Annotated in this window: 44 protein-coding genes (2 of these 44 cut by a window edge); 21 read left to right on the top strand and 23 right to left on the bottom strand. The window is 39.1% G+C overall.

Annotated features, from left to right (window positions below):
* A protein-coding gene (gene ppsA / locus CWB72_RS06990) for a phosphoenolpyruvate synthase (RefSeq protein WP_138630189.1) crosses the window boundary here: on the bottom strand, window positions 1-307 show its 5' portion. It extends 2,072 nt beyond the left edge of the window; only the first 307 of its 2,379 coding nucleotides appear in the window; it begins with the start codon at window positions 305-307; its stop codon lies off the left edge, out of view.
* A gap of 139 nt (window positions 308-446) precedes the next feature.
* On the opposite strand from ppsA, the gene ppsR reads away from it, so the two are divergent.
* Window positions 447-1,256: a posphoenolpyruvate synthetase regulatory kinase/phosphorylase PpsR gene (ppsR, locus tag CWB72_RS06985; RefSeq protein WP_130254786.1), complete on the top strand. Its 810-nt coding sequence runs from the start codon at window positions 447-449 to the stop codon at window positions 1,254-1,256.
* 106 nt (window positions 1,257-1,362) lie between these two features.
* On the opposite strand, the gene CWB72_RS06980 is transcribed toward ppsR, so the two are convergent.
* Complete coding sequence (locus CWB72_RS06980) at window positions 1,363-2,712, bottom strand: class II 3-deoxy-7-phosphoheptulonate synthase (protein ID WP_138630187.1); 1,350 nt, start codon at window positions 2,710-2,712, stop codon at window positions 1,363-1,365.
* A gap of 2,470 nt (window positions 2,713-5,182) precedes the next feature.
* Here CWB72_RS06980 and CWB72_RS06975 point away from each other — a divergent pair.
* Window positions 5,183-6,052 (top strand): DNA replication terminus site-binding protein, encoded by an 870-nt coding sequence (locus tag CWB72_RS06975; protein WP_138630185.1) that lies wholly within the window; start codon window positions 5,183-5,185, stop codon window positions 6,050-6,052.
* 9 nt (window positions 6,053-6,061) lie between these two features.
* On the opposite strand, the gene CWB72_RS06970 is transcribed toward CWB72_RS06975, so the two are convergent.
* Window positions 6,062-7,276 carry a replication protein A gene (locus tag CWB72_RS06970; RefSeq protein WP_130254783.1) on the bottom strand — a complete coding sequence of 405 codons (1,215 nt, stop codon included), beginning with the start codon at window positions 7,274-7,276 and terminating at the stop codon, window positions 6,062-6,064.
* A 675-nt stretch (window positions 7,277-7,951) separates the two neighbouring features.
* Between CWB72_RS06970 and CWB72_RS06965 the strand changes: the two genes are divergently transcribed.
* From CWB72_RS06965 to rmuC, 6 genes are all read left to right on the top strand, one after another.
* On the top strand, window positions 7,952-9,190 hold the full coding sequence (locus tag CWB72_RS06965) for an AAA family ATPase (protein ID WP_138630183.1): 1,239 nt from the start codon (window positions 7,952-7,954) through the stop codon (window positions 9,188-9,190).
* 10 nt (window positions 9,191-9,200) lie between these two features.
* A complete protein-coding gene (locus tag CWB72_RS06960; protein ID WP_138630181.1) occupies window positions 9,201-10,163 on the top strand; it encodes a transcriptional regulator in 963 nt (320 codons plus the stop codon).
* 155 nt (window positions 10,164-10,318) lie between these two features.
* Window positions 10,319-13,423, top strand: a complete 3,105-nt coding sequence (locus tag CWB72_RS06955) for a DEAD/DEAH box helicase (protein ID WP_138630179.1) — start codon at window positions 10,319-10,321, stop codon at window positions 13,421-13,423.
* A 230-nt stretch (window positions 13,424-13,653) separates the two neighbouring features.
* Window positions 13,654-13,854, top strand: a complete 201-nt coding sequence (locus tag CWB72_RS06950) for a hypothetical protein (protein WP_130254779.1) — start codon at window positions 13,654-13,656, stop codon at window positions 13,852-13,854.
* A 14-nt stretch (window positions 13,855-13,868) separates the two neighbouring features.
* Window positions 13,869-14,552, top strand: a complete 684-nt coding sequence (locus CWB72_RS06945; RefSeq protein WP_138630177.1) for a response regulator — start codon at window positions 13,869-13,871, stop codon at window positions 14,550-14,552.
* Between the two features lie 64 nt (window positions 14,553-14,616).
* The gene (gene rmuC, locus CWB72_RS06940) at window positions 14,617-16,080 is read left to right on the top strand and encodes a DNA recombination protein RmuC (RefSeq protein ID WP_138630175.1); all 1,464 of its coding nucleotides are present in this window, start codon (window positions 14,617-14,619) and stop codon (window positions 16,078-16,080) included.
* Between the two features lie 51 nt (window positions 16,081-16,131).
* On the opposite strand, the gene CWB72_RS06935 is transcribed toward rmuC, so the two are convergent.
* Entirely contained in the window at window positions 16,132-16,623 is a 492-nt protein-coding gene (locus CWB72_RS06935) for a hypothetical protein (RefSeq protein ID WP_138630173.1), read from the bottom strand.
* Between the two features lie 720 nt (window positions 16,624-17,343).
* The gene (locus CWB72_RS06930) at window positions 17,344-18,948 is read right to left on the bottom strand and encodes an isocitrate lyase (RefSeq protein WP_138630171.1); all 1,605 of its coding nucleotides are present in this window, start codon (window positions 18,946-18,948) and stop codon (window positions 17,344-17,346) included.
* Between the two features lie 249 nt (window positions 18,949-19,197).
* On the opposite strand from CWB72_RS06930, the gene CWB72_RS06925 reads away from it, so the two are divergent.
* The gene (locus CWB72_RS06925; RefSeq protein ID WP_138630169.1) at window positions 19,198-21,375 is read left to right on the top strand and encodes a malate synthase G; all 2,178 of its coding nucleotides are present in this window, start codon (window positions 19,198-19,200) and stop codon (window positions 21,373-21,375) included.
* Between the two features lie 392 nt (window positions 21,376-21,767).
* Here the strand turns inward: CWB72_RS06925 and CWB72_RS06920 are convergent, their stop codons facing one another.
* On the bottom strand, window positions 21,768-23,837 hold the full coding sequence (locus tag CWB72_RS06920; protein ID WP_171037236.1) for a beta-propeller domain-containing protein: 2,070 nt from the start codon (window positions 23,835-23,837) through the stop codon (window positions 21,768-21,770).
* A gap of 176 nt (window positions 23,838-24,013) precedes the next feature.
* Here CWB72_RS06920 and CWB72_RS06915 point away from each other — a divergent pair, with 176 nt between their 5' ends.
* From CWB72_RS06915 to CWB72_RS06900, 4 genes are read left to right on the top strand one after another with little or no spacing between them, the layout of a single operon-like run.
* Entirely contained in the window at window positions 24,014-24,940 is a 927-nt protein-coding gene (locus CWB72_RS06915) for a MipA/OmpV family protein (protein WP_171037235.1), read from the top strand.
* Window positions 24,930-25,340, top strand: a complete 411-nt coding sequence (locus CWB72_RS06910; protein WP_130254771.1) for a DUF3019 domain-containing protein — start codon at window positions 24,930-24,932, stop codon at window positions 25,338-25,340. Before CWB72_RS06915 ends, CWB72_RS06910 begins: the two co-directional genes overlap by 11 nt.
* Window positions 25,340-26,029 (top strand): response regulator, encoded by a 690-nt coding sequence (locus CWB72_RS06905; protein WP_138567715.1) that lies wholly within the window; start codon window positions 25,340-25,342, stop codon window positions 26,027-26,029. The genes CWB72_RS06910 and CWB72_RS06905 overlap by 1 nt, the downstream gene beginning before the upstream one ends.
* 15 nt (window positions 26,030-26,044) lie before the next feature.
* A complete protein-coding gene (locus CWB72_RS06900; protein ID WP_138630163.1) occupies window positions 26,045-27,265 on the top strand; it encodes an ATP-binding protein in 1,221 nt (406 codons plus the stop codon).
* A gap of 74 nt (window positions 27,266-27,339) precedes the next feature.
* Here the strand turns inward: CWB72_RS06900 and CWB72_RS06895 are convergent, their stop codons facing one another.
* The 3 genes from CWB72_RS06895 to CWB72_RS06885 all read right to left on the bottom strand — a co-directional run bounded on the left by CWB72_RS06895 (window position 27,340) and on the right by CWB72_RS06885 (window position 28,912).
* Window positions 27,340-27,879: a hypothetical protein gene (locus CWB72_RS06895; protein WP_138630161.1), complete on the bottom strand. Its 540-nt coding sequence runs from the start codon at window positions 27,877-27,879 to the stop codon at window positions 27,340-27,342.
* Between the two features lie 130 nt (window positions 27,880-28,009).
* Window positions 28,010-28,423: an alternative ribosome rescue aminoacyl-tRNA hydrolase ArfB gene (arfB, locus tag CWB72_RS06890; RefSeq protein WP_138567718.1), complete on the bottom strand. Its 414-nt coding sequence runs from the start codon at window positions 28,421-28,423 to the stop codon at window positions 28,010-28,012.
* A gap of 186 nt (window positions 28,424-28,609) precedes the next feature.
* A complete protein-coding gene (locus CWB72_RS06885) occupies window positions 28,610-28,912 on the bottom strand; it encodes a hypothetical protein (protein WP_138630159.1) in 303 nt (100 codons plus the stop codon).
* A 123-nt stretch (window positions 28,913-29,035) separates the two neighbouring features.
* On the opposite strand from CWB72_RS06885, the gene nhaR reads away from it, so the two are divergent.
* From nhaR to CWB72_RS06865, 4 genes are all read left to right on the top strand, one after another.
* A complete protein-coding gene (gene nhaR, locus CWB72_RS06880; RefSeq protein WP_138567719.1) occupies window positions 29,036-29,929 on the top strand; it encodes a transcriptional activator NhaR in 894 nt (297 codons plus the stop codon).
* A gap of 83 nt (window positions 29,930-30,012) precedes the next feature.
* Window positions 30,013-30,945, top strand: coding sequence for a class I SAM-dependent methyltransferase (locus tag CWB72_RS06875; protein WP_138630157.1), 933 nt, complete (start codon window positions 30,013-30,015; stop codon window positions 30,943-30,945).
* A gap of 449 nt (window positions 30,946-31,394) precedes the next feature.
* Window positions 31,395-31,859 (top strand): GNAT family N-acetyltransferase, encoded by a 465-nt coding sequence (locus CWB72_RS06870; RefSeq protein WP_138630156.1) that lies wholly within the window; start codon window positions 31,395-31,397, stop codon window positions 31,857-31,859.
* 120 nt (window positions 31,860-31,979) lie between these two features.
* Window positions 31,980-32,348, top strand: coding sequence for a response regulator (locus CWB72_RS06865; protein ID WP_138630154.1), 369 nt, complete (start codon window positions 31,980-31,982; stop codon window positions 32,346-32,348).
* 68 nt (window positions 32,349-32,416) lie between these two features.
* On the opposite strand, the gene CWB72_RS06860 is transcribed toward CWB72_RS06865, so the two are convergent.
* From CWB72_RS06860 to CWB72_RS06805, 12 genes are all read right to left on the bottom strand, one after another.
* Window positions 32,417-34,564 carry a prolyl oligopeptidase family serine peptidase gene (locus tag CWB72_RS06860; protein ID WP_138630152.1) on the bottom strand — a complete coding sequence of 716 codons (2,148 nt, stop codon included), beginning with the start codon at window positions 34,562-34,564 and terminating at the stop codon, window positions 32,417-32,419.
* A 206-nt stretch (window positions 34,565-34,770) separates the two neighbouring features.
* On the bottom strand, window positions 34,771-37,047 hold the full coding sequence (locus tag CWB72_RS06855) for an aminotransferase class V-fold PLP-dependent enzyme (RefSeq protein WP_138630150.1): 2,277 nt from the start codon (window positions 37,045-37,047) through the stop codon (window positions 34,771-34,773).
* Window positions 37,048-37,317: 270 nt separating this feature from the next.
* Window positions 37,318-38,043, bottom strand: a complete 726-nt coding sequence (locus tag CWB72_RS06850) for a transporter substrate-binding domain-containing protein (RefSeq protein WP_212747879.1) — start codon at window positions 38,041-38,043, stop codon at window positions 37,318-37,320.
* Between the two features lie 164 nt (window positions 38,044-38,207).
* Window positions 38,208-40,496, bottom strand: a complete 2,289-nt coding sequence (gene katG / locus CWB72_RS06845) for a catalase/peroxidase HPI (RefSeq protein WP_138630146.1) — start codon at window positions 40,494-40,496, stop codon at window positions 38,208-38,210.
* A 272-nt stretch (window positions 40,497-40,768) separates the two neighbouring features.
* Window positions 40,769-42,685: a putative bifunctional diguanylate cyclase/phosphodiesterase gene (locus CWB72_RS06840; protein ID WP_138630144.1), complete on the bottom strand. Its 1,917-nt coding sequence runs from the start codon at window positions 42,683-42,685 to the stop codon at window positions 40,769-40,771.
* Window positions 42,678-44,273 (bottom strand): sensor domain-containing diguanylate cyclase, encoded by a 1,596-nt coding sequence (locus tag CWB72_RS06835; protein WP_171037234.1) that lies wholly within the window; start codon window positions 44,271-44,273, stop codon window positions 42,678-42,680. Before CWB72_RS06835 ends, CWB72_RS06840 begins: the two co-directional genes overlap by 8 nt.
* On the bottom strand, window positions 44,266-44,709 hold the full coding sequence (locus CWB72_RS06830) for a hypothetical protein (protein WP_138567730.1): 444 nt from the start codon (window positions 44,707-44,709) through the stop codon (window positions 44,266-44,268). Before CWB72_RS06830 ends, CWB72_RS06835 begins: the two co-directional genes overlap by 8 nt.
* A 2-nt stretch (window positions 44,710-44,711) precedes the next feature.
* On the bottom strand, window positions 44,712-45,947 hold the full coding sequence (locus CWB72_RS06825) for a hypothetical protein (protein ID WP_138630142.1): 1,236 nt from the start codon (window positions 45,945-45,947) through the stop codon (window positions 44,712-44,714).
* A gap of 153 nt (window positions 45,948-46,100) precedes the next feature.
* A complete protein-coding gene (locus CWB72_RS06820) occupies window positions 46,101-46,826 on the bottom strand; it encodes a YebC/PmpR family DNA-binding transcriptional regulator (protein ID WP_130254755.1) in 726 nt (241 codons plus the stop codon).
* 107 nt (window positions 46,827-46,933) lie between these two features.
* The gene (locus CWB72_RS06815) at window positions 46,934-47,530 is read right to left on the bottom strand and encodes an HAD family hydrolase (RefSeq protein ID WP_138630140.1); all 597 of its coding nucleotides are present in this window, start codon (window positions 47,528-47,530) and stop codon (window positions 46,934-46,936) included.
* Window positions 47,531-47,662: 132 nt separating this feature from the next.
* Complete coding sequence (locus CWB72_RS06810; RefSeq protein WP_138630138.1) at window positions 47,663-48,157, bottom strand: DUF6702 family protein; 495 nt, start codon at window positions 48,155-48,157, stop codon at window positions 47,663-47,665.
* Between the two features lie 3 nt (window positions 48,158-48,160).
* Window positions 48,161-50,593: a M1 family metallopeptidase gene (locus tag CWB72_RS06805; RefSeq protein WP_138630136.1), complete on the bottom strand. Its 2,433-nt coding sequence runs from the start codon at window positions 50,591-50,593 to the stop codon at window positions 48,161-48,163.
* Between the two features lie 461 nt (window positions 50,594-51,054).
* On the opposite strand from CWB72_RS06805, the gene CWB72_RS06800 reads away from it, so the two are divergent.
* Genes CWB72_RS06800 through CWB72_RS06785 form a run of 4 tightly spaced genes read left to right on the top strand, consistent with a single transcriptional unit; the run spans window position 51,055 to window position 56,886 of the window.
* Complete coding sequence (locus tag CWB72_RS06800; RefSeq protein ID WP_138567735.1) at window positions 51,055-51,294, top strand: hypothetical protein; 240 nt, start codon at window positions 51,055-51,057, stop codon at window positions 51,292-51,294.
* A 54-nt stretch (window positions 51,295-51,348) separates the two neighbouring features.
* The gene (sbcD, locus tag CWB72_RS06795) at window positions 51,349-52,563 is read left to right on the top strand and encodes an exonuclease subunit SbcD (RefSeq protein ID WP_138630134.1); all 1,215 of its coding nucleotides are present in this window, start codon (window positions 51,349-51,351) and stop codon (window positions 52,561-52,563) included.
* Window positions 52,560-56,216, top strand: coding sequence for an AAA family ATPase (locus CWB72_RS06790; RefSeq protein WP_138630132.1), 3,657 nt, complete (start codon window positions 52,560-52,562; stop codon window positions 56,214-56,216). Before sbcD ends, CWB72_RS06790 begins: the two co-directional genes overlap by 4 nt.
* A gap of 1 nt (window position 56,217) precedes the next feature.
* Entirely contained in the window at window positions 56,218-56,886 is a 669-nt protein-coding gene (locus tag CWB72_RS06785; RefSeq protein WP_138630130.1) for a class I SAM-dependent methyltransferase, read from the top strand.
* Between the two features lie 2 nt (window positions 56,887-56,888).
* Here CWB72_RS06785 and CWB72_RS06780 read toward each other — a convergent pair whose 3' ends face one another.
* Together CWB72_RS06780 and CWB72_RS06775 are read right to left on the bottom strand one after the other, a co-directional pair.
* A complete protein-coding gene (locus CWB72_RS06780) occupies window positions 56,889-57,428 on the bottom strand; it encodes a DUF6942 family protein (RefSeq protein ID WP_138567739.1) in 540 nt (179 codons plus the stop codon).
* A protein-coding gene (locus tag CWB72_RS06775; RefSeq protein WP_058031733.1) for a YaiI/YqxD family protein crosses the window boundary here: on the bottom strand, window positions 57,425-57,671 show its 3' portion. Its footprint extends 206 nt past the window's final position; the window shows 247 of its 453 coding nt (coding positions 207-453); its start codon lies off the right edge, out of view; the stop codon is at window positions 57,425-57,427. The genes CWB72_RS06780 and CWB72_RS06775 overlap by 4 nt, the downstream gene beginning before the upstream one ends.

Raw genomic sequence — 57,671 nt, 5'->3', positions numbered from 1 at the left:
TAGCTTTATCTAGTTCTGGTTGGAAAGGTGTATCGATGATCCATTGACGAATATCAGCACCCACTTTAGCTAGGGTGTTAACGTCATCAACGTCTAATGTGTCTAGGATTTTGTGAATTTTTTCGTTTAAGCCTGATTGCTCTAAAAATTCATTGAAGGCTTCGGCGGTTGTAGCGAATCCGCCTGGTACTTGTACACCAGCGTTTGCTAGGTTTGAAATCATTTCCCCAAGTGACGCATTTTTGCCACCCACTCGAGGTACATCTTGCATACCTAACTCTTGATACCAGAGAACGTAGTCTTGCACGGAACTGTCTCCATAAACAAATTGTAATAAATGTGAGAGATTGTTTGACCATAAGTATAGTCGAGTGCATTCTACACTGGCAAAGCTAGTCGCGTAAACCGCGATAAGGAAAATAAACAAATTTCATTAGGCTTATTTTATGAGAACTGCTTTTTATATTTCTGATGGTACAGCTATCACATCTGAAGTTTTTGGTCATGCGACCCTTTCACTTTTTCCTGTTGAATTTCAACACAAAACAATACCTTTTGTTGAAACAGTCGATAGAGCGCATGAAATTAAAGAGCTTATAAATAACACTGTTAGTGCAGATGGAGATAAGCCATTAGTATTTTTCACTTTTGTGAATCCAGAATTGTCCGATATTATTTCTTCGAGTAATGCTGTTTGTTATGACTTTTTAACATTAGCCAGCCATGTTCTTAAAAAAGAGCTAAAAACAGAACCTGTCCCTAGAATTCATAGAACTCACTCTATTCATGAGTCAAGTTATGATTTTAGGATTGACGCTGTTAACTATGCATTAGCCAATGATGATGGCGCAAATATAAAGAACTACGAAGAAGCTGATATTATTTTGGTTGGTGTGAGTCGTAGTGGTAAAACACCGACTAGTCTATATCTTGCGTTGCAGTATGGCATTAAAGCGGCGAATTACCCGATGACTGAAGACGATCTCGAAAAAGGCAATTACCCAAAATGTTTATTACCCTATAAAGACAAACTTTTTGGGTTAACGATAGATCCTGAAAGGCTGTCATTAATTAGACAAGAACGTATGGCCAACTCTAAATATGCGTCAATACGTCAATGCCGTATTGAGGTGAGAGAAGTTGAAATGTTATTTAAGAAGCATAAAACTCCTTACTTAAATTCTACGAAACACTCAGTAGAAGAGATTTCTGCAAAAATTATTTCTGAAGCGGGCTTAGTAAGGCGCAAGTATTAGGCTTTATAGCTGTACTAAAGAAATTTATAAACTTAAAAAAAAACAAACCCCACAACTTTATGTGGGGTTTATAAATTAGTGAACGTTTGCTCAATCAATAATCAATTTATTTTCTTGCATCTTTTAGTAAATCAGCAACTAAGAAACCAAGTTCTAATACTTGATCTGCATTAAGTCTCGGGTCACACTGTGTTCTGTATCTTTGGGCTAAATCTTCATCAGATAAACCATAAGCACCACCAGTACATTCTGTCACGTGTTGGCCGGTCATTTCTAAATGGACACCACCTGCGTAAGACCCTTCTGATTTGTGAACGGCAAAGAATTGGCTAATTTCACGTAAGATATTGTTAAAGCTTCGAGTTTTATAACCAGTAGTTGCTTTTTCTGTATTGCCGTGCATTGGGTCTGAAGACCAAATTACTTTACGACCTTCTTCTTGAACTTTTCTAACAAGTGCCGGAAGTTTTTCAGGCAGAATATCGGCTCCCATTCTTGTTATAAGTGTTAATCTACCAGGGATATTTTCTGGGTTTAAGGCATCTATTAATTCAATGAGTTCATCTGGCTTCATACCTGGACCAACTTTAACGCCAATTGGGTTTTTAATACCTCTGAAGAACTCAATATGTGCATGGTCTAGTTGTCGAGTTCGTTCACCTATCCATACAAAGTGCGATGAGCAGTCATACCAATCACCCGTTAGATGATCTCTACGTGTTAGCGCTTCTTCATAACCTAAAAGTAATGCTTCGTGCGATGTATAAAGCGACGTTTCTTTTAAACTAGGAGCTACAGATGAGTCAATTCCACATACTTCCATAAACTGAAGTGCGTCTTGAATTCTATCAGCTAACTGCTGAAACTTTTCTTTTAGCGGGTTCGCTGCAACGAAACTCATGTTCCAACGATTAACTTGATGTAAATCTGCTAAACCACCTTGTGCGAATGCTCTTAATAAATTTAATGTTGCTGCACTGTGGTGATAAGCAGTCATTAATCTGTTTGGATCAGGTATACGAGCTGATTCAGTAAATTCGAAGCTATTTACAATATCACCGCGGTATGATGGTAATGACAAACCATCAATGGTTTCATAATCTGAAGATCTTGGCTTAGCATACTGTCCAGCCATTCTTGCAATTTTAACTACAGGGCATTTTCCACCATAAGTTAATACTACTGCCATTTGAAGTAATGTTTTAAACGTATCTCGAATATTTGCGGCACTAAAATCAGAGAATGATTCAGCACAATCACCACCTTGAAGTAAGAAAGCCTTCCCTTCACAAACGTCAGCTAAATTTTTGTACAGACTTCTTGTTTCTTCAGCGAATACTAATGGTGGAGCAGAGTTAAGTTGTTTCTCTATCTGTTTTAACTGTGCCTGATCTGGATATTCAGGCTGCTGGACGATTGGAAAATCTCTCCAGCTATTTGGGTTCCAGTTGTTCATTCCTCATTCCTATATCTATTTTGAACATTAACAACTTACAACATTGCATTTATGAACTCAATAGAAAATAAAGCTCCTAAGAACACAACATACTTAAACGAGAAGTATGCGTAAACATTGAATTACAACTGGTTGGCAAGATATACGCCCACTATAAGTACACATCATAAGAGTAAATGCAAAACACATCAAGAAGACATCAAGAACACATCATACTAATAATGTGAAAGATGTATATACTGAACTGTAAAAATAATCAAAGAAAAGATTTTGCGTGCTGAAACTATATGAGATATTGCTTTACGATGTATTTTTCATAAGTTTGTATATAAAATTATGATAAAAAGAATAGGACGCCTTAGTGTCAAACCGTCATTATTAGAGTGGTTAAATCATTGAGTGTTGTCTTACCTCATAAATCCGGTTTTTATTTTTCTATAAGAAAATATTCTCCGCTCTTTCAGTCCCTGGCACTTTCTTAATCCAAAGCACTAATTTAATTCATTCAAAAGTTGATAAATTATGATTGGATTTCAGTAAAACTAAAACTCGAATACTCACTATTAGAAAATCAATTTGTAGCTACAACAATTTAGCCCGCTCATTCGAAGAATTTTGTAGAGTTTCAAGATAACAAATAGGTGTAATACCTCTAAGTTGATAATAAGGTCGATCATAACTATAAGTGACTAAGTACTTATCTGTAAATTCACATATTTCATGTATCTACTTGAACAAGTAAAGATCTTGCACTGTTTCTCAGTAACTTCTGTTACTTTAAAAAAACTATTTTGTTTAGTTTTATCATTTTTTTAAACTCAAACCTGATGTCATTTCCTATCGCCATAATTTAAGCATAGCTTAAGTAAATTCAGGACCATGAGCGATTCAGATTTTATGGTTTATACCCAAGCAATAAACTGTTTTATTTACCCAACCACTCTCTCAGCCGGTAATTTTGTAACAACTTCATTCGCTAATGCTTCTCAACTGAAGTCAATGAGTATTTTAATGTTTTAAAATTATGCGTTTTCTATAATACATTACTCATGAAGCCAAAAACGATGTGTCATTATTTTGCAGTGATGGTCTTAATCGTTTTTATATTTTAAATTGTGTTTTAGCCAGTTAAAAACTCTTTCAGCACGCTTTTAATTGTTATATTTCAAAATATTGCGAAGTATTATAAGAAGTTTGGGCTGCTACTAACCTTGATCACGTTCGAACAATTCTAACAATGCATCAATAATCCCATCATATTAAGTTCTTATGTTTGTATTAAAAAACTGACCTGCTAAAGCCTACAACTTCACAATAATATGCTAAGCTAAAATGAAATTGGGATCTAAAGTGTTCAATAAATTAAACTTTCAAACATCATATTTTTGAGCCTTCAATTTCTTCTTCAATATCTTTGTATCGTTTAACATCAAACGCTTCTAAGCCACCATATTTGATGGCCATTTATATAATGCCCTTTGACCAGGTACTGAATACCGGACACGACTTCTTTCATCATTCATACATTTTTTTCAATGGAAAATTCTACTTATGAACTGTTTCATTTTGGGGGGAGTTACAAACTTGTGGTAATTTTAAGTTTAGTAATTAAGCGATAGTAATTATCCATATCTTTTTTCATTATTATAAAAGTATCGAGGCCGTTGTTCTCATGGTTTGTCCTTCCTCCTATTATATTACGAGCAGCATGATTTCTTATTTTCTTTTTGAACAGATTTAATACTTTTTCACTAAAATAAGTAACTATGTTCTACTAATAATTTTCAGTTTAATTTAACATAATACAAAAACTACTTTAGGCCTTAATTTAAACACTATTAGACAATTAAGAGTCTTATGTGATATGAATAAGAACTCATCATACTTTAACGCTAAAAATTAACATTAAATTTGAATTAATAGTTTAACAAGAAGATAGATTTACTTTAATCCTAACGACAAAACCTTACATGCACTCTAGATTTCTTTAAAAATAAACTTTTGTCTTAAGTAGTTTATGTTTTTCAAGATATGTAAACTATTAATATAGTCCTGTATTTAGTTAAATTTTGCGAATGTATTTAGAAAATTATGAACAGCATAAACTTATGTAGGTTTGTATTAATGTGTCTTATATTTTCAATATGCAGCTAAGCCCTATAACTATGAAATCCTCAAATTTCTCATTTAAAAATACAGATCTGTATGTCTAATTTTATTGGAATATAAATATTTGCATTACTAAGCTTCTTCTTAGCTAGAGATTTTTTAAAGTTCTATTTCGGCGCTTTATTATTGAAAAATACTTTAATCCCGTCACAAATCTTATACTGTTAATATTTGGACTTACCTATAACCATAAATTATCCGTCCCACACGAAAATGTAAAACAAGAATAAATTTTATAAGGAATTATTTTATGTTATAATAAAAGAACACATCATACATTATCTCATATACTAAAATTACAATGAATATCAATTTTCTTATCAAAGCACAATTTGATTTGCTGCTAAATCATTTAGAGCTCTTCTCTAAAGAACTTGAATCAGCCACTATTATTTCAGCTAATTATTATTCTCTTCCAGCTTATGATAAAGAGCAAGAACATACTGCTCCAGATAAGATTATTGTAAATGAAATAACGGGTGATGAGGCTTTAAAAAAGATTATATTTTCATTTAATGATTTATTTTTAGAGTCAGGTAAAAGTGGCAAAGTTTTAGCTAGGCACCCAGGCATTGTGTTAGTAGAAGATAAATTTAAACATTTGCAAAATAGAATAAATTCAATCAACATCGAAAAGTCAAAGTTTAAAGAGTTAATTCTTAGTATTCCGAATAATGATGCTCGTTTTGAAGCAGTTCACTCTGCTGTTCCAAACTTAATTACTTTAGCTGCATACCGGAAAATTCACTGCGAATCAGACTCACCTTTTTCAGTCCGATTCTCTTGGATGAAAAAGCATGCAACGAAAACTTTGACTAAAGATGCAGCTTTAGAAATGCTCGATCGTTCTTCTAAGTATTCTAACCCACGAGCAATAGATCAAGATTCATGGTTAAAGGCTGTCGAAACTGAAAAACTTCGAGTCCAAAGTTTACAGTCAGATTCAAAATTAAGAATAAGAAGACCAACTAGAGTAACCCCAGAAGTAAATATTCGTTTTACTGCGACCAATAGGTACCATGTAAGTGGTGCACTACCTTTTATTATGTTAAATCCTAGCAAGAAATTAAAGGTCGGTAGTCTTCCTGACTATGATGCAAGTGTGAGTGACCCAAGAAAGCGGGAGTATAACTTTCTAGTCGATAGAATTTATCTAGAAAAAAAAGAGTAAATTCAAAATTTACTCTTTTACAATCTCTTCAAGTACATCTTCATCAATAACTTCAACAGCTTCGACTAATCGTTTTCCACCCTGAATTTCGATTCTCTTGTTTTGCTTATTTAAAGTAAGAATTTCATCACAAAATTCTTCAGAAGGATGCATCTCATAGACGTAATCGATGATTTTTCCAGTTTTATCATCTTTCACATTGGTTATATCGTATTCAGAAATAGCACCTTTTTCTATCAAATCCTTCATTGTCGTAGTCATATCTCGACGTAAAGCTTTCAGTTTATTCTCTGTTATCTCATCAGTTGAGTAAATAGAACCATATTTTTCCATGATTGAGAGTAATCTGAAGTGGTAAGTTTTACCTGGTGCAGCATATCGCCATAGATGATACAAACGAAGCATCATCCAACGAGATAAACCCCGTTTTAATTCTTGTGCTCTGTTGAAGTAATAACCTTTATATTCTAGATTATCGATCATGTTATGAACAAATGCGTTCAAACAAGCGACACATTTGACATTACCACCCTGGCCTTTTTTGCCACTAAAATGTAATGAAGAAAGAAAATTCATATTTGATTCGTAGAAAGAATCATCAATATCTGTATTTTTAGTATCCGTCGCTGAATATTTAAACGATAGTTTAGAACCTTGAAGTGCTTCTAAAGATTCTTTTATTTGAGGGTAAGGCATAGATTGACCAACAGCTTTTAACTCCTGCGCCAATTCGTTCATAGAAAATATTACAGCATATTGAATACCGGACTTAAAATTAATTTTTACAATTTTCCCTTTTGACGCCAGTCGAATTAATGCTCTTTCAACTTTTTCTTCACGATCAGATGGCCAAACTAAACATTCAACTTCTTCACCTTCTAACTTAGTGCTCACTACTGCAGGTGTAATTTTTATTTCACCTTCATAAAGAATACCATCAACTTTTTCAGATATACGTCGCGTTATTATTGTTTTTTTCGGGGCTTCTTCTAATGGTAATTTTTTATGACCAGAGCGGACAAAGCGACCCCAAAGATCATAATGGTTAAATGTATTAGAATATGCTCGAAGTTCATGTGCAGCACTGTCAAGTGTGATACGAACATCTTTATTATCAGTAAATAGTGCTAAATTTTCATTATCGGTTGCACTTTCTACTCCATGAATTTGCCCACGTAATGAATCAGGTAGATTATCAACTGAGATGTTCACCTTTCGGCTCATTGTTTTACTTCCAAATTTCGACGACATGCTATAACAACATATTCCACAGCAAAAGTTAATAATTAAAGTTAGTAAAAAAGTGATCTGAAGATGATTTTTATTGAGATCATATTTTTACTAACTAATTCTATAAATCAAAATTTTACTAACTCATTCCCGGTTTGTCATATATTTTAATGGTTTTAAGTCAAACCTTGTTGTTATTTGCTGTGTATAACTCTTTTCTTAATTAATAAAGATCTGATCTGTACTAAGAACAGATCAGATCTTTATTAACTTATTACAATATAGATATAAAAGATCCGTGTATAACTTACTGAAATATCTTAGTAAAAATCTGATCTCTAATGCATTTCTGTTCGTAACTTTGTTCACAAGTTGTGCATAAGTTAAATTTTGATATATTAGTTAGTAAAATTTAGATCTGTAAGTTAATAAAGATCAGATCTTTACTTCGTTAGAATGTGATCTGACTTTTTTACCATTATTATTAAAAATCAATAGTTTATTAAATTATTTCACTTCACTAACCTTAATTACCTTATACTTTAACCATACTTAATCCTCTTATTTATTCTTAAGAAGTAGTAAGTTTACAAATGTCTTCTTTTTTTGCTGTTTACTATTAAAGTTATAGACATTATAATATTTAGCATAATGTTAAGGATATTATGTATGTCAATTAATACTCGCGCACTAACAACTTATAAACTTTTAAAAGCTACAGCCGAAGTTGCTGAACAGTCTTTAGAAGGCCGGATCCAACATTATCGTGCTCATTTAAAAAGCGATGAAAAAGAGCTCCGCACATACACACAGAAAGCTGCAGCTGATTTACTTGGTTGCAATAATAGAACATTAAAACGCAGACATGACCAAGGTGACTTTGATAAATTAAACATTCAAAAAGGAGCTAACGGACATTATGCTTATACATTATCTAATATTTTTGCAATGGCTGGAATTATGGGAATTCCTCATGATCAGCGAAAAGACAGCGATAAACTTCAAGTCATTGTCATCAACTCTTTAAAAGGTGGATGTGGCAAGACAACATCTTTAGTAAATATTGCAGCTGCATTGGCAACAACAAATATAAAGCGTTATCGCATCGGTATCATTGACCTCGATCCTCAAGGTTCCTCTTCTAGTTTCTTTCCTTCTCAAGATCCAGAACCGATCACTGTTGGTGATCTCATGCGTGATTGTATTGAATTAGATGAAGGTGAAGTTTGGTCGGACGTTGTTAGTGAAGCTTTTCAATCGACACATATACCCAATATTCGACTTTTACCATCAGGGATGGATGATTTTTATTTTGAACATGAAACAGCAACTGAATTAAAAGAATCCTCTAGTTATGAGCAAACACGTCACTATCACAAACTGCTAGAAAAAGTGATAAAGCCCGTAGAAGATCAGTTCGATATAATCCTCATTGATACAGCTCCTTCTCTAAACTTTATGTTTTATAACGCATTAATGGCTTCAACAGCGATGCTTATTCCTGTTCATCCAGAAGCCGTTGACTTCGATGCTAATAATAAATATTTAAAACGTTTAGGTGAGATTTATCATACAGTTGCGGCTTTAGGCCATGAAGGTTGGGATTTCATGCAGTTTTTAGTTACCAACTATGTCAAAGGCAATCATTCTCAACGTGATATCGTCAAAGATGTTCGAAGTGCTTTTGGCCGTCAGGTTATGAGTTATCCGATTAATCATAGCTCTGCTATTACAGCAAGCTCCTCATCTTTTAACACGATCTTTGATCAAAAAACATCTGATAGCCTTGCTAGTCGTGAATCTTTGATCAAATCCCAAGAAAATATCAAAGATGTTGTTGATGAACTTGAAATGCTGATCCGTTCAAACTGGGTTTCAACCCAATCCTCTCTAGAACAACAAGTTTAATAGGTTTTACATGGCTAAAAAACGTAAAAACGACACTCGCTTAGACCCATTTGCTTCGCCTGTAAGTACCAGTAGTTTAGATGAGTTACTAGAACAAGCTTCAGTTGGTGAAGTATTAACGATGCCGGCACCAAGTGATCCAAATAGAATGATCACTTTGACGTGTCAGGTGATCAAACATAGCGATATTGAATCTCAAACGCGAGTATTAGGACAAAATCGCCGTGAACAAAGTTTGCTTTCACAAAAGTCAGTTGCTGACATTCTGCCTGCAATTAAAAACGACCAACGTAATCTCCATCCTGCATTGTGCTGGTCAAAAGGCGATATTCAATGGGTTTTATCTGGTTCTAGACGCCGTAAGGCCTGTTTACTTGCTGATGCTGATTATGTTGTACTTTCTTCCCCTGATTTTACTGATGAAGATGCAAAACTGTTAGCGGTTTCTTCCGATCAATATATTGCGCCTAGCCTGTGGGAGCTTGGACAAGCTTATGCTGATACTAAGCAAGAACTTATTGCTCAAGGCAAGAAAGGCTCTTACAGAGAGATCGCGGAGCTTGAAGGGGTATCTCACACAGCAATAGCAGATTCATTAAAAGCTTTTGAACAAATTCCTTTAAAAGTTTTACAACACTACCCTACACCAAATCACTTAGGTCGTGAGGCTGCAAAGAAATTAATTGACGCAATTAAAAAAGATCAGGATATGTTTTTCTTGCTGTTAGAAGATTTACGAAACCAATCTTTTATGTCTGAAGAAATGAGTGATGAGAAACGTGCAATTAAAATTACTCAGTTCCTGATTAACTTTGAGCAGCCTGTCCGCCGAAACGAGTCTCTGTTTAGCAATGAATTTATTGATTTGCAAAGAAGTAATAAAAGTGGCGACATAACAATTAAAATTAATAATCAGGTCATTACCGACAAACGCTTAGAGCAATTACAAAAGCTGCTAGCGACTTACAATTAATTATGGGCTTCGGCCCTTTTTTAAATCTACTTTTCATTGTTAAATTGATATCTTGTCTTACCAGTGAAGTTTTTTGCCATATCCAGGTTATTGGGTTTATTCGCTGGTGATATTTCCATATACTGGGCGGATGATTTGATTTTTACGCGAATTAAATGTCAACGCAGTTATCTAAAGAACAATTACTTGCTCTCTTTGAGGAAATAAAACAAGAACAAGCGACTCAATTTCCCCTTTCTGAGCGTTTTCTAAAGCAGTACTTCAATAGTAGTCTTTTATCTAAAGCAAAAGAGTATCTTCATAATTCCCAAATTAGTTTTTTAGAGCATAGCGAAGACTTTTCAACCATCGATAGTCAAGTCATTGGCAATTTTGGTAATACCTTTTCTCAATATATCAAAATTACTAAAGTAAATAATAACCCGAGTGTTGATGCGCAATGTACTTGTTCTAACAATACTAAATGTCGACACATTGCTGCTGTTCTACTTAAACTTAAAGTCGAACATTCTGGTGGTTTCGGTGAAGCGTTTTTAGTAAATGACTGGTTTAATGAATTAGCAAGTTTGCAGCATGGTGAGTCTATTGATACTGATAATGTCCTGCTGTTCACGCTCGAACCAATGGGTCAGGAAGTATTGCTTTACCCCAAGATGTCACCTTATCGTCCTGATGGTCAGTACCCTCTAGGTCGTCTATTAACTGAACCCCAGTTAAATAGCCCTGTAGCGCCTCCTGGCTTGCTTGAGTCTGATTTTAGACTATTTAGTTGGGTCCGTTCTCAAAACTCACCAGGTCATTATGAGCTTTCAGGTAAGTGGGGCTTTGAAGCTGTGAATCAGCTTTTGCAAACAAAGCGACTTTTCTTACAAAACAGCAGAACATTCTTAAAGCTCGGCCACCAGGCCAACCTTGCTCTGAACTGGCAGCAAAAGAATGATAAGTCACAATTAGTTGCCTCGATTGAGGGCGTCGAAAATTGGCACCTTATTAAAACAGATCCACCGCTCTATTTGGATACAGATACACATACCATTGGTCGGATCAATAGTGCGCTCAGTGCCCAAGAGCTAGCACATATAAACACCATGCCTGCAGTACCGAATGACCAACTGATGCAAGTAGTGAAGCGATTCCAAGAGGTATTTGCTGATAATATCGTCAGCATGCCAAATGGTACGCAAACGGAGCTAGAGTCATCAGGTGTACCTTTGAAGCTAAAATTAGTTGCCTCAGACGCATATTTTGGTTTTAAGCTGATCTCATCGCTAAAGACAGATGCAAAAAATACCGAAATCAGCAAAACGTTAAAACGCTCTGAACAATATTTACTAGGTCTAGGCTTGCGTTTGGAAGATGACCTTTTTGTTTTGCCTCACCAAGATGGTGCATTTATCCATTGGTTTAACCATGAAGTAAGAGGCAACTTGCAAAGTAAAGGTTGGCAAGTAGATGAGATCACAGAATCGAGTTCAGTAATATCAACTAAAGTGTCTTTATTGTTGAAAAGAGACAAGCATCACCATATTACTGGCAAGGTTTTACTTGATTCTAATCCTGTTTTACTTGACTGGGACAAACACGCTGAGCTCGAAGTAAATACACTTGCTAATCACTTTTATTATGTCGAAATTGCTAAACAGACTTATGCGTTAGAAAGACGGGCTTATGACAAGTTGATGTCTTTAAAAGCGCGGTTTAGTTATTACGCATCAAGTGCGCAATTTAAATTTCCCCTGTCGGTGATCAAGCAACTGTTTGCTATCGATGAACTTAACATTGAATGTAAAGATAAGAAGCTGCTCGATTATTTAAATGAGCTTAATAGCCCTGATCAAGTTCAATTGAAACCAAATAATCATAACAGTGATTTATTTACATTAAGGGATTATCAAGAGCTGGGCGTAAATTGGTTAAAGTTCTTACATCGACATCAGCTTGGGGGGATCCTTGCCGATGACATGGGATTAGGTAAAACACTACAAGTTATTGCTTACTTTATTAATCAGCATAATACGTTAGTGACTAAACCGAGCTTAATTGTGTGTCCAACGAGTTTGGTAGGAAATTGGCAAAATGAATTTGCGCGCTTTGCACCTAATTTACAGTTGACGACGGTCCACGGCAGTCAACGTGATAAGGTGTTAAATAACCTTCATGGCGCACGGTTTATTTTAACCACTTACCCCTTGCTAAAACGAGACCTTGAGCATTATAAAGGGCTTGACTTCGATTCGATTGTGCTAGATGAAGCGCAGTACATCAAAAATGAAGCTGCGCAAGTCTCTAAATGTGTTAAGCAACTATCAGCACAGTTTAAGCTTTGTCTCAGTGGCACACCCGTTGAAAATAATTTGCTTGAGCTTAAATCATTGCTCGATTTCGTTATGCCTGAAATATTAGGCACTAAGCAGCAATTTAAAGGTTATTTCCAGCAACCTATTGAAAAAGAGCAAGATCAAAGTCGTGTCTCAGAGCTTAAAGACCTTATTTCACCGTTTATTTTGCGTCGTACCAAGCAACAGGTTGCGACCGAGTTACCGAGCAAAACTGAATTAGTAAAAGAGTTACAATTTGCGCCTGTTCAAGCTCAGTTGTATACAGATATACAAAAACAACTTGAAAATAAGCTATTAGAGCTCTTTAAAGAGCAAGGGGTTGAGCGTAGTAAATTGGCATTCTTAGATGCTCTCTTGAAACTTAGACAAATTTGTTGTCACCCTAAATTGGTAGATAGTGAAACCTCAGAAGTGGGTGCTAAGTTGGCTTGGCTGGGTGAACATTTGCCAGAAATGCTTGCACAGGGTCGTAAAGTGATTATTTTCAGTCAGTTTACGTCAGTACTTGATTTAATCGCAGCGCATTGTAATGAACTTGGTATCACTTACAGCATGCTTACGGGTCAAACACGTCACAGAGACAAAGTGATCTCGACGTTCACTGAAGGTGAAAGCAACGTGTTTTTGATTAGTTTAAAAGCGGGTGGAACAGGACTGAACTTGACGCAAGCTGACACTGTGATCCATTTTGACCCTTGGTGGAATCCGGCAGTAGAAAATCAAGCTACTGATAGAGCGTATCGAATAGGTCAAGATAAGCCTGTTTTTGTTTATAAACTAATTATGGCCGACTCTATAGAGCAAAAAGTATTTACCATGCAGCAGCAAAAGCAGGCTTTGGTTGATGCTTTATTTAATGATAAACATATGACTTTTAATAGTTTTAATGAAGAGCAAATGTTAGCACTTTTACAAAATTAAAAATATTTAAATTAATTTTGAACTTTTCAATTTAGGCAGGGTCTATGTAATTAGTGATGCAGATTTTCTGTTTTATTCCCCCCCTTAACTAACTTGTTTTTAATGGCCAACTTATAGTTGGCCATTTTTTTATGCTTTTTACTCTATTCCATATTTGATCCACATTGTGTTGCTTTAATTACACTATCGCTTACTTACTTTAGTTAATTGCAGCCGATTTGGAGTCGATTATGCTTTGCCACCAACAACCTGAATTAAGTTTTATTGAGCCACTTTCACCTTGTGATCAGGATTTGCTTTCAGAAGTTGCTAGTAGTGAAGATCTTTCAAGCATTTTAACTATGCTTTTATTTGATGAAACTTTATCGTATGAGCTAAAGCAAAGTGTAAAAGCTCAACTTAAACAGCTAAAATGTATTAAAACTCAATAAGTAAACGTAAAACTATGGCGCACATTCTGATTGTTGAAGACGAATATGATATTGCAGAGCAGGTCATGCTGTTTTTCAAGGCTGCACAATTTGAGGTCACTCATATTGCAGATGGAGCAGACGTTGTAGGCTGGGTTGCAGAACATCAACCTGACGCAATTTTGATGGATATTATGCTACCTAATCAAGATGGCGTGGAATGCATGAAGCAAATCAGACAGTTCTCAATGGTGCCTATCGTGATGATGACGGCCAAAGTTTCCGAAGCAGATAGGCTTAGGGGGTTAGAGTTCGGTGCTGATGATTATGTATGTAAACCTTTCAGTGCGGCTGAATTAGTGATGCGTATTCGCGCTATTTTGAGACGTTGTGCGCCTCTCGAAGCAAAAGAAGAAAAAATAAAGGTTGATGAAGAGCAGTTACTTATTCAACTAAAAGGCCAAACTTTGCCTTTGACTAAAGTTGAGTTTGATATTTTTGCGCTACTTTATAAAGCCCCTAGCCGTGTTTTCTCTCGCCAGCAAATTTTAGACTTTATTCAACCAGATAACTTCGATATTTCAGATCGTGTGATAGACAGTCATATCAAAAATATTCGTAAGAAGATCAAACAAATTGGTGTGTCTGCAAAACTGGTTGGCTCTGTATATGGCGCCGGATATCGCTTTGATGAACAGCAAATAGACGCCGCTACTTAAAGCATTGGTAACCCAAGCCTTGTCTAAGGTATTATCAGCTTAATAACAATATTAAGAGGCTGATATGATTGAGTCATTTCTCTCGCAGTTAACTTGGGTGCATGGCGTCATAGGTATCCTAGGCGTTGCTGCTCCCTTGCCCTTTTTTTGGCAACGCCTTGTAAGAAAACAATCGTTAATCCATCAACTTGAATTGCAACTCGAGCAACACCTTGCTCAACAAGCTCAATTACAACACGCTTATCAAGCGGAACAGGAATTAGCTCAGCAGCTACAAAACGATAAGTTGCAGTTACATGGTCAAGTTCAACAAACTCAAGCTCGCTTAAGTGAGAAACAACTTCAGTCACAGCAATTCCATAAGCTTTGGCTGCAGGGTGAACAAAATTTACAAGCGCTTCAGCAAGAGAAAAACCTCATTGCGCTTGAGTTAGCTGAATTAAAGGCGTCATCAGAGCAGAAACAAGCGGCATTAGAAGCACAACTTAATCATTTAGAGCAAACAAAGACTCAATTGAAACAAGAGTTTGAAAATCTGGCAAATCAGATCTTTGAAGAAAAATCACAGCGCTTTGGGCAACAAAGCCAAGAACGAATTGGTCAGTTGCTTCAGCCAGTTCAAGGTGAATTAAAAGGTTTCCGTGACAAAATGGAAGCCATTCATAGTGAAGAGCTCAAGCAGCGCGCAGCATTAAAAACTGAGCTGTTACACCTACAAGCGAATAATAAATCAATCACCGAGCAAGCCGATAAATTAACGACTGCACTGCAAGGACAAAAGAAAACGCAAGGTAATTGGGGTGAGTTAATGCTTGAAAACGTGCTAGACAGTGCGGGTTTAAGACCTGGTGATGATTATAAAAGAGAAGCGTCTTTTACTACAGAAGTTGGCAAGTTTAGACCGGATGTATTGGTCTACCTTCCCCAACAAAGGCATTTAATCATCGATGCTAAAACATCATTAAATGCATATACTCGCTATGTGAATGCCGAGTGTGACGCTGAAGCGCAAAGCGCCTTAGTCCAGCACTATCATGCTGTGGCAGATCGTATTAAGGAATTGGACGAGAAGCGTTATGAAAAACTACCAGGGATCAATTCACCTGAAGTGGTGATCATGTTTATTCCCGTAGAGTCTGCATTTGTTGCGGCGGTTAAACATAACCCGGCCATTTATCAACATGCTTTAGAGCATAATGTTTTGGTGGCGACACCCACTACGCTTTTAACGAGTCTTAACATTGTGAAACAGCTTTGGCGTTTTGAAGAGCAATCAAAGCATAGTCGTGAACTTGCTTTACGCGCTGAGCGTTTTTATAACAAATTGAATGGTTTTTTGACTAGCATGGAGGGCGTTGGCGTTCAGTTAGATAAAGCCAAAGAAAGCTACGAGAAAGCATTTTCTCAACTCTATGCTGGAAAAGGCAATTTAATCAAACAAGCATCAGAGTTCAAAGAACTGGGGGTGTCAGTGAGCAAAGAGTTACCAAAGCAATTGCAAGATAAAGCTCGATTAGAATTAGATTAATAAAAAGAAAAGGAGTCAGTTGGCTCCTTTTTACTCTCAGTCACTAAGTGGTTAGCTGTTTCTTTGAGTATTCGGGTTTGCGCATTGCGCTTTTTGACCTTTTCGTTGCAAGCTGACGAATAAATTCATGGTTAGAGTATGCGTTTTTATATCTTTCCAGATTAAACTACTCGCTGGTGGGCATAGTGAGTGTTTTACATAGTTACTTAATACTTCGCCTTCCATATTCAGCTTTTTTGGTACTCTAATGTTGGTAACGACACGATACTCACTGAATTTGACTTCATCTAGTTGCCATGTACCCATCATAAATTGTTTTGAAAAATAGCGAACAACGCGTGTTTGCGACTCTTCTGATAATGGAGGTTGTGATTGAGAAGCTGATAAATTAGTCCAGTAAAAAATGGCCATAAGGGTTAGCAAAATAGCTCCAAAAGATATGTATTTTAAGCTCGCAGATTTTGCAGCTTTTGAGTTGTTTTGCTTTTGGCGAGACTCGATAATTTTCGCCCAGTCGCCATGCTTTAAAGTTGGTTGAGACATGTTCTTCTCCCGTGTTATTGGAAGTATTTAAACAAACCAATGTGGAAGAAAAATGGAGTGAATGTGGACGAAATTTGTAGACTTCAAAGCTGCCTATGAACCCTAGAATCGGTCTATGTTAATTTTAAAGGCAGGCGTTATTAGCTAGGTTTAAAATGACTGGCTCTAATTTAGTTCAGTAAATTTGATGAATGTGGTTGAGTTGGCTTCAATACCTCAGATAAAGTTTCAGTAACTATTTCAGTCATAGTCTTAATATCGGACATAAATTTATGGCATAGCTGCTGAAAATAAACTTTTGATAATTGAGTACATTTGCGCCTTATATTCAATATTCTTCTGCTTTATATAAAAACATAAATAGTGAAAGCCCTGACTAAAAAGACCTGTGGGCTAGTCAAAGTCTAAATGCTTTATTTTGTATTTTGAAAGTCGAATTAGATTGCAAAGTAAGTTGTCTTTTGCTTTATAACTCTCTGGTGCTCATTTTATTTTTATGTACTTCTTGGTTTCAGGATGACAGTCATAAGTGAATGATGAGACAGGCAATAATATGGTGAAGCCTGTCATGTAGACTATTTTTAGCTATGTTGAGCCTAAATAGTAGAAGGGAGTTGTGAGTGAACTGTAAAGGCCCTTTACAAAATAATTGCTAACTTATGCTAATAAAAAAGGGCCCGATTGGGCCCTTTGCTGATAAGGAACTATATGACTCAAAAATTAGAACTGGTTCATGGTGTTGGCTTCACCACCTGCTTTTAGTGCATTGTCACCAGAGAAGTACTCTTTGTGCGTATCACCGATGTTTGAACCTGCTAGGTCTTGGTGTTTCACTGACGCTTGTTCACGGCGGATTTCTTGACGTTGAACATCACGTACGTAAGCCAGCATGCCTAGGTCACCGAAGTAGCCTTCAGCAAGAATATCTGTGCTTAGTGCGGCCGTGTGATATGTTGGTAGCGTGATTAAGTGGTGGAAAATACCCGCTTCACGAGCGCCATCCTTTTGGAAGTTTTGTACTAGTACATCTGCCGCCGCTGCAAGCTCTGAGCTATCTAGTTCAGGTGCCATCAATGCTTTGATGTCTTGAGACGGATCTGGGTAAGCAGATAGATCTTTACCTTGTGCTTGCCACTCTGAGTATACTTGCTCACGGAACTTAAGTGTCCAGTTGAATGATGGTGAGTTGTTGTATACTAGCTTCGCATTTGGTACTTGCTCGCGAACACGATTAACAAGCTCAGCGATTTGTTTTACGTTTGGCTTTTCAGTTTCAATCCACAGTAAGTCAGCACCTGACTGTAGGCTAGTTACACAATCAAGCACTACGCGGTCTTTTTCTGTGCCCTTTTTGAACTGATATAAACCATTGTCTAAGCGCACTGGCTTACAAAGCTCACCATTCAATTTCATCGCCATTTCACCTTCTTCAAGATCTGCACCGCTTGAAACTGGTGTTGTGTCTAAGAATGCGGTGTATTGGCTCGCTAAATCGCCTGGTGTTTTAGATACCGGTACTTTTTGTGTTAAGCTGGCACCGAGTGAGTCAGTACGTGCCACAATTATACCATCTTCAACACCTAGCTCTAAGAATGCATAACGAACTGCGTTGATTTTTGCTAGAAAGTCTTCATGAGGTACAGTTACTTTACCAGCTTGGTGACCACACTGTTTTGCATCAGATACCTGGTTTTCAATTTGAATTGCACATGCGCCAGCTTCAATCATTTTCTTAGCAAGTAGGTATGTTGCTTCCTCGTTACCAAAACCCGCATCAATATCAGCGATAATTGGTACCACATGCGTTTCGAAATTATCGATTTTGCTCATTATTGCTTCAACATCACCACCATTTGCTTTTGCTTCATCTAACTCTTTATATAAGTGATCTAGTTCGCGCGCGTCTGCTTGTTTTAAGAAAGTATAGATTTCTTCGATAAGTGCAGGCACTGAGGTTTTCTCATGCATACTTTGGTCTGGTAGTGGACCAAACTCAGAGCGAAGTGCCGCAACCATCCAGCCACTTAGGTAAACGTAAGAACGTTTAGTCGTTTTTTGATGGCGCTTAACTGCCATCATCATCTGCTGTGCAGTGAAGCCGTGCCAACAACCGAGAGACTGAGTGTATTGACTACTATCTGCGTCATAAGTCGCCATGTCTTCACGCATCACCTTTGCAGTATACTTAGCGATGTCTAAACCTGTTTTAAAGCGGTTTTGCAAATTCATACGGCTTGCAAACTCTGGGCTGATTGATTGCCACGTATTACCCTGTGTTTGGCAAAGAGTGCTGAAGTGGTCAAGTTTTGATTGATAGCTAGTCATAATAAAAATCCTTCGAACGGGTTGCTGTATAACTTTTTATTCATGTTTATGAGAGTGACACCATAAAGCTGTTGGTTATTTGCTCTGCTTGGCGCTTAATTCAACACTAGGCCGATTTTTATGATTTTTTAAATTTATAGTTGTTATCTTGGGTATTCTTTTAGTGAATGATTTAGGGGTTAGGTTTTCGCTGTTTTTAAGATATGGTTTGTCTAAACCCGTTCAAATTTTATGCTTAGGAAGATATTCATGAGTGCAACAGTTCAACAAGCTGGCTTAACCATAGATCAGCAACTTTATGACTTCGTTAATCAACAGGCTTTGCCCGGCACCGGTTTGCAAGCAGAGGCTTTTTGGCAAGGTTTTGCAGATCTGGTCAATGAACTTACACCAATCAATAAATCATTACTGACAAAGCGCGATACACTGCAGTTGCAGATTGATGCCTTTCATAAGCAGCAAGGGCAATGGGATGCAGAGGCTTACAAATCATTTTTGACCGAAATTGGTTATCTAGTACCTGAGCCTGAAGAAGCAAAAATTACAACTGAACACGTTGAACCTGAGATTGCGCTCACTGCAGCCCCGCAGCTGGTTGTGCCTGTAAGCAATGCGCGTTTTGCATTGAATGCGGCGAATGCAAGGTGGGGCTCGCTCTATGATGCTTTGTACGGTACGGATTTATTGCCAGAAAAAGACGGCGCTGAAAAGCAAAAAGCGTATAACCCGGTGCGTGGCTTTAAAGTAATGGCTTACGCTAGACAGTTTTTAGATATTGCCCTGCCACTGCAATCAGGCTCTCATATTGAGAGTACTAATTACTCAGTGCTAGATGAGCAACTAGTTGTCACTTTGAATGACAGCTCACAAGTCTCGCTTTCGACACCTGCACAATTTGTGGGTTATCAAGGCCAGGCACAGAATCCAACTGCTTTACTGTTCAAGCATCATGATTTACACATCGAAATTCAAATTGACCCACATAACCCCATCGGGCAAGCTGACAAAGCGGGGATCAAAGACGTATTACTTGAAGCCGCGTTAACGACCATCATGGACTGTGAAGACTCTGTGGCCGCTGTTGACGCTGAAGATAAAGTCGGTGTTTACAGCAATTGGCTGGGTTTGATGAAAGGTACCCTGACGGATACATTTATAAAAGATGGTCAAGAACTGACGCGCAGTTTAGCAACCGATCGCGAATATACCAGTAAAAGTGGTGAGCGTTTGAGCTTGAAAGGTCGTAGCATGATGTTTGTGCGTAATGTAGGGCACTTAATGACGAATCCTGCGATCTTAGATCAAAAAGGTGACGAGATCTTTGAAGGGATCATGGATGCGGTGTTCACGTCGCTGTGTGCAATGCATGATCTTCAAGGTAATAGCCCATTTAAAAACTCGACGGCTGCGAGTGTTAATATTGTTAAACCTAAAATGCATGGTCCAGAAGAAGTCGCCTTTACCAATACCCTTTTCTCTCGTGTTGAAAGTTTATTAGGTTTGCCAGAAAACACATTAAAAATGGGCATTATGGACGAAGAGCGTCGCACTTCCGTGAATTTAATGGCGTCTATTAACCAAGCCAAATCTCGAGTGGTATTTATTAATACCGGGTTCTTAGACAGAACCGGTGATGAAATCCACACCTCTATGGTGGCGGGTCCGGTATTGCCTAAAGCTCAGATCAAGGCACAACCTTGGATAGCGGCGTATGAAGATCAAAATGTCGATATTGGTCTAAAATGTGGTTTCAGTGGCAAGGCGCAGATCGGTAAAGGCATGTGGCCGATGCCAGATAAAATGGCATTGATGATGGAGCAAAAGTTGGCTCATCCTAAATCGGGCGCAAATACTGCTTGGGTGCCCTCTCCAACAGCAGCAACTCTACATGCGATGCATTACCATCAAGTGGATGTTTTTGCTATTCAGGCTGAACTGAAAGCGCGTCAACAAGCGTCACTAGACGACTTATTAACGCCTCCTTTGTTGCTTGATGTAGAGCTAAGCAAAGAAGATATTCAATCTGAAATTGAGAATAACGCACAAGGTATTTTGGGTTATGTAGTACGTTGGATAGATCAAGGCGTTGGTTGCTCAAAAGTACCAGATATTAATCATATTGGTTTGATGGAAGACCGAGCGACTTTACGTATTTCAAGCCAGCATATCGCAAACTGGTTGAAACATGGCATTTGTACGCCAGAGCAAGTTCAGGCAACGTTTGCCAAGATGGCTGAAGTGGTCGATACGCAAAATCAGCACGACACACACTATACGCCAATGGCATCAAGTAATGAGAGCCTAACAAGTAATCTTGCTTATCAAGCGGCGTTAGCCTTGGTATTCGAAGGTGAACAGCAACCTAATGGCTATACTGAGCCACTGTTACATAGTTACCGCCTTAAATACAAAGCGGCAAATAACTAAAGCGCTAGCTTAACCAATTTCTTTCCTAGTTTAATGCCAACGTGAAGTTGGCATTTTTCGTTTATTACCCATAAAAATATAATTCATAAAAAAACAAAATGTGATGTTGTAACACTTCTGTTTTTGTTATATTGTAACAACTGTTTTAAGTGATGTACTTTCTTTTCCCTTGAAAAGTAAGCTGGTGACTAATATCCCGTATTAGTTATCAGTAAAGTTTCAGTTAAAGAGTACGCTAGAGGTGGAGGGTTTTCTCAGTTTCCCTCCGCCTTTTTTATTTCCTATTTGTAAAGCCCCTTTACAAAATTTTCTTATATCCATTTGCAAAAAAAAAGCTGGCAATTGCCAGCTTTGAAAACTCCCCTTAGGGCATCATGCGTAAACCTCGTATCTTAAAGTGGTCCTTGATTGTCACTTGGTGTTTGCCATAAGCTATGCCAAATATAATTGCCATGAATGTAATACAGATCATCACTGTGTATGACCGCTCTATCTAACCCACCCCAAACATAAGGTTGTGTATCAGCGCTAATATTTTCGTAATTTACTTTACTGCTGCCTAAATAGTTTAGTGCTGATGAATCGGAAGTGTTAATTTCAAAGGCGGCTAATTCACTGACCCTACGCCATTGATATAAAGAGTCGTCATTAGTTTCACTTTGCCATTTCTCGACAGGCATCGTGAAGCGAAGTAAATTCTCATCAAAATTTAAAAAGCTAAGCGATTTATAGTCCCACTCTGCTGGAGTGTATGCATTAGCAAAAACTTTTTCATTTATCACTTGTGGCGAAGAAATGTCTGAAATATCAAATAAAGTGACCTTAGCGCCATTTTCAACTTCTTGAGCACTTGGATCCTGCCAGTTTTGAATGTTTTGCCCAATACCCAGTAATAAATGTTCATTAACAGGGTGCAGGTAAGCAGAGTAACCAGGTATTTCTAATTCACCAGCGATTATTGGCTTTGTTTTATCAGATAAATCTATGACATATAAAGGATCCACTTGTCGAAATGTCACTATAAACGCTCTATCTTGGGCAAATCTTACGGCATAAATATCTTCATCAACTAATCCTTGAGCATTGGTTTTACCAATGGGTTGTGGTTGTGTGTCGTTAGGTAAAGATGCAATACTGACCAGCTTGTTGTCCTGCTGTTCCAGCACAAAAAGTTGGTGTTTTAAAGGTGAGAATCCTGCTTGCTGATTAAATGGCAAATTGGTTGTAGTGACAGCTCTTAAGTCCCCTTCGAACTCGCTAAACCGTAAATTTCTCTGCCCCCAACCTAAGTGCCCTTCTATTTCTCCGGTTGCTGCGTAGTTCATGGTCTCATCTGAGAGGTTGAATTTATGAATAATGGTTTTATTAACACCGTCGCGATAAAAAGTCCCATGGGTATACAGAGAGTTTTCTGATGCATAAATGCCATGCACACTGGTGTTTATGCATAAAGACTCTCTCTGTTCAGGATTAGTTAAATCTATTTTAGTAATGGTAATAAGGCTATCAAAACCATCTAAATCCGTCGTATCCGAAGAGATATAACAATTATCAGGGGTTACTAACTCAGCGCTGGTATTGTTTTCTGTATCAGTAATGTTTGGAGTTAAAGCTGCAACTTGCTCAGCGGTAAGCTTTTTATAATTTTCTAGTACTGTGTCTTTGTCAGTATTAGATGTATCGAAGTCATTGAAGTGAGGGTGATAATTGCTAATAAGGTAAAGCTTATTGTCTATGACTCTGCTGTCTATTAGCCCGCCTTCAATTTTAAATTGATGTTTTATTGCTGCTTGACCGGGCTGGCTTATATCAACAAAGCTTAACTCAAACTCAGCGCCCCCGTAATAAAAGTAAGGCTCTGACGTATTTACTACATCTGAGGTTGCTATTACAGCAGGCTCTGACGTTCCTGAAGTGAAGTAGCTAGGCGAGTAGTCTACTATTGCTAGAGTGTTGTCATGTAAATACAGTTGTTGATCTGACCACTGGCTATCGGAATATGGTAGAGTTTGAATTTGGTTCAATTCACCTTCCACATCCCTTTGCATGACACGGATATAGTGCTCCCCTTGACTCGAGTCATTATCGATATCATTTGCTGAATGTGCGGCAATAAATAAAAGTTCACCGTTATATTTTATGCGGTCGGCCTCATCGACCGTTTGTTCTTGTTGATTCGTTTGTGAAAAGTCTTTTGGCAAGGAAGGTGACGCGACAGCATCTTGTTCTGTTTGCCCAGAATTAGGAAGCTGCTCTTGGTAGCGCTTGAATATACCGTTTTTTAAGTTTTGCGAAAACTGAGATTCAGATGCTTTGATTAAAGGGGAAGAAGATACAGAGATAGCATTTAGCTCTGGTACTTTTTCTACTTCAACAGGTGGTTTTTCGTCATCATGTGAACTCCCTCCACACCCTGTCAATATTGTAAGGGTTAATACACTGAGAATATGTTTGTTTTTCACAGTAGGCTCCAGAATGTTATTTGACTAAAAAAAATACTAATAGAGTTCTAATGCTAACGGGCTTTGTCAATATGTCTGTTACTTTGTTCGAGTGAAATGTTATTTAATGTAACTGAGCATGAAAAAAATGACTGGGAATGGTAAATTAGCGTAATGGAATACAAAAGGGTTTGACTTTGAAGCATTTTTTTCTTTTGGCTGCATTAGCTGTCCCCTCTATTGGCGTTTCAGCAGAGCAATCATTATGTACCGACACAAATGATGAGTGCGTTGCAGTAGGTCAGTGGCAGATATCGCTTGCTGTCGGCGGAGGGGTATTAACCAACCCTGTGGTAGGCGGAGATAATATTCCGTTATTGGTTGTACCTTACGTTAGCTATTACAACGAACGCTTTTTTTTAGAAAATACCACCATAGGCTATACTTTTTCTGATGCCCCTTCATTTGATTTAAGTGCAATACTTGAGCTCAATGGTGAGCAAAAATACTTCAATAGCTTACATGCAGGAAACATTATCGGTGTAGAAAGCGCTTCGTTTAATGACAGTGAGGTATTAGACCCGACCTCAAGTGACTCTCAAGATTTTAAAGATATTCTTCCTGATATTAGAAACCCCAATGCGCCTAAAAAACTCCCTTCTACCGATGATATCAGTGAGAGAGATTGGGCTATAGACGGCGGGTTGCTAGGTAACTGGTATATAGGTAACGCTCATAATATCTCGGCGCAATGGCTTTACGATGTGAGTGGCGTCTATAAGGGGCAGCATATTAAAGTCAGTTATAAGTATCGTTTTCAACCATCGGAGCAATGGCCTGCTAAAGTTATGTTGTCGATGGGAGCGCACTGGCAAAGTGATGAACTGATAGATTACTATTACGGTATCGATAAAGAAGATGATGTCTCTAGGGCGTATTACTATCGTGGACAGCAAGGTATTTCTACTTTTATCGGGCTGGCACTAAACTATAGACTCAATCCTGATTGGCAACTTAAGTTTAGTACTAAGAGAACATTCTTAGCCAATGAAATTCAAAATAGTCCATTAATTACCGAAAAATACCAGGATTATTTATTCATTGGGGGGCAATATGACTTTTAAGTGCCTCTCTTCTGTTTTAATAGGCGTCTTGCTATCATCAAACGTCAGTTATGCTCAAGAATCAACCGACGCAAACACGCAACCTCAACTCTCTTTTTCCATTAAACCTGTCACTTGTGTTGTGAAAAGCCTGGGAGAGCAATGTGAGATGAAAGCGCGTGTAACCTGGCAAGTACCAGAATCATTAGATATCTGTTTATTTCAAGATCACAAGTCTCTTACATGTTGGAAAAAACGTAGTAAAGTCGACGAGTTTATAACAGTTAAACTTAGTAAAACCATGGTATTCAGCCTCAAAAACAGTCACCAAGAGACAGTGTTAGAGCAAACCGTTAAAGTGCATGCGATGAATAGTCAAAAATATCGTCGCAAATTAAAATCCAATTGGAGCCTATTTTAATGTCAAAAGTAATCTTAGTTGAAGATGATGAAAGATTAGCTTCATTAACAGCGCAATTTTTACAGGGAAACGGATTTGAAGTTGATGTGGTACATGATGGTGCACATGCTGCTGAAACCATTATTGAAAGCCAGCCAGATATTGTGATCTTAGATATTATGCTGCCAAACCAAGATGGTTTTAGCATTTGTCGAGCTATTCGCAATGAATACTTTGGTCCAGTGCTTTTCTTAAGTGCTAAAGACAATGACTTTGATCAGGTTAAAGGCCTCGAAATAGGTGCCGATGATTATGTTATTAAACCTGTAGAGCCTTTTGTATTGCTTGCTCGATTAAATGCCTTACTCAGACGATGCACTACCGAGAAAAAAGAGCTAGATACACTTGTACTAGGTAAATTGCAGATAGACAAAGCCGACAGACGAGTTTACCTAGAAGGTGAAGAAGTTGAGCTGACAAGTTATGAATTTGACTTATTATGGACTCTTGCCAGTAATGCGGGTGAAACTCAAAGTCGAGAATATATCTATAAGCATGTGGTTGGTAGAGAATATGATGGCTTAGATAGAAGCGTGGATGTACGTATTTCACGTTTGCGTAAAAAGCTAGGTGATAACCTTGAACAGCCTTTCAGACTCATCACAGTATGGGGTAAAGGTTATTTATGTTCTAAGTCAGCTTGGCAATAAAAGAAATAAAAAGTAATGATAAAACTGCTTTTTAGCCTTTATTTGTTTGTTTTTGTATCGATTGTCGCAATTAATCAGGCCAGTGAATATATCTGGAAGAACTGGGTAGAACATACACCCGATGAATTTAGCCATGCTAAGCAAGTTGCAAAAACACTGCAAGCTCACCTTGCCGATGAATTACAACTTCAGCCTCAATTAAGAGGGTTAGACATTGATAGCATAGCTTGGTTGCCAGAACAAAGAGCTGAACTTTTAAATGCTGAGATAATCACAACGTATGACGAAAAAGGTCATGCGTTGTTGTCTTTTTTGCTAAAGGATAAAGTCACTTTGGTGCAGTTAGGACCTTTTTTACCTGCTGCCCCTACTTCCAAGAAGATTTATCTTTATAAGTTCTTTTCATTTTTGATTCTATGTATGTTGTTGGTGCTTTGGCTAAGGCCTTTATGGCTAGATCTAATGCAATTTAAGCGAGTTACAGAGCAATTAGCTGAAGGTGATTTAAACGTTGAGCAAAAAACATCTCGCTTTTCTGCAATTTCGGATTTAACCGAGCAATTTCATGTTATGGCCTTGAAAGTTGCAAGTTTGATGGCGGATCAAAAAGAATTAGTGAGCGCGGTCTCTCATGAGTTGAGAACACCTCTGGCGCGGCTAAAATTTGCTTTGGCGATGCTTCATCAAACACACCATGAGCAAATTGCAGGTATGCAAGATGATGTGCAAGAAATGGAAGGCTTAATAGAAGAAATGCTGGGTTATGCTCGCCTTGAGATTGCTGGTGAGAACCTAGAGCAGAGCCCATTTAACTTAACAGAATTAGTTAATGAGCAAATTTCAAAGCTTCAGGCTGTCAGTCAAAAAGTCTTTAGTGTAGAAGTTGATGAAGATATTACCATCAATGCGAATGCACATTATATCGCTAGAGTGTTGCAAAACTTACTGCAAAATGCTGATAAGTATGGCAAGAGTAAAATTGCAGTGTCGCTTCACAAGCATTCAGAGGCTATAGAATTCAGTGTATCTGATGATGGCGAGGGTATATCAGAAGATAAGCGAGAAGCTGTATTTACGCCTTTTGTGAGAGTAGATAAAAGTCGCAACAAGCAACTTGGCGGATATGGCTTAGGTCTTGCCATAGTGCAAAAAATACTACATTGGCATAAAAGTAAGTGTGTTATTGAAGACAGTCATTTGGGAGGCGCAAAGTTTAAAGTTGTATTTCCTGATTAAACAGAGTGCTTAATTAAACTTGGCAAATTTGAAAAGCCCCTTCTCGTCTGAGTTGGGGCTTTTAAGTTCTGAAACTACTCAAACTCTAAAGTAATGTAATTGGTGACAAATGGATCAATGGTAATTGTACCTGTAGCATAGGACTTTCTATCAACACCTCTAGTTTGAGCTTTAATGTAGTACTGACCAGCTGGTAGTGTGATATTCTTATTATAATTAGAGTCAAATTTTGTACTTGTATTGACTAACCAGCCTTCTGGTGAATACTCATATAGATAGCCCTCGAAGGCGACATTGCCAATGCGAGGGTGAAAAGAACGCTCTATTGTGAGTCTAGTCTTATCATTTGGGTTACGTTCGGATTTACTAATTGTTGATTGCCCATAATCTCTAGATGTTTTCTTGGCATCGAGTATGTAAATCTTTTCACGCTTTACCGAATAATTACCAGATTGATTAGGTGTATTTGTTACAGGAGCTGATGGGCTTGTAGAACCAAGGATACCGTTTATTGCACCATTAACACCGTCTTTTACAGTTCGCTCGACAGTTGTTGTTGAACAGCCTGATAGTGCTGTAATAGCAGTGAATAATAACGCGAGTTGAGATTTCATATTTCGTCCTAGTCGTTTTTGGCTTACCTTAATCTTAAAAAGTCTAATACTTTTTAACTTCATTATTATTAAACAATTTTATAACTAACTGCAATAATTTAATCACCAAAATAGGGGCAAGAAGGATTAATTAGTAATCAACTCGTTTACGTAACTGCTTGGTTTTACCTTTTTTAACTTTGCTATCAACGCGTTTTCGCTGAGAGCTACGGGTAGGTTTTGTATCTCTACGTGCCTTTTGAACTTTGATGGCATCCAAAATAAGGGCTTTCAATCGCTCTAAAGATTCTTCTTTATTCATTTCTTGGCTACGGTGTGATTGTGCCTTGATCACAATCACGCCTTCTTTAGTGATCCTAGAGTCTTTGAGGGCCAGTAACCTCTCTTTATAAAAGGAGGGAAGTGAAGAGCGTTTAATATCAAACTTTAAATGGATTGCTGTAGAGACTTTATTTACATTTTGCCCTCCAGCACCTTGCGCGCGTATTGCTGAAAACTCTAATTGCCAAGCTGGAATTTCAACATTGTTTGATAAAACTAACATAATAACTGTCTCTACTTGTTTGTCAGAGGCAGTTTAACATGTCGCTGTAAATAGGCTAAATAAACGGTGATGGCATTTAGAATAACAGTAAAAAATAACTTAAACACTGAGTTATTAATCAGTAGGTTTACTGCTCTCAGTCTGTATAAAAATCATGGCGTCCTTGCCACGGCAAGTGCTTGGGAATCAATGACCCAGCTGGTATTTATGCGCCAGCTGCTGTTGTGAATACTGTAAAGCGCGCTTGGTTGCTTGGATTAAATCTTTACCTCTGGCTTTTATCTGCATACTTGGCAGGCCAGGTAATAATAATTCAATGCTGCATTGTTTCATTGTTGATTGTTTATCTTGTGGAATGTCTTTGACGCTAATGGTGATTTTACGAATGTTGTCACTGTATTTAGCTAATTTGTTATTCACCAGTCTAGAAATCTGCATTTTTGTCGCAGCATTCTGTAATTTGTCTTGTAGCGTCAAAATAAGTTTCATTGTTCAAATTCCATGCAGTTTATAAAGTTTTATCGCGATATATTGCAGCGATGGAATTAATCTACTAATGTAATAGAAAAGAAAAAAGCTGATTAAATCTTATTTAGGGTTCGGTGAAATCGAATGATTACCAACATTAATTATAATCACCTCTATTATTTTTGGCAGGTGAGTCGTCATGGCAGTATTGCAGCAGCCAGTAAAGTTTTGCATCTCACACCACAAACTGTGAGTGCGCAAATTACCAGTTTAGAGCATAGATTGGGTAAACCTTTGTTTTTAAGAGAAGGGCGTGGACTCAGATTAACTGAGTTTGGGCAAGTAACTAAACAGTACGCCGATGATATGTTTGCGATTGCTGAGGAGTGGCTCGAAACAACTCAGGGTGATATGAGTAATGTCTCAAAAACATTACGAGTGGGGATCTCTGATTCTCTGCCTAAGTCTTTAGTGTCAAAGTGGTTGGCTCCATTGATTGAGAATGAGCGAATTTCAAACTTGCATTGTATCGATGGCCAGCAAGCTGAATTATTAGCTCAAATGGCTACCCATAAGTTGGATTTAGTTTTGGCTGATAAGCCACTAGATAGCAGTTTGCCATTCAAAGCATTTTGTCATGAAATAGGTAAAAGCCAATTGGGTTTTTTTGGCAAAGCCAATTTACAAAACAGTGCCCAAGGTCAATTCCCAAATTCATTAAGTGAACTTCCTGTGATATTACCGGCCAAGACAAGTCCAGTAACCAATGCAATTAAGTTTTGGTTAGAAGATCTTGAGCTTGAGGTTTCTGTTGCGGGTCATGTGGACGATAGTGCATTAATGAAGGCATTAGGTGAACAAGGGTTTGGTATTTTTCCAGCGCCTTTATCTATTAAGCAAGAAATACAAAAAGCACATGATGTCACTTACCTGGGTAGTATAGAAAATGTGTATCAGCATTATTATGCATTTACGCCAGATAGGTTAATTAAAGACTCAATCTATTCTGAGTTTGTTAAAAACGCGCAAAGTTGCTAGTTGACTCAACATATAAAATCATTCATTGGGGCTTTTGTTGTTTACCAGTACAATAGCCCCACATTAATTTTTTTGAGCCGATTATGCAGTTATCCGCCCTTTCCTACCTTGATACGCATTTAGCTAATATCACACCACTTCCAACCGAAATTCGTCGCTTATTTCATGGCCGAGGTCGTGCTTATGATGGGCTTGAGCAGTTAACAATTGATTGGCTAAACGGGCAAGTATTGATTTCTTTATTTAAAGAAGTTGATGCTCATTTTATTGCTGCGCTAAAACGACATGTTGATACTTGGTTGGCATGGAGTGCTTGGCACTCTCAAGTGCAAAGTGTGTTACTACAGCACAGATATCAATCAGGCGCACCAATCGAAGTATTATTTGGTGAGCTACAAGCTCAGCAAAATGTGACTGAAAATGGGTTAACTTTCCGTCTAGATCTAGGACAAAAGCAGAATAATGGGTTGTTTTTGGATATGCGTTATGGCCGAAAGTGGGTGCTAGAGAATAGTCGTAATAAGCGGGTGTTAAATCTATTTGCCTATACTTGTGGTTTTTCTGTCGCCGCAATAGCTGGAGAGGCAACAAGTGTTGTGAATCTAGATATGGCTAAGGCTGCATTATCTAAAGGACGGCAAAATCATCAGTTAAATGAGCATGATTTAGCGGCAGTTAGCTTTCTTGGGCACGATCTTTTCAAGTCCTGGGGCAAAGTAAAAAAATATGGCCCATATGATCTGATTATTATTGATCCTCCTAGTTTTCAAAAAGGGAGTTTTGCGTTAACCAAAGACTATAAAAAGATTTTAAGGCGTTTGCATGAGTTCTTGGCTGAAAATGGTCAAGTGCTTGCTTGTGTCAATGATCCTGATTTAACTACTCAGTTTTTGATTGATGAAATGGCTGAATATGCGCCGCAAATGACTTTTGAAAAGCGTTTAGATAATCCTCCTGAATTTGTTGATGCAGATCCTGAAGCGAGCTTAAAAAGCCTTTTGTTTAGCACTTCTTGACCTGTTTTATTACCCTGTCATTTTGTAAAGGGGCTTTACAAGGCTGAGCATTATTTACTGGATCAGTATTTGTCTAACCGAAACAACCTGTTTTAGTTTGTATTGTATTTAGGTCCGAACAGCTAGGTTTGATGTGGATAATGCTAGATTTTGCTATATATTTTTATAAATTATTGGCTTTTAGATTGAATTAATCGGCCTGTTTGATAGTCAAATATGATAACTAGAACATATTTTTACTAACTAAAAATAGAGACGCTAATTTAACCCTTCTTACTTGATTTCAGAGAAGGTGTTTTAAATTCAATCAGTATAGAGATTGATATTACTGATCTACACTAACTTTTAAGTTAAATAGTTGTTTATATCAGTTAAATTAACTTGTTCATTTATTTCTAGCAGGTATAGTTTGTGGCTGCTTTTAGATATCAAATAGGATTTGACACAACATGCAATTAGTCGACTTAAACCCAGAAGATCCCAATGTGATCGATGTTTTCTCTGAAATTGACCGACTAATGAATACTTTGTACCCTATTGCCAGTGATCAGTCATTGGCGTTAAGCGAGTTACGGCAGCCAAATGTGCGTGCTATCGGATTGCAAAATGAAGATGGCATTGTTGCATGTGGTGCGATAGTTAAACAGTTTGATCAAACCTTATATGGTGAACTTAAACGTTTATACGTTAAACCTGCCTATCGTGGCAAAGGCTTGTCAAAAAGAGTCATGCAGACACTCTTACATTATGCTGGTGAAGCACAGATCCCGATGATGCGCTTAGAAACAGGCTCAGGGCAATCTGAGGCGATAAGCTTATATGAAAGCTTAGGATTTAAACGATGTGAACGCTTTGGTTTATATCGAGACAACCCCCTTAGTGTATTTATGGAATTACCTCTCAATAAAGCATAATTTAAAATAGTATATGTAAGGCGCTGTAATGGCGTTATCAAGATTTCTGCAGTAATTTCTCTATCATGTTCTATATTTATTATTGATAGATTAAAGCTGTTTAGTAGGGAGACTTTTCTAATGAAGGTACTCGTTGTTGATGATATGGTGGCTATGCGTCATGTTATGATGAATATGTTGAGGCACGTTGGATTTAAGCAATTAGATGAAGCGGTTGATGGTTTTCAAGCTTTGGGGATGCTAAAAAATAATCAATATGATTTGGTCATTACAGATCTTAATATGCCCAAAATGGATGGTCAGCAACTACTTAAATCGATCCGAAATGATCAAGCGCTAAAAGACACTCCTGTGATCATGGTAACTTGTGAAAACGACAAGCAAAAAGTACAGCAAGCCTTATTAGAAAAAGTAAGCGGTTTTATTTTGAAGCCTTTCAACTTACAGACACTTGAAAAGCAGCTCTCAAGGCTAAGAGAAGCAGTTTAACCTTTCATTTCAGTCAATAGAAAAGAGCACCAGATGGTGCTCTAAATCTTTTTGTGTTTAAGCAAGTATTATAGCTTTGTCACACCCATATTATGTAATGTGAACCCAAAGATATCGGCGTATTGGTCGATGATCTTGCTGGTCGGTGTACCCGCGCCATGACCTGCATTCGTTTCAATACGAATAAGCGTTGGATTTAAACCTGTTTGCTTGTCTTGTAGTTCAGCTACAAATTTGTAAGAGTGAGCAGGTACTACGCGGTCATCATGATCGCCTGTTGTTACTAGTGTCGCTGGATACTGCACACCCGCTTTTACATTATGAACAGGTGAGTAGTTTTTAAGATACTTGAACATTTCTTTGCTTTGTTCTGCTGTGCCGTAGTCATACGCCCAACCTGCACCTGCTGTGAACGTGTGATATCTCAACATATCAAGTACACCAACAGCTGGCAGTGCAACTTTAAACAGCTCTGGACGCTGCGTCATTACAGCACCGACTAATAGGCCACCATTTGAACCACCATTCAAAGCAAGCTTTTTGCTCGACGTGTAGTCTTTGTCAATTAGGTATTCAGCAGCGGCAATAAAGTCATCAAAAACATTTTGTTTCTGAAGTTGTGTACCCGCTTTGTGCCAGTTTTTACCATATTCACCACCGCCACGAATATTTGCTACCGCGTAAACACCACCCATTTTCAACCATGCAGCTCGAGATGAACTAAATGAAGGCGTAAGACTGACGTTAAAACCACCGTAACCATACAAAATAGTAGGGTTTGAACCATCAAGTTCTAAGCCCTTCTTGTAGGTGATGATCATAGGCACTTTGGTGCCGTCTTTTGAGGTGTAGAATACTTGCTTTGATTCGTAGTTGTCAGGGTTAAAGTTAATTTCAGGCTTTTGATAAACTTCAGACTTACCTGATTTGATATCTAACTTATAAGACGTAGTTGGTGTTTTGTAGTTACTAAAAGCATAATATAAAACTTCGTCATCTTTCTCACCACGAAAACCGTAAGCTGTGCCTACACCAGGTAGTTCAATCGTACGAACTAAATTACCTTTTTTATCAAACTGCTTTACTTTAGATACGGCATCAACCATGTATCTTGCAAAGATATAACCACCACCTATACTTGGGCTTAGTACATTTTCAGTTTCTGGGATAAGGTCTTGCCAGTTAGCTGGTGCAGGATTGTTCGCATCAACGGTAACAATACGTTTATTTGGGGCGTTAAGGTTAGTCACTAGAGTTAGTTTACTGCCTTCGCTATCCATCACATATGTGTCTGAATTGGTGTGATCAAGAATAGTAACGAGTTTGCTATTAGGCTTAGTTAAATCTTTGATGAATAGCTTGTTGCCAGAAGTCGAAACACTGGCAGAAATAATGAGATAATGTTTATCTTTGGTAACGCTCGCGCCAACATAACGATGTTTTTCGCTTGCTGTTGCGCCATAAATGACTTTATCTGCTGACTGAGGCGTGTTTAGTTGGTGGTAATATACTTTATGCTGATCAGTTTTTGCTGATAACTCGCTGCCTTTTGGTTTGTCATAGCTTGAGTAATAAAAACCCTCATTGCCGTACCAAGAAATGCCACTGAACTTCACATCAACTAGCGTTTCGCCAATTTGTTTTTTGGTTTCAGTGTCTAATACAATGACTTTACGCCAGTCACTACCGCCTTCAGAAATTTGGTAAGCAACCAGTGACCCATCTTCGGTAAAGCTAATGCCCGCTAAAGAAGTTGTACCATCTTCACTGAACGTATTTGGATCTAAGAATACTTCTGGCTCACCATCTTCAAGTTGGCGATAAAGTACATATTGATTTTGTAAGCCATCATTTTTGTAGAAATAAGTGTATTTGCCTTTTTTAAATGGCGTGCCGATTTTTTCGAAATCCATTAACTCGGTTAAAGTTTCTTTGATTTGATCGCGGTAAGGGATATTAGCTAAGTAATCAAACGTTGTGTTATTTTGCGCTTTTACCCATTCAGCCGTTTCTGCACTCATATCATCTTCTAACCAACGGTATGGATCAGCAACTTGTTGACCGAAGTAAGTATCTACCACGTTATCTTTACGTGTATCAGGGTAAGAAACTTGTGTTTTATTTTGAACTGCCACGTTTGAATCAACTTGTTCGTTTGAGCTATTACAGCCTGTCAGTGCGATTGCCACAGACAGTGCAAATGCTTGCTTTAGCATAGTGTATCCCTTGTTTATTGTTTTATAACACGAGTCTAGCACTAAGGTGGTGATGGAAGAAATGAGTTGAGATAAAACAATGTCAATAAAATCAATTGGTTAATGATTTTATTGGCATTGTTTTACGAAAGCAGGGTTGTAAAGGGGGTTAACAAGGCAATGAACCTCATTTAGCACATTACCTTAGGGGAATATAATATGGAACGCTAGTGTGCTAGCGCGTAACCGCCTTTTAAATGCGCTACTTGGTCGAAGCCAAGTCTTGCGAGTGCTTGCGCGGCGACTGAAGAGCGGCTTCCACTGCGACAAACTAGTACCAGTGGTTGCGACTTATGCGGCTTTTGTGCAGCAATGAAATCAGCTAACCTTGTGAGCGGCACATTTTTATCAAACTGTTGTGCATGATTCAAAGCATATTCATGAGGTTCACGAATATCAATAAGTTGTACATTTTGATGTGTCTCTAAATGAGTTTGTAAAGTGTCTTTGTTTAACTCAATAAAGTGGTGTTTTTGTGTGCAACCGGTGAGTGCACCGCACATGATCTCTTGGTTTTTCTCATCATGGATTTGATTATCGAGTTGTACTTTTTGTTCGATAAACGTCTTTAAGGATAAGCTCTGTGTTAGCACGTCAGCAAGTAGCTTGTTACGCTTCATTTCGGCGTCTAAAGTTGTCACAAACTCATTGTTATAATCATGGCTAGGGCATAATAAACTGTCGTTCCCTAATAAGCTGTGAAGCAATGTAAGTGAATGGTACATCTTCTGAGTATCACTACTTTCAAAGTTTGTTCTACCAAGTGTTCCCATTAACACTAAATCACCGCAGAAGGTGTAAAGACTATTGATTTTACCTGCTGCGAGCTCATCTTTGTGACATAAGCTCATAGAGATGCTGTCTTCAGTGTGGCCCGGTGTGGCTACTTTTACTAATGCAAATTGACCGACTTCAATAAAGGCTAACTGATGCCCTGCAATCACTGTGGTTTCGCAGTGCTTAGGCCAACCTAAATGATCGGTTTTTTGAGCTGTTAATTCATCATTGAGGAGCTGCGTACGAGATGAAGCGTGATCTGCATGCCCGTGCGTATCAATAACCGCTTTTAGCTTCAAGCCTTGACACTCTATAACGGTTAATAAGCGTTGAGTTAATTCTGCTAGTGGCTCAATGATCACCGCTTCTCGGCTATCGCCATCAACGAATAACCAACAGCAGCTTCCGCCGACTTTAAACTGTACTAGTCCATCTAATGTTGATTTGTTGTCTAGTTCATTCATATTCACTAAGCAACTATGCCCCAGTGCTTTTGCACAATAGGCTATACGCTCACAAGCGTCGTTAATTTCATGCTGTGTTGCCGCTGGGCCAAAAGATAAACGTATTGCCGCCTCACTTTGCGCACGAGGAAGTCCCATTGCATCAAGTACAAAACTCCCTGTTACTTTTGAGCTACAGGCAGAACCTGAACTGACACGAATATTTGCGGCATCAAATAAGTCTAAAATCTCTTTAGCACTGAATCCTGGGATGGCGAAGTTCAATGTAGTAGGAACACTACAAGCAAAGTTATTGTTAAATACAATGGTAGGGAATGCAGTTGTTAAAGCTTCGGCCAGTTGCGCTCTGTAATGTGTGAGCGTTGCTTTATCTGCAAATGCGCCTGTGCCTTGCCCGAGTAACTCATCGAAAATCATATTCAAAGAGGCTAAACCTGGTAAGTTCTCTGTTCCTGAGCGTAGACCACTTTCTTGACCCCCACCTGCGATAAATGGGGTAAAAGGCGCTTGCTCGCGAATGTAAACAAAGCCGATGCCTTTCATGGCATAGAGTTTATGGCCACTAAATGGTGCGTAATCGATACTGGTATTGGTAATATCAAGTTCAACTTTACCGAGTGCTTGAACGCAATCAACCATCCAGAAAGTCTCGGGGTTGTTGCTTCTAATCACCTGCTCAAGTTTGCTTAAGTCTTGTTCAGCACCAGTTTCGTTATTGACGGCCATGGTGCAGATCATCAAAGCATTAGGCACTTCTTTGGCGATATAGTCCATATCTAACATGCCATCTTTATCAACCGGGATGGCTTTAATTTCAGCATGAATATCGAGAATATGATTCCAGTGCTTTAGAGATTCTGGCACGGCTTTATGTTCAGTCGCACCATACAAAATACAAGGCTTTTTCTCAGAGCTGTAGTTATGTTTAGCTTGATAAAGTGCAGACAATATCGCAGTTTGAATGCCTTCGGTTGCACCACTGGTAAAAATGACTTGTCCACTGCTTGCACCAATGACTTTGCGTGCTTTACCGCGGGTTTGTTCCATAATTTGCTTAGCTTGAAGACCCGTAATGTGACTACTACTCGGATTACCGAATTGGGTTTGCATCGTTTCTAATGCTGCTTGTGCAGCGGCTGGAAGTACAGGTGTAGTTGCATTGGCATCAAGATAGATTTGACTCAATTGCTGCTGCTCAGTCATGACATAGCCTTTATTTATATAAAAATGCGCCTATATTGCATTTTGTTATATCTAATTACTTAAAGGAATATTAAGGGGTTTTTGATGCTTATTCAACCATAAAGTTATTAAGGGTTTGTGTTATTTCGCAGCCGGTTAGCGAGTTTGTATTTTGAGCACAAGTTCATGCCTTTTGTGAATGAGTTTGAAAACAATATTGAGGAGATAGCCGAGCCCTAAAAATAGGTAGCTGATTCAAGAAACTGAAGTGTGGCTGTAATTAAGACAGGGCTAAGGTTTATTGTATTTGTTTTTTAGCTGCTCTCTTGCTTTGTCTATTTCTTGCCAAATTTGCTGAACAAGATGAGTGTTTTGTTTATAAAAATGTGTGTTAAATGGTAAATACCAAACAGTATCTAATAATTGTTCTTTGGAAGGTTTAATAACATCTGTGAGCTGATTTTCATAAAGTAGATGAAGGCCAATTAAGCGCTCTACCATATACCCATCTAATTTGCCTTTTGCCACCATTTTGAGACCTAACTCAGGGTCATATTGAAATGGACTTAACCAGTTTCTTTGATTTAATTCTTGCCAAACAACATATCCTAATGGCGCACCAATTCCTTTATTTGGTAAGTAGTCAGTCAGCGAAAATGTTGACGTTTGTTTTATAAAAACAGGATAAGTTGCCGTCCAGAGATGACCATTTTTGTAATTTGGAAAGGCATACTCTTGGTCTCTTTGCGGAGTTTTTATCATGGCAAATAAAGCGTGACTGTTACCTGCTTTGACATCTTTTTGACAGCGATTCCAAGGTTTGGCATCGAATTGCACGTCCACTTTGGCATTTTCAGTGGCAGTTTTTATGATATCGGTTAATAGCCCTTTAGCTTGGTTGTCTTGTTGATAAATGTATGGCGGGTAATTGTTTGCTTCATGACAAATTTTAAGCGTTGTACGTGCATAACTGTATGATGAAGTAAAATATAAGCAAACTACTGCACATAAATACAAGACATGCTTTAAGTTTATTCTGGAGAAGCCAGTTGCAATCATCAACAAGGTGTTTTGTGTGGTTATTTTATACAGACTATAGTTAATTTTGTGTATTAACTCTACAAGGTAGCGGCTTTTTGATGAAGAAAGAGCAAGAGTGAATCTCTTGCTCTATGAGAATCTTAAAGGTTGTGTCTTAAATCAAAGCGATCAAGCTGCATGACTTTGTGCCAAGCTTTGGCAAAGTCATCTGCAAACTTTTGTTTTGCATTATCATAGGCATAAACTTCCGCAATGGCTCTGAGTTCAGAGTTGGAACCGAACACAAGATCTACCGTAGTCGCAGTATATTGCTGCTGTCCACTCTTGCGGCTAAAGCCTTCATATAAGCCTTCTTGAGCTGACTTTTTCCAAACAGTCGACATGTCCAATAGATTAACGAAGAAGTCGTTGCTCAAAGCGCCTACATTATCAGTGAATACGCCATGGCTACTTCCATTACTGTTTGCACCTAAGACACGTAGGCCTCCTACAAGCGCCGTCATCTCTGGCACGGTGAGATTAAGCTGTTCTGCTTTGTCGACTAACATTTCGGCTGGAGAGCGATAGCTTTCTTTAGTATTGAAATAGTTTCTAAAGGCATCAGCTTTTGGCTCAAGTAGCGAGAATGAGGTTACATCTGTTTGTGCTTGTGTTGCGTCAGTTCTACCCGGTGTAAAGGGGATTGACACTGTTACGCCAGCATTGTCAGCTGCCTTTTCAACAGCAGCTGCACCACCTAATACGATGATGTCTGCCATAGACACTTTTTTATTGCCAGATGCTTTTCTGTTGAAATTGCTTTGCACAGTTTTAAGTTTACTTAACACCATGCTCAGTTCATCTGGGTTATTTACTGCCCAATCTTTTTGTGGTGCTAACATAATGCGCGCACCATTTGCCCCACCTCGCATATCTGACGCTCTAAAGCTTGCAGCTGAGCCCCATGCCGTTCTTATAAGCTGAGGGATGGTTAAACTTGTACGCAGAATATCGCGCTTTAAGTTCGCAATATCGTTTGCATTGACAAGCGTATGGTCGACAGCTGGTACAGGGTCCTGCCAAATTAACGCTTCACTCGGCACATTATCACCAAGGTAGCGAGCTTTTGGACCCATATCTCTATGTGTTAACTTATACCAAGATTTTGCAAATGCGAGGCGATATTCTTCTGGATTTGCTAAGAAACGCTCTGCTATTTTGCGATATTCAGGATCGTACTTAAGGGCTAAATCAGCGGTAGTCATAACCGGTGAATTAAATTTACCTTTCACATGTGCATCAGGGACTGAAGTATGTAGCGATTCATCGGTTGGGATCCACTGAATTGCACCTGCAGGGCTACGTGTCTGTTGCCACTCAAAGTTAAGTAAGTTTTGTAAGTAAAGTGTCGTCCAACGAGTCGGTGCTTGCGTCCACGCGCCTTCAAGGCCACTGGTCACAGTGTCTTCTGAGTGACCTTTACCACATTTATTTTTCCAGCCTAAGCCTTGCTCTTCAATCGCCGCACCGCCGGGTTCTTTACCCACACATTGGCCTGCTTTGTGCGCACCGTGCATTTTACCAAAGGTGTGACCGCCTGCGATAAGTGCAACGGTTTCTTCATCGCTCATTGCCATACGACCGAAAGCAACGCGAATATTTTTAGCTGAACCAAGTGGATCTGGCTTTCCTTTTGGACCTTCAGGATTAACATAAATTAGACCCATGTGCGTCGCCCCAAGAGGACGTTGTAGCTTACCGTCACGCTCCTCACGGTCACTGGCAAGCATTTCCACTTCAGGGCCCCAATAAACAAGATCTGGCTCCCAGTCATCAGTACGGCCGCCCGCGAATCCAAAGGTCTTAAAGCCCATGTTTTCAAGACCAACCGTACCAGCAAGTATTATTAAGTCACCCCAAGAGATGCTTTCGCCGTACTTTTGCTTTAATGGCCAGAGTAATCTTTTGGCTTTATCTAAATTACCGTTGTCAGGCCAGCTATTCAGTGGATCAAAACGCATTTGACCGCCATCACCACCGCCACGGCCGTCTAATGTGCGATATGTCCCTGCGCTATGCCACGCTAAACGAATGAACAATGGGCCGTAGTTACCCCAGTCTGCAGGCCACCAATCTTGAGATGTGGTGAGCAACTTATTCATGTCTTTTTTGAGTGCGGCCATGTCGAGCTTATTGAATGCGTCTGCATAATTGAAGTCAGTACCAAGTGGATTTGAGCGGCTGTCATGATCTCTAAGTGGCGACAAATCTAATTGTTCAGGCCACCAAAATTGATTCGATTTAGGCGTACCTACTGCAACATTACCAGTCCCCGTCGCACCTTTTGGTTTACTGATTTGTGGCGAGCTGGCGCATGCGCCTAAACTTAAAATACCGAGGCCAACAAAGGTGGCGATTACCGACTTACGAAACTGAGTGTGGATCTTCATTATGTTTCATCCTGTGCGTTAAATTACGTTCAACTTGATTGGCGTTAAGTGACAACATGAATGAAACGTAAAACCACTTTAATATCTAACTTAATAGGTCAGTTTTTAAATCACGTTTTGTTCTTTCATGTATCAAAACTTTGCACTCAAGTGTCCGGCTTGTTTACATCAGAATTGAGTATAGAAGGTGATTTAACTTTTTATAAATTGATTAATTAGATTCGCATATTCTAAAAAAGCTATCGTTCAATGGCATCTAGAGGTCAAATATTTCAAGCAGTTAATGGGCCACTCCTGCCTTTTGGCCAACTTAATAACAAAGTACAAAATTCATTTTGAGGAACGGGTTCTGACCAAAAGTAGCCTTGGCCATATCTACAGCCTAACTGAATTAAAATATTGGCTGTGCTTTTATCTTCGATGCCTTCGGCAATATTCTCGATACCAATCGCATGGCTCATCTTCAGTATGGCATCCACTAAGTGATATTGATTACGTTCATGCATCATATTCTTAATGAAGGATTGGTCTATTTTTAAGGTTGAAGCATTAAACTTGGTCAAATAATTTAAATTTGAATAACCGGTTCCGAAGTCATCAATTGAAATTGAAACCCCTTGTGAGACCATTTGATGAATTTGTGATTGGATGTTCTTTTCGTCCTCAATAAACAAGGACTCAGTAATTTCGATATCAAGATAAGATGGATCGAGCTTTTGTTGCTTTAAAGTTTTAAGAACCAGACTACCAAAATTCCCTTTTTTGAATTGTTCTGGTGATGCGTTAACAGAAACACCTAATTGATTAAATCCGAGTTTATGCCACGATAAGCAGTCTATTGCAGCTTGCTTAACTACCCATAATCCTATCTCATTAATTAACCCAGAAGCTTCGGCTATAGGAATGAAGTCAGAGGAAGAAACTAAGGAGTTATTTGCTTTTCGCCAGCGAATTAAGGCCTCGACACCCGCGATGGTATTTGTGGCTAATTCGATTTTAGGTTGATAAAAAAGCTCAAATTCATGATGCTCAATGGCACGTTTCAACCCTGCAAGCATAGCGAGTCTTGCCTTACTTTGATCCTCCATCTCTAAATCGAAAAAAGCAAATTGGTTGTGGCCTAACTGAACTGCAGATGTTAATGCTGTATGTGCCCTTCTTAACAGAGCGTCATAGTTATTGCCATCATGAGGGGCAATTGCAATACCAATACACGCTGAAACTTCGACTTCATATTGCTCTACATAGTTACTAAAAAAAGTTGTTTGAAGCGCTTGGTGAGCGAAGGCTTCAATATCGTGATAATCGGTTTCATCAATGAAAATTAAAAATTGATTGTTTGAGCTGTGGAAAACTTTGGCATTTGATTGGTTAAGCAGATTAAGTCTAGAAGCAATCATATTTATGAGTTTATCGCCGATATCAAAGCCTAAAGAAGCATTGATAGAGTTTAAGTTATTGAGCGTCAGTACCATTAAAGCACTTAATTGCTCTGCTGAATGATGGCGGTAAATTCTGGCTTGAACATATTGGGAGCAGGCAATTTCATTGGGAAGTAAAGTGAGTCTATTGGTCAGTGCCTTTCGTTGAGTACGCTGTTTGGTTCGTAGCATGTTGATATGCATTTTCACTAGTTTGTCGAGCAGTCTATTTAAGTCTTGGGTCAAGATATAAACGACAGAGGCAAATACTAACAATACAAGGGCTGTATTATGCGCTTTTCTCCAGTCTGCAAATTCAGCCAGTGGTGAGGCCAGAAGACCGGTATACTCAGCATAGGCAAGGCAATAAATGCTGATAATCATAAATAGCGCAGAGGAGGCGATTAGTACCCTGTTATTTAACATGGCACAAAAAACTAAAATACAAGGGTATGCAAGCAAGCTAGTGTCATATAAGCCTTCTGTATTCCAAGCAAAAAAGAAGGCCAGTAGGGTTAAGGTCCAAATAAAAATACTAGAGACAATAGGGAGAGTATCTTCACATGCGAACCAATATAAGAACAGCATGATGCCTAAAGCGATGGCAAGAGTATAAGCATGCGCTTGTTGATAAATTACAATATTAAGCAGGAAGAACAAGGCAAGCGAGCCACTTATCAAAAGAATAAAAGATTTCAGCCTCTTAACTTTATCGGCGGCTATTTGTGCGAGAATACTAGAGTATTCGATTTGTTGGCGCTTATTCATATTTTCGCTCTAAGCTATCAATTGGAGCGGCAAATGCGAGGCTTCTTCCTCCTGGTGTTTTTGATTCGGGCTTAATGGCATACATGGCCTTATCTGCTAAATGAATTAGCTCTGATTTATGATTTGAATCGTAAGGGTACAAAGCAGCCCCCATACATAAACTAACCTGCACATTGGCTTGGCGAGACACGAGTGTATAAGGCTTTACAATACGAGTGGTTATCTGTTCGGCCAAAGTTTCAAATTGATGATGGTCTACCCCAGGTAAAATAAGAACAAACTCATCCCCCCCCCAACGGCATGCCAGACCATTTTTTGGGGTGAGTTGTTTTAGTTGGTTGGCCACGAAAATTAATACTTCATCACCTGCGTCATGGCCATAAATATCGTTGACTTGTTTGAAACCATTCAGATCCATGAGTACAAAAATAAATGGTGATTTTGATTTTACTAATTGGTCTATTTGCTTTTCGGCTGCGTGGCGGTTGGTCATGTTAGTTAGTGCGTCATAATCAGCACGCCTGCTGAGTTTATCGAGTTCATCTCGTTTTTTAGATACATCATTTAGCGTTATTTGATAGTAAGACTTTAAATCGTCAGTGACGATGCTAGATACAACGACTTGCAGCCAAATGGTTTTATTTTCTTCTTTAAATTTAAGGCGGTGTTCACCTATGGCGATTTCATCATTCAAAAAAGCACTGTTAACGGAACGAGTCAGCAGCTCAGGTGTTTCGAATAATTCGCTTAAAATAGCCCCATAGTTTTTCTTTATTGGTTGCTCAATACGCTCAAGCAATGTTTTAAAAGCATCGTTTGTGAGTAATATGTTGCCTCTTGGCTCCATTAAAATAATTGGGGCTACAGAGTTCTCAAATAATAACCTAAAGCGCTTTTCTAGCACTTCAATCTCTGAGCGCAGCAAACGCTCTTGGGAAATTTGATCCTCGGCTTTATCGAGTAGTAAATTAATGTCTTCAACAAGATTACCTAATTCGCTTTTATCATGAAAAGTTGGCTTTTTTAGCCGCCTTGCTGTACCGGGGTTGAGAGAGTGAAGACTCTTGGCAATAATGAGAATGGGCTTAGTGATAAAGTAAAAAGCAATGAATATTGCGATTGCTGTCACTACAAATGCTTGAACTAAGAGTGAGTTTGATAAAAAGCGAGCGGCAATCTGAGAGTCTTTTTCAATATAGGCAAGATTATGTTGAACTATCACGGTGCCTAATTGTTCTGATGGCATAAAGGGTGATGACACAACAAATTCAGTTTGTTTATTTTGCGTGCTTTGATAAGTATCACTTCGAATTGAAAATTGCTCAGAAATAAATGCGGCAGCTAAAATAGCTTGGTGGTTATCAAGCCCGTTAATCACTTCTTTAGCGAGCTCTTGATCTCCTAAATAGGCAGCTATATTTGCTGTAGGCGAGACAACCTCATAGAGCTGCTCAATGCTGGCTTGTGTTTCATCTAGGTTTTTTTGGTACGCCAGTTTAAAAAAAACCTGTGATGAAATAAAGCCAACGAAAACGGCTGCAAAACTGATCGAAATTGCTAAGCGCAATAACAAGCCACTTTTATTCATACAGCTCCATGATGACTTTAACATCTTGTTTGTCTTTTAGTGAAAGAGAATCACTAAATACATAGCCAATAGCATTTGGATTATTGGCTATAAAATTTAACAGCACTTGTTCACTATCTTGAGTGCTTGGTGGCGTCGCCCTTCCTGTAAACTTTACACGTGACCAGTAAGCGTTAACACGAGATAACGGCATGTTTACCAAGCGTTTGTAGAATTGGCTTTTTAGCCCTTCAGGAGTTAAGGTATCGACAGGTTGTGCAGACTGATTATCAGGAAAGGCAACGTAACGACCCATGTACAAATCAATCAATTGTTTTTTTGTCAAAGTATCCGTAGTGTTATCTGCATGCACTATGACAGAGATAGACTTGGTCTTTTCAGCTAGGGCTGCACCGCTGAAAAGCATTATTATGAAAGTGAGGATTAACTTATTCATAGTCAAAAGGTAAAACTCACGCTGATAAAGAAGGTTGAAAAAGACTCTTTTGGAGCGAGCGTGTTCATTCCTTGATAAGACCATAAAGTCCCACCCTGTGCATTAATATTGCTATGATCGAGCTGCACTTTAATCGCTATATTGTCTTTTAAGTCATACCTCATACCAATAGAGTGCGTTTGTTGATTTGGACTAAAGACCCTAAACGACTCATTTACGGCTAAAATTATCTCCTCAACTTGATTAGGTAAAAAACGTTGAATATTTACAGCGTCGTTAAATTCACTGGTTTTTGATTTTGCGATGGCATAAGTATAAAAGACTTGGCCTTTATCAAAATTATAAGTGCTACTGATATACCCGCTTTTAACTGCAGAGACGACCGACGAATCACTTCTTAAATGAGCCAGCTCTGTTAAAAAAGTAAAAGCGCCAATATCGTATTTTAGGCCGGCTGAACTAAAGTATGCTGTTTTGTTAACCAGAGAAAAGTCATTTATAAACTGCGTTTTATCGGGCCAAATTTGTTTGGGAATTTGCTGCAAACCCGCAATGATTGAAGTCATTGTAGAGATATTATTTTTGGTTTTTGCCTGGGTATGTTTGAGTGATAAAGTCCAGTCGAATTGGCTCAACTCAACAGATAAACCAATTACATCGTCAATAGTGAGCTCGACATTTTCATTATCAAGCGCAATATTACTGGTAGATTCCCCTGTAAATAGTTTTACACGATAATCTAGGGCTCCCTTACTGATGAAGTAGATGAAATCAGCCCCATCCAAAGAGCGGTAAGGAAGTAAGCCATATATTTCTGTCGGCACTTTGGACCATGGATAGGCAAAACCAATGTCTCTGTATTCTGTGAGTAAATAGAGATCGAGTAAGGTTCGCCCTACTCTCACCTCCCAGCTAGGTGTGGGTTTATAGCGTAAGAAAGCAAGGCTAAGGGTGTCATCTAGCGTGATATGTTTTTGGCCTCGGTAAATAACTTGGCCAACAAAGTCAAAGTCAGGGTGTAAAACGATGTCGGTTTGTAAACCCAAAGAGCTTATGGCATTGAAATCTATGCTGTCTTCGAAGTTATCATTTTCACGGGAGATATCGGTTCTAAAACGATAAATATCTGAGTTTGAATGAACGGCCCCAATATTGCCAAAACCACTGATTGTTGCACGCTCAGCACAAATACCAAAAAAGCTTGATAGATATAATAAAGCGCACAGTAATCGCAACATCTAGCATCTCACAGATAATTTATATAAACGCAGTTAATAAATTATAGCGGATGTTTGGTTTTTAGAAATTAAATGAGTAAGTTTTCAGCGTCTTGTATGGCTTAAATCAAAAAAGGAGCCATTCGGCTCCTTTTTAAACACATTGTGCAGTGATTATTTGTTCACAATCGCGTTGTGGTAGATGTTTTGTACATCATCACAATCTTCTAGCATAGTCATAAACTTTTCAAAGTTAGCTAGGTCGTCTTCGTCTGTGATCTCAACATGTGTTTGTGGCACAAAGGTGATTTCATCTACTTCAAAGTTGATGCCTTCGAATGCTTCTGTTAATGCTGTTTTCGCTTTGAAGTATTCAGTGTGTGGCGCGAATACAGATACTTTGCCGTCTTCAACTTCAACGTCAGTTACATCAACATCAGCCATCATTAATGCTTCAAGCACTACTTCATCATCGTCGCCATCAAAGCCTAAAATAGCTTGATGGTCGAACATGTGTGCTACGCAACCCGGGCTGCCGATTTTCGAATCTGTTTTTGTGAATGGCAGACGTACATCTTTGATAGTACGATTTGGGTTATCTGTTAAACAGTCAACGATAACCATGCAGTTACCTGGGCCGTAACCTTCGTAACGTGCTGGAGAATAGTCTTCACCTGCACCACCCGCTGCTTTCTCAACGGCTTTATCGATAACGTGCGCTGGTACTTGGTCTTTTTTCGCTTTTTCGATTAGACGACGTAAAGATAGGTTTGTTTCAGGATCTGCACCGCCGTTTTTAGCTACAACGTAGATTTCCTTACCGTATTTAGAGTTAACTTTGGTTTTTGCCGCCGCCGTTTTTGCCATGGCGTTTTTGCGGACTTCAAATGCTCTGCCCATCTTAATTCTCGTGTTATGAATTTAAAAAATTGCAAAGATTCTAGCAAGACTCAAGGCTTTGAGCTAGAGGGCAGCGAGAATAGCGGCATTTTTTTGAAAACCAAACGTTATGGAAGGACTAATTTAGTCAATTGCGAAAAGTGCTCGATTGTATGCGTCGCTGTGCCCGCGTAGTCAGGGGGCGCATCAAGAATATACAAACAGCTGTCCATTTGCGCATTGTCTGCAGCCTGAATATCAAACAAAAAATCGCCAACATAAATACACTGCGAAGGGTTTAATTGCCAATTATCTGCAACTTGCAGTAATGCGGTTGGATCAGGTTTTGCGGGGGCATCGTCCCGAGTGAGTACAATATCAAACTCTAGACCGGTTTTTGCCAGCTTCAGTTGTGCCGCGTGTTGGCAGTTACGCGTTACAACCGCCATTTTGATGTGTTGCTCTGCAAGCGCTGCCAGACACTCTACAACACCCGGCATTAGCACTGCTGATTCAGCATCCTGGTATTCATGGCTTAAAACAATATCCATGGCAGCTTGAGCTTCAATCTCTGGCAGCTGTTCAATATAGGTCAATAAATCTGTGTGTTCAGTACATCCGATTTCAGCGCGAATATGTTTAAAGTTTAAAGAGGAGCTGACTAACGTGTTGTCTAAATCAAAGATAACACCTTGGTAGTTAGCATTTACTGCAGTTTGAGTCATAAAATAGAGTGGTCTTATTGAGCGTAATTTCAGTATGTACGAAAAGATTAAAAGGTTGGATTAGGGCTCAAAGATAAGGGCTAATAAAAAAGCAGAGCCTGAGCTCTGCTTCTGATAAAAGCAAAAAGACGGTTACTTATCAAAATGCACGGTGAGCCAGTTGTCTTCACCATCAAAATGTAAGGTTTTTACTTTGCCTTTACCTTCGAAGTTGACCATGTTGACTTGATCTGTCCAAACGTCTCTTAGTGCACCGTGTTGCATTCGCAACGCGCTAAAATCAGCAGGAATTTGCGTTTCTTGGTATACCCAAAAAAACTTTCCATCAACTTCCTGACCGACTAAAGAAAGCTTGAGAGGTGTTTTATCTGCTAACTGTAAAGCCACTTTACGATTTACATATTGTGCAAATTCGGCTCTATCTTTAGCGTGCTTAAACAGATCGGCATGACCGCCAATCAAGGTCTCTACAGCGTGCTCTGTATCGTGCAAATAAAAGCGATGCATGAGCTCTAGGTTACCCGTACGCTCATTGATCAATACGGTTGTCATTGCAGCTTTTAACTGGTGAGCGGCCACTTGACAGCTCAACAGTAAAAGTAAGCTGGCAGCAAGCCAAGCTCTCATGGATTAATCCTTCTTCTCTTTTTCGTCTTTGTCATCTTTTTTCAACTCAGTTTTGATGTCATGCATGATATCACGACGAACTTTTGCTGAGCTCTTCTTACGTTTGTATACTTCTAAACGAGAAGGAATGATTTGACGAGGGTAATGGTTGTTCTCAATGTCGACATCAGCAGTTTCCCAGCGAGGGTCAACTACAACAGATTTTAACGGCTTGTCTTTGTCTGTGATGATTAACTTACTCACTTTATTCGGGCTACGACGCCAAATCTCAGCCGGTAGCATACGCTCTTCCGTCGAACCGTCTTGATACGTCAACTCTAGAATGATTGGCATTACCAAGCCACCTAGGTTGCTAAACTCCATGACATAATAGTTTTTGTCTTCTTCAACCGCTCTATCTAGGGCTTTACGCTCCCAAGGTTTAAGCTTTTTCAAGAAGCTCTGATACGCATTTCGCTCTTTGTTGGTCACAGTAAAGCGATCATTGTCATCGTAGAAGTCTGACACGTCTTTGTTTCTATCAATCCAAAGCGCTTTGCCTTCTTCTTGGTTACGTTTGTTGAACAGTGACATAGGTTTGCTTTGTTCAAACTCACGCAAACGTGCATAGTCGATATCTGGGTTCTTAGTATCAATACGTAATTGATAAACTTTGTCTAGCGAGATATCAACATGATCTGTGGTATAGAACCAGCCACGCCAGAACCAGTCTAAATCGACACCTGATGCTTCTTCCATGGTTCTAAAGAAGTCAGCTGGGGTTGGACGTTTGTATTTCCAGCGCTGCGAGTATTCTTTAAATGCAAAGTCGAATAGTTCACGGCCTAAAATCACCTCACGAAGAATATTCAGTGCAGCTGCTGGTTTGGTATAGGCATTCGGACCAAGATTCAATACGCTGTCAGACTGCGTCATAATCGGCACTTGGTTTTGAGACTTCATGTAAGGCACGATATCGCGCGGCTCTACGCCCCAAGGAATGTTTGGATCCCATTCACGGCCAGCGACGCCATCTAAGAAGCTGTTAAGGCCTTCATCCATCCAAGTCCATTGGCGCTCATCTGAGTTAACGATCATTGGGAAGTAAATATGACCAATTTCGTGGATCACAACGCCAATCAAGAAACGCTTCTCGGCTTGTGAGTATGTGCGTGAGCCATCATCTCTCAGCTCTGTACGCGGACCATTGAAGGTGATCATTGGGTATTCCATACCGCCTACAGGGCCGTTCACTGACTGTGCAACTGGATATGGGTAATCAAATGAGAAGCGCGAGTACACTTCCATGGTGTGGATCACTGACTCAGTTGAGTATTTTTTCCAAAGATCACCGCCCTCTTTCGGGAAGAAAGACATCGCCATAACAAGAGGTTGCTCTTTACCACCTTGTTGATAGCCTTTGGCATCCCACATAAACTTACGAGAAGACGCCCAAGCAAAATCTCGCACATTTTCAGCTTCGAAGCGCCAAGTTTTGGTTTTGTCTGTGCCTGCCTTTTCGTTTTCAATTGCTTCTTCTTCAGTTACGACAAACACAGGACGTTTTGCTGTTTCAGCTTCTTTTAAACGCTTTAGTTGTGTTTTTGTCAGAACTTTTTTGGCGTTTTTCAGTTCACCTGTTGATGAAACAATATGGTCTGAAGGTACTGTGATCTCTACATCATAATCACCAAATTCCAGTGTAAACTCACCACGACCTAAAAACGCTTTGTTTGTCCAAGCTTCATAGTCAGTAAAAGCGGTAAGACGCGGGAACCACTGCGCCAGTAAGAAAATATCGTTGCCATCTTCTTCGAAGTGTTCATAGCCCGAGCGCGCGCCAATGGCATCTTCTTCAACAATGTTAAAGGCAAAATCAAGGCTGAACTCTGTCGACTTGCCAGGCTTTAATGGCTCGTTTAAATCGATACGCATCATAGTATCGACAATCGTAACTTTTAGTGGCTTGCCGTCTTCGTCTTTGACATCACTGATCACAAAACCCAGCTCAGTGTCATCCATAAATTGTTGGCGACGAAGCTGGTTTAAGCTGATCTTTGCTGGTTTTGCTGCAGGATTGCTTTGCAGGCTATTTTTAAATGTAGCACTTCGCTCAGCAAGTGAGTCTTGCTTAAAAATATTTTGGTCTAGTTGCATCCAAAGATATTTTAGCGTGTAAGGTGAATTGTTTTTGTACTCGATACCTTGCTCAGCGGTTAAACGGCGCTGTTTTTCGTCTAATACAACGTCGATGTCGTAATCGACTTTTTGTTGCCAGTAACGTTCACCTGGCTCACCAGCTGCGTTACGGTAAACGTTTGGTGTTGGCAGTACTTCGTCTAATTGACGAAACTTATCTACAAAGTTGCCTTTTGTTTGCTCAACAGCACTAGCAACCGCTAAGCTCGATGCCATAAGCGGTATACACAGTGATAAGGCACTGGTTATTTTTTTCATATATTTTCCTAGCTACCCAAGATGTGGTTGTTCAGCACTTATCTATTCTCTGTAAGTTTGTGAACGAGAGAATGTTTTGCTCTTTAATATTGGCATAACAGCTTTGAGCGTCGCAAAAGTATCAAGAAAATGCAATTAAATTGAGATAAAGTAACATTTTAATGTTTTTTAGTGACTTTTTGGACGTTTTGTTCCACTAAAGTACAAGTTCGAAATTCATCGATATCAACGAAAATATGAGCAGAAAACAACAGCAGCTAATTCATCTTACGTTTATTTTGGTGGTTTATGCTGGGTATTAACAAATTTGATCAAAAAACCTTAGTTTGACTGTTGATATTTACTGCGAATTATTTTTAAATTCGCGCTCTTTGATTTTTGAGCAAATAGTTACGTTAAAAAGTTGGCGTTAGTTTTGCTCTGTATAGTGTACCCGTTTACAGTAAAATGTGGTGAGCAATATGGATTTCTACATCCTGAAAAAGCAAGACAAGCTGGTGGCTATTCCGGCTGATGAACAAAATTGCAAACAGTATTTAGAAGATGGCTACTTTTATGTTGATAAAGTTGCCGCTTGTAATGAAAAGTCCGCACTTAAAGTGTTGCAGAATAAGCAAACGAAAGTGTTTAAAACTCCAGTTTTGTTGTTTTTACTGGCTTTGCCTGTCGTTGCCTTTATTTGGTGGCAAATTACCCGTTAAACAAATACTTAAAGCGATGTTATAGTAGCGTTTCAATGCGAAAGGGAGCGCTACATGAAAGTATTACACACCTCTGATTGGCACTTAGGTCAACAGTTTTACGAACATCACCGAGTTCAAGAGCATCAGCATTTTCTTGATTGGCTGGTGATAACATTACAACAACAGGCGATTGACTTATTGCTTGTTGCCGGTGATATCTATCATACAGCAACCCCTCCCTCTTCTTCTGAGCAACAACTTTACCAATTTATAAAGCAAGCCAAACAGGCATGTCCTGAATTGCATATTGTCATTATCGCCGGTAACCACGACTCTGCGAATCGCATTGAGACCGCTAAACCTCTTTTAAAACAATTTGATACCCATGTTATTGGCCGATATGACAAAACAGAACCGTCAACTTGTTTAGTGAATATTGAAACTGAAAATGGTAAGGCACAAGTGGTTGCAATGCCTTTTTTACGCCCTGCAGATGTCACACTCGATACACAAAATGATAAAGCTTACCAACAAGGTGTGGCGCAAGCTTACCAATCGGTGGTTGAACTGTGCGAAGAGAACACCGCCCCTATTATTGTTATGGGCCACCTGCACGCCAAAGGCGGCACCATTAGTGAAGATTCAGAACGGAATATCAGCATCGGCGGTTTTGATGCGGTAACAGCTGAGGTGTTTACTGATAAGGCCGATTACGTTGCGCTCGGTCATCTTCACAAAGCTCAAGTGGTAGCAAAATGCGACGCAAAGCGATATTGCGGTACGCCTATGCCTATGTCATTTTCAGAAAAAAACTATCAACACCAAGTACTCGTGTGTGAATTTAATGGAAAAGCATGCGTGAGCGTAAACCCCCTTTACACACCAAGGCTTAGAGAGCTGATAGTGCTTCCTAAACAAGGAGGGGCGGATATTGATGCACTTTGTAATGAAATCGAACAGCTAGATTTAAAGTCGTACGAAGCAAGCCCTTATCTTCGCTTACGACTTAATGCCAGCGAGACCGATAGCCAGTTTAGGGAAAAGATATCATCAAGCCTAAAAGACAAAGACATCTTGTTTTGTGGTATTGAGCGCGTTCAAGATGTGCAAAAGCATGACGATGAAATGATTTTCCAAGATTTAGGTCAAGTCGAAAAATTAAACCCCCTCGATTTGCTAGATATGGTTTTTAAGCAGCAGGTCGATTCAGAGCAGGACTTACCTACAAACTTAGCTGACTGCTTAGCTGAAGTTTTAAATACCATGGAAGAGGAGCAAAACGTGTGAAATTACTCAAAATAGCAATCACAAATTTGGCTTCTATTACTCACGCTGAGATTGACTTTGAAAAAGCGCCCTTAGAGCAAGCCGGATTATTCGCAATTACTGGTGACACAGGCGCAGGTAAAAGTACCCTGTTAGATGCGATCTGTTTAGCTCTATATGCAAAAACAGCACGTTTAAAAAATGATTTAAAGAACACGGTGTCGTTTAATGGGGACGACATAAAATTAAACGACCCAAGAAACCTGCTTCGCCGAGGTTGTGCTGAGGGCTCTGCAGAGGTGACTTTTTTAGGCCAAGATGGTGAGTTTTATTTAGCAAAATGGTCTGTTGCCCGAGCGCGAAAAAAAGTCTCAGGCAAACTCAAGACACCAGAGCACGAGATTATTCGCCTCAGTGACGAAACCTTGTTGGCCCATAAAAGCGCTGCGGTTAAAACGGTTGAGCAATTAATAGGTCTTAGCTTTGAGCAATTTACGCGTACCGTATTACTCGCTCAGCATGAGTTTGCCGCATTTTTAAAAGCCAGTAGTGATGAACGCGCACAACTTTTAGAGTGTTTGACTGCGACTGATAAATTCAGTCGTATTGGCCAGCTTATCTTTGAAAAGCATAAAGAAAAGAAAGCAGAGCTAGAGCGGTTAAAAGATAGCTTAAGTGCCTATGTGTTATTGACTGATGAGCAACTTGAGCAATTAACCCTTGATGCACACACACACAAGCAGCAGCTAGATGAATTAAGAGCGCAACAAGCTCAGCACAAGTCGTCACTTCAATGGCTAACAGAATCAGGTCAATTGCGAATTCAATTAGTGCAAACTGAGCAGGCTGTTCAAGAAACAGAAGCTAAACTGACAGAAAAAGCACATGTTTTCAATGAAGCAAAGCAAGCACAAGCCGCTTTTGAGATTGCCGATAATCGCCAACAATGGACGGTGACAAAAAACAATTTAGGTGCACTAGAGTTAAAGCAAAGCGAGCTCAAAACAAAAGACTTTGCTGCGCAAATCCAGCAAGCACAAGACGCTTCGAATAAGGCGTCTGATGCGCTACAGCAAACCGAGGTCTATTTATCTCAGCAGCAAAAAGTACTTGTCGAGGTTAGGCAACTTGATACGAAAATCGCGAATGCTGATTCAGTATTACAGCAGGTATCTAAACAGCATAGTGAGCTTGAGCAACAGCAAACTAAGCTTTCATTAGAACAGCAAAACATAAGTGCGCATTTACAACAAGTACAACAACAGAGTGATGAGCTAGAGTCGTTATTAACCGCAAATAACAGCTTACAAAACACAACTGAAAACTGGTCTCACCTCAAAGGTTTATTAGATGAGATTATAGATAAGCAATCTCAGTCTCAGCATTCAAATGTTGCGCTGCAAAATGCACAAAAACAACACCAAGAAAATACTCAACAAGCTGAGCCGCTCAAGTCTGAATTATCACAATTACAATCACAACTGACATCGGGACAATCTTCAATAGAAGCACTTCAGCAACAAGTTGAACAGCTAAATATCGATGATTTACAAATAGCTACTCAGCGGGTGCAACAGGTAATTGCTTTGATGCAACAAATGTCAGATGCCAACTCTGAGCAATTACAGCATCAATCAGTTATGGCGAGTCACCTCCAAAAAAAGCAAGCCATTGAAGTGCAAATGACTGATACTGAGCAGCAAAAAGAACTAAGTAAACAGCGCGTTAATGTCACACGAGACAGTTTAACGCAAGTACAACTACGTGCTAGCGAGAGTATCAGCGCACTGCGTGCTGAACTAAAACCTGGTCATGAGTGTATGGTGTGTGGTTCTAAGGAGCACCCGTACGCTGTTGATCATATTGATAGTCATTGGGCTAACCTACTAAATGACTTTTCTATGCAGCATCAACAAGCAGAGCAAGCTTATGAGCAAGCGATGCAACGAAGCCGTCTTCATCTAGCTGAATTTGAAAAAGTGAACGCTAAGTTTCAAGAAGGCAAACTGCAAAACCAGCGTTTAGTCAATAAAATAGCAGAGCTACAAGGTCTAATTGAGCAATTTAGTGAATATCAAGGGTGGTCGCTGCAACAATGTTTAGATCACCAACAAACACTTGTTCAACAGCAACAACATCATGCAGCTATACAGTCACAATTACAAAAAGCATGGCAATCTCAGCAAGTACAACAAAAGTTGTCTGAGCAAAAACAAGCGCAGTTAAATGCCATTACACAACAAGCAGTTGAGCTTGCTCATCAAGTTGAACAACTGCAAAGTTCTCTAACGCAACTTTCCCAAGAAGTGATCCGCGCACAAGAGCAGGCACGCGATTATTATAGTGACGAAATATGGTGGACGCAGTTTGAGCATGCCCCACAAGATGCTTTGTGGTCTTTAACAACAATGGTTAATAACTTTAAAAATAATAAAGAAAAATTTGTTCAACTGCAGCAGTCCCAACAAACATTAACCTTACAGCAAAGTCACTTACAAGAAGCTGCAGTGAATGTTGCTCAGCAGTTGAAAGACATTAACACCACAGTTGACATTACGCGCTCAGAGAAGCAACGCTTTGAGCAAGCAAGGTTGGAATGTTTACCGCAACAAATCAGTGCTGATGAATGGCAAGAAAAGTGTCAGGCACAATTAAAAGCAAGGCAACAAGATTTAAATACTTGCGCTGAGCAATTGAAGCAAATCTTGCAGGCTGAAAAAGATAAAGAAAAAGATCAGGCTTATTTGGCTGACCAGATCGAGATTTTACTAACTCAAAAAGCCGCGCTTGAGGCGCGTTTTGAACAATGGCTCAACGAAAAGTCACAGACTTTTGCCGATTTGAATGAAGAAAGAGTGAATTACTTACTCACGCTTTCAAAAGCAGACATTGAGCAAATCTTAACTGAGTTTAAACAGCTATCACACGGTAAAGTAGAGCTATCAGGTAAGCTAAGTCATTTAAAAGAGACCTTGAATATTCATTTAGAGAAGGCACTTACTGAGCTATCTGAGCAACAAATTAATGAGCAGTTAGTAATTTTAGAGTCTCAGTTTCAACAAACGCAACAATGCTGGCTGAGTGTGAACACGCAGCTTGAACAACATCACAAAAATGTTGAAAAATTGGCAACTGAGCAGCAAAAGCTCAATACGCTGCAAGCTAAGTATGAACATTGGCACTTACTTGATAAGTTATTGGGAGATGCCACGGGTAAAAAACTGCGTAATATCGCGCAAACACAAACATTAAAAATCTTACTTCAATATGCCAATCAACATTTAGCGAGTTTATCGAAGCGCTATCGCCTGACTGTGATTGGTCATTCTTTGAATATTGCTATCATTGATAAAGACATGGCCGATGAGCAGCGCTCTGTGAATACGCTTTCTGGTGGTGAGTCTTTCTTAGTTTCTCTGGCTTTGGCTTTAGGTTTGGCTTCACTCTCTTCAAACAAAGTAAACATTGGTTCGCTATTCATTGATGAAGGTTTTGGCACGTTAGACCCAGAAACCTTGAGTGTGGCGTTAGATGCTTTAGATGCCCTACAAGCACAAGGTAGAAAAGTCGGCGTTATCTCACACGTCAGTGAAATGTCAGAGCGTGTCGCCACACAAGTGCAAGTTAAAAAGCAGCCCGGCGGTTATTCTAATGTATTAATAAAAGGTGCTTAATATGCCTGATTTTAAAGGTGAGCAAGCCACTTATTATGATGAAAGGATCACTCGACTCGTACCCGGCTACGAGCTGCTACACGGTTTGACAGCTGCACAATTAGAGATACTGTTCCTTGATGAAGCTATAATCTTGGTTGTGGGAGCTGGCACAGGAAAAGAAGTTACAGAATTAGCTAAGCTTAATTCTACATGGTCTTTTATTGCGCAAGATGTTTCAGAAGATATGCTCGCTATCGCAGATCAAAATTTTACTAACCTAGGTCTAAGTCATAGGGTAAAAATACATTGTGGTGAGCTAACGACTCTAGCTGAGCGTGTTGATTGTGCCCTATGTTTGTTAGTTCTACACTTTTTAGAAGATAACGGTGAAAAGAAAGCGCTTTTAAATCAGATTAATAGCGTTTTAAAGCCGAATAGTCCTTTATTTTTAGTTGATCTAATGAAGCCTGAGACACAGTTTGAAAGAGAGGCGCAGTTAGTATTTTGTCGCACTCTGGGTTTAACTGAGGTTGGTCAAACACGAATGCGATACAATCTAGAGCATGAGTTTTATCCACTCGACCGTATGCGTTTAAGCGAACTGCTTGATGAATGTGGTTTTAACGTCCCCCACCCTTTCTTCAAAGCACTTGGTTTTACTGGGGTAAGTTGTAATAAGCGCGCTTAGTTTTAAATACTCGAGCGCTCTAACTCAGCTAAGATCCCTATTAGTCGAGTTATCTTAATATTACTTAATTGCCTGTAATCTAAATACGGACAGATCACTAAATTACTAACTTTATCGATTGCGAACTCCTCATCTAGCCATATTAAAGAGTTGGTAAAAATGTGATCTCGGAGTAATTTTTTTGCATATGTTCTACCTGCAATAACATGAAATTTATAATTTTTTTCAGATAGGTTGGGCGGGCTAAACAATAGTGCCTCTTGGCTATGCCCTTGTAGCAGAACTTTATCTCGGTAGTCTTGCCAACGCTTAAAGTTAGTAAAATGATGATCTGGGTGCTGCCACTCAGCTAAGATTTTTGCATAAACATTGAAAACTTTGCGCCAGCCATTACCACACGCTTGGTTTATAACGTCGATTTCCCCAACGCTAAGCTCTTGTACTGATTTAATATTATGATATTCAGACATACTAGGTGGGTTTTCAACGTAGATTGCGATTAAGCCCTGCCCTGCTCCAAATCCCTGAGTTGATAATTTCATGATCTGTGTTGTGCTAAAAGGCTATCGAGGGCGTTGGCAAATGTTTGCTTGTCGGTACTATTTAGTTTGGCTGGTCCACCTGACATTTCTACACCACTGCTTCGCATAGTATCCATGAAATCTCGCATATTAAGGATTTGTTTGATGTTGTTCTCAGTAAACTTTTCGCCTCTTGGGCTCAATGCAAAAGCACCCTCCTCTAGTACTTCTGCAGCAAGAGGGATATCTGAAGTAATTACCAAA

Origin of the sequence: Pseudoalteromonas phenolica (assembly GCF_005886345.1) — a bacterium.
GTDB lineage: Bacteria > Pseudomonadota > Gammaproteobacteria > Enterobacterales > Alteromonadaceae > Pseudoalteromonas > Pseudoalteromonas phenolica_A.
Note: the sequence above shows the minus strand (reverse complement) of the source record. Positions and strands in the feature narration are given on the sequence as shown.

What these genes read in the sequence shown, in the direction of transcription:
- CWB72_RS06855 (WP_138630150.1), bottom strand. Translation starts at nt 37,047, where the DNA reads ATGACTGAGCAGCAGCAATTGAGTCAAATCTATCTTGATGCCAATGCA.
- CWB72_RS06945 (WP_138630177.1), top strand. Translation starts at nt 13,869, where the DNA reads ATGGCGCACATTCTGATTGTTGAAGACGAATATGATATTGCAGAGCAG.
- CWB72_RS06870 (WP_138630156.1), top strand. Translation starts at nt 31,395, where the DNA reads ATGCAATTAGTCGACTTAAACCCAGAAGATCCCAATGTGATCGATGTT.
- CWB72_RS06935 (WP_138630173.1), bottom strand. Translation starts at nt 16,623, where the DNA reads ATGTCTCAACCAACTTTAAAGCATGGCGACTGGGCGAAAATTATCGAG.
- CWB72_RS06860 (WP_138630152.1), bottom strand. Translation starts at nt 34,564, where the DNA reads ATGCTAAAGCAAGCATTTGCACTGTCTGTGGCAATCGCACTGACAGGC.
- CWB72_RS06895 (WP_138630161.1), bottom strand. Translation starts at nt 27,879, where the DNA reads ATGAAATCTCAACTCGCGTTATTATTCACTGCTATTACAGCACTATCA.
- CWB72_RS06980 (WP_138630187.1), bottom strand. Translation starts at nt 2,712, where the DNA reads ATGAACAACTGGAACCCAAATAGCTGGAGAGATTTTCCAATCGTCCAG.
- ppsR (WP_130254786.1), top strand. Translation starts at nt 447, where the DNA reads ATGAGAACTGCTTTTTATATTTCTGATGGTACAGCTATCACATCTGAA.
- arfB (WP_138567718.1), bottom strand. Translation starts at nt 28,423, where the DNA reads ATGTTAGTTTTATCAAACAATGTTGAAATTCCAGCTTGGCAATTAGAG.
- CWB72_RS06885 (WP_138630159.1), bottom strand. Translation starts at nt 28,912, where the DNA reads ATGAAACTTATTTTGACGCTACAAGACAAATTACAGAATGCTGCGACA.
- CWB72_RS06910 (WP_130254771.1), top strand. Translation starts at nt 24,930, where the DNA reads ATGACTTTTAAGTGCCTCTCTTCTGTTTTAATAGGCGTCTTGCTATCA.
- rmuC (WP_138630175.1), top strand. Translation starts at nt 14,617, where the DNA reads ATGATTGAGTCATTTCTCTCGCAGTTAACTTGGGTGCATGGCGTCATA.
- CWB72_RS06930 (WP_138630171.1), bottom strand. Translation starts at nt 18,948, where the DNA reads ATGACTAGCTATCAATCAAAACTTGACCACTTCAGCACTCTTTGCCAA.
- CWB72_RS06840 (WP_138630144.1), bottom strand. Translation starts at nt 42,685, where the DNA reads ATGAATAAGCGCCAACAAATCGAATACTCTAGTATTCTCGCACAAATA.
- CWB72_RS06805 (WP_138630136.1), bottom strand. Translation starts at nt 50,593, where the DNA reads ATGAAAAAAATAACCAGTGCCTTATCACTGTGTATACCGCTTATGGCA.
- CWB72_RS06960 (WP_138630181.1), top strand. Translation starts at nt 9,201, where the DNA reads ATGGCTAAAAAACGTAAAAACGACACTCGCTTAGACCCATTTGCTTCG.
- CWB72_RS06865 (WP_138630154.1), top strand. Translation starts at nt 31,980, where the DNA reads ATGAAGGTACTCGTTGTTGATGATATGGTGGCTATGCGTCATGTTATG.
- sbcD (WP_138630134.1), top strand. Translation starts at nt 51,349, where the DNA reads ATGAAAGTATTACACACCTCTGATTGGCACTTAGGTCAACAGTTTTAC.
- CWB72_RS06780 (WP_138567739.1), bottom strand. Translation starts at nt 57,428, where the DNA reads ATGAAATTATCAACTCAGGGATTTGGAGCAGGGCAGGGCTTAATCGCA.
- CWB72_RS06965 (WP_138630183.1), top strand. Translation starts at nt 7,952, where the DNA reads ATGTCAATTAATACTCGCGCACTAACAACTTATAAACTTTTAAAAGCT.
- CWB72_RS06875 (WP_138630157.1), top strand. Translation starts at nt 30,013, where the DNA reads ATGCAGTTATCCGCCCTTTCCTACCTTGATACGCATTTAGCTAATATC.
- CWB72_RS06900 (WP_138630163.1), top strand. Translation starts at nt 26,045, where the DNA reads ATGATAAAACTGCTTTTTAGCCTTTATTTGTTTGTTTTTGTATCGATT.
- CWB72_RS06830 (WP_138567730.1), bottom strand. Translation starts at nt 44,709, where the DNA reads ATGAATAAGTTAATCCTCACTTTCATAATAATGCTTTTCAGCGGTGCA.
- CWB72_RS06925 (WP_138630169.1), top strand. Translation starts at nt 19,198, where the DNA reads ATGAGTGCAACAGTTCAACAAGCTGGCTTAACCATAGATCAGCAACTT.
- CWB72_RS06950 (WP_130254779.1), top strand. Translation starts at nt 13,654, where the DNA reads ATGCTTTGCCACCAACAACCTGAATTAAGTTTTATTGAGCCACTTTCA.
- CWB72_RS06975 (WP_138630185.1), top strand. Translation starts at nt 5,183, where the DNA reads ATGAATATCAATTTTCTTATCAAAGCACAATTTGATTTGCTGCTAAAT.
- CWB72_RS06955 (WP_138630179.1), top strand. Translation starts at nt 10,319, where the DNA reads ATGTCAACGCAGTTATCTAAAGAACAATTACTTGCTCTCTTTGAGGAA.
- CWB72_RS06835 (WP_171037234.1), bottom strand. Translation starts at nt 44,273, where the DNA reads ATGAATAAAAGTGGCTTGTTATTGCGCTTAGCAATTTCGATCAGTTTT.
- CWB72_RS06815 (WP_138630140.1), bottom strand. Translation starts at nt 47,530, where the DNA reads ATGACTCAAACTGCAGTAAATGCTAACTACCAAGGTGTTATCTTTGAT.
- CWB72_RS06970 (WP_130254783.1), bottom strand. Translation starts at nt 7,276, where the DNA reads ATGAGCCGAAAGGTGAACATCTCAGTTGATAATCTACCTGATTCATTA.
- CWB72_RS06810 (WP_138630138.1), bottom strand. Translation starts at nt 48,157, where the DNA reads ATGAGAGCTTGGCTTGCTGCCAGCTTACTTTTACTGTTGAGCTGTCAA.
- katG (WP_138630146.1), bottom strand. Translation starts at nt 40,496, where the DNA reads ATGAAGATCCACACTCAGTTTCGTAAGTCGGTAATCGCCACCTTTGTT.
- CWB72_RS06785 (WP_138630130.1), top strand. Translation starts at nt 56,218, where the DNA reads ATGCCTGATTTTAAAGGTGAGCAAGCCACTTATTATGATGAAAGGATC.
- CWB72_RS06820 (WP_130254755.1), bottom strand. Translation starts at nt 46,826, where the DNA reads ATGGGCAGAGCATTTGAAGTCCGCAAAAACGCCATGGCAAAAACGGCG.
- CWB72_RS06800 (WP_138567735.1), top strand. Translation starts at nt 51,055, where the DNA reads ATGGATTTCTACATCCTGAAAAAGCAAGACAAGCTGGTGGCTATTCCG.
- nhaR (WP_138567719.1), top strand. Translation starts at nt 29,036, where the DNA reads ATGATTACCAACATTAATTATAATCACCTCTATTATTTTTGGCAGGTG.
- CWB72_RS06905 (WP_138567715.1), top strand. Translation starts at nt 25,340, where the DNA reads ATGTCAAAAGTAATCTTAGTTGAAGATGATGAAAGATTAGCTTCATTA.
- CWB72_RS06825 (WP_138630142.1), bottom strand. Translation starts at nt 45,947, where the DNA reads ATGTTGCGATTACTGTGCGCTTTATTATATCTATCAAGCTTTTTTGGT.